This window comes from Pedobacter hartonius, from assembly GCF_900107535.1.
Lineage (GTDB): Bacteria > Bacteroidota > Bacteroidia > Sphingobacteriales > Sphingobacteriaceae > Pedobacter > Pedobacter hartonius.
The window spans coordinates 1-57,671 of record NZ_FNRA01000006.1 but is presented as its reverse complement, the minus strand read 5'-3'; the positions used below and the strand labels follow the sequence as shown (position 1 = coordinate 57,671).

Sequence of the window (57,671 nt, the reverse complement as noted above, 5' to 3'; positions counted from 1 at the left end):
ACTCTACTGCAGACCGGGAAAGTTTACATGTTCGTTTCGCGGATGAAGCCGTTTGTATAGGACCGCCTCCGAGTAAAGATTCTTACCTCAGTATTCCAAATATTATATCTGCCGCTGAACTGACTAATGCAGATGCCATTCATCCGGGTTACGGATTTTTGTCTGAGAACGCAAAATTCTCTTCTGTATGCAGAGATTACGGGATTAAATTCATTGGTGCCACACCCGAACAGATCAACTCCATGGGTGATAAAGCTTCTGCCAAAGAAACCATGAAAAAAGCCGGTGTGCCTACTATTCCGGGTTCACAGGGACTGCTCGAAAGCGTAAAAGAAGGTATCCAGCTGGCAAATGAAATCGGTTACCCTGTCATCCTTAAGGCTACGGCCGGTGGTGGCGGCCGCGGAATGCGCGTAGTATGGAAAGATGAAGACTTTGAAAATGCCTGGGACAGCGCAAGACAAGAGTCTGGTGCCGCATTTGGCAATGATGGTCTGTACCTCGAAAAATATATTGAAGACCCAAGGCATATTGAAATCCAGATCATTGGTGACCAGTATGGCAAGGCCTGCCACTTGTCTGAGCGTGACTGCTCTATTCAGCGCCGTCACCAGAAACTGGTTGAAGAAGCCCCATCTCCATTCATGACTCCGGAACTCAGGGACCGGATGGGCGAAGCCGCTATCAAAGGTGCAACAGCTGTATCTTATGAAGGCGCCGGAACAATTGAGTTCCTGGTAGATAAACACCGTAATTTCTATTTCATGGAGATGAATACCCGTATCCAGGTTGAACATCCCGTAACTGAAGAAATTATCAATTACGATTTAATTAAAGAACAGATAAAAGTAGCTTCAGGTGTTCCGATCTCGGGCAAGAACTATTTCCCAAATCTGCACGCGATAGAATGCAGGATCAATGCTGAAGACCCATACAATAACTTCAGGCCATCACCAGGAAGGATTACCAATTTCCATTCTCCGGGTGGCCATGGCGTAAGGGTTGATACTCACGTATATGCAGGTTACCAGATCCCTTCCAATTACGATTCCATGATCGCAAAACTGATCTGCACGGCACAAACACGTGAAGAAGCGATCAGCACCATGGAACGTGCGTTAAGCGAATTCGTGATCGAAGGTGTTAAAACAACCATTCCCTTCCATTTGAAACTGATGAAAGATCCCAACTTCAGGGCAGGAAATTTCACCACAAAATTCATGGAAACTTTTGTTTTTACTGAATAAAAAGATCTAATTACTATATTTAACGTAAATACCATTCTAAATTAAATAGAATGGTATTTTTGTTTACAAATAAGATTCATGAGTGATAATAAAGCGAAGGACCTCATAGAGGCCGTTAAGAATAAAGGAAAGATTTTAGAAGCCGAAATGTCTTTCTTCGACCATATTGATGTATTAAGAAAACACCTGCTCCGTTCCTTATTAGCGATCGTAATTTTTACAAGTCTGGCCTTCTACTACTACGAATTCCTGTTTAATACCGTAATCATGGGCCCAAAAAGCCCCGATTTCTGGACCTACCGGATGATGTGTAAGCTGGCCGCACAATACCCCTCCTTAGGGGCTGATTTCTGTATCACGGAAATCAAAGGTAAGATCATCAATACCGAAATGGCCGGGCAGTTTACCCTCCAGATCAATTCCTGTATCATGACAGGGATCGTTTTTGGTATTCCCTATCTGCTATTTGAACTCTGGCTGTTCATTAAACCCGCACTGCATGAAAAGGAAAGAAAATCCGCCCGGGGATTTGTATTTTTCGCTTCCTTATTATTCTTTATAGGCGTACTGTTCGGCTATTTTATCGTCTGTGCACTGTCTATTAATTTTCTGACAGGCTTCTCCATAAGTCCGATGATTGAGAATACATTCACGATCGATTCTTACCTTTCGTCTATAGCAACGCTAACCATTGGAACAGGAATTATATTCGAACTACCGGTAGTCATCTATATACTTTCATTGTTTGGTGTAATGACGCCTAAATTTATGAGGGCAAGCCGACGTTATGCCGTTGTAGTGATCCTGATCATCGCGGCCATCGTTACCCCTACTCCTGATATCATTACCATGATGGTGGTGGCCTTCCCGCTGTTCCTTTTGTATGAGCTGAGTATATTTATTTCCGCCTATATCGAGCGCAAAAAAAACAAAGAATTATACGGGACAAGTAAAGCCCCAAACAATTAAAAGCTAACTGCCTTATTCAATGAACAAACACTTTCTAACTACCAGCCTGGCCTTATTTCTATGCCTGGGTTGTGTTGCACAGCGTAATAACAGCGCACAAAAATTCAGCAGCTCCATCAATAAGGAGAATGCATACAAACACCTGTCTGTATTGGCTTCAGATGAATATGAAGGCAGGGAAACAGGTAAAAAGGGAGCCTGGATGGCCGCCGATTATATCAAAAATTATTTCAAAAACCTCGGACTGAAAGGCCCTGTGAACGGAGATTATTTTCAGTCTATCGATATGGTAACCTATAACCTGAGCCGAATGGCATTTTCCATCAATGGCCAGCCTAAGGAATATGGAAAAGATTTTGTAATCTCTTCCTCAACTGTGGCCCTGGGCGGCTTTAACTTTAAGGCTTCTGATATCGTTTTTGCCGGTTACGGTTTGAATAAAGACGGATATAATGATTTCGACGGAATAGAAGTTGCAGGAAAAGTAGTACTGATCTTTGGCAACGGAGATCCTACGGTCAAAGCAGGCCCTGCTCCCACTGACCGTGCCTCAAGAAGAAAAATGATGGCCGCACAACAGGCAAAAATACAATTCCTCGCAGAGCACAAGGCCATTGCGGTGATCCAGATTGATCCCAGCCTGGACAATATTTCGCCGGAACTCAAAGCGAGCTACAGCGGCGAAGGCCAGCCTGCTTTAAAAACAGCAGAAAGCATAGCGAAAATGCAGAATATGAAAACCATCCCGTCAATCAGGGTGACAACGGCTACTGCAAACGAGCTCCTGAAAGCAGCAAATACCACGGTAGCAGCCTTACAGGAAAAGATTGTCTCCACTGTAAAGCCTGCCTCACAGCTTCTTAAAGCTGAAGTATCAGGCTCTGCCTTAAAAGACGAAGCCAAAGTACGTGCCGAAAATGTACTGGGTTTCCTGGAAGGATCTGACCCGGTATTGAAGGACGAAATCCTGGTGGTAACAGGTCATTATGACCATATAGGCCTGACCACCTCAGGTGCCGACAAAGTAAACAATGGTGCTGATGATGACGGCTCCGGAACTACCGGTGTACTGCTGATCGCTGATGCCTTTGTGAAAGCAAAAAAAGCTGGTAAAGGACCTAAAAGAAGTATCCTCTTCATGACCGTTGTTGGAGAAGAAAAAGGTTTGTTAGGCTCTGAATGGTATTCAGAACATCCTGTTTTTCCTTTGGAAAAAACAATCACCGACCTCAACATCGATATGATCGGTCGTGTGGATGAAGCACATAAGGGCAACCCTGAGTATATTTATATCATTGGTTCTGATATGCTGAGCTCTGACCTGAACGCAGTGGGTATCAGGGCAAATGATGATTTTATCAAAATAAACCTGGATATGACCTATAATAACAGGACAGACCCTAACCAGTTCTACTACCGCTCTGATCACTACAATTTCGCAAAACACGGCATTCCTGTCATCTTCTATTTCAGCGGTGTCCACGAAGATTATCACCAGCCTGGCGATGAAGTCAGTAAAATCAATTTTGACCTGCTGAGTAAACGCGCCCAACTGGTTTATTATACCGCATGGGAACTGGCAAACGGGGATAAACGCCCCGTGGTAGACAAAAACGATGACGGTACCCCCAAAAAATAAAAATTAAACTGATAACAATAAAAAACCTGCCGGTTGCGGCAGGTTTTTTTGTTTACCTATAAACGTATTTATTTATATTTGAACATGACGAAGATTGCTGAGGAGTTTTTGGTAAAGGCAGATGAGAAGGCATTTGATTTGGATCACCGCGACACAATTAACCATAATATTGGAAAATATAATGACGCGGTTGCGAGGGGCTTAACGAAATTTGAGAATCTGGAGAACTCAAAGAAGAAGGCTCATGTGATCAAATGGAGGGTGATGGAGAACCTGGACAAATTCCTGCCGGAATTTGAGGCAAATTTTCAGCGCCGCGGCGGCAAGGTGATCTGGGCAAATGACACCGAAGAAGCACAGCGGGAGATACTGAATATCATCAATAAAAGTGGTGGCAAGACAGTGATCAAATCAAAGTCCATGACCACCGAAGAAATTCATTTGAATGAATTCCTGGAGGAGAATAACATCACATCGCTGGAAAGTGACCTGGGTGAATTCATTGTCCAGTTGCTGGGCCAGGCCCCATACCATATCGTCACCCCGGCAATGCACCTCACAAAGGAAGAGATTGCAAAACTCTTCCACGAGAAATTTGGAACACCGATAGACTATACCCCGCAGCAGCTTACCCAAAAAGCAAGGGAACTGCTCAGGGAAAAATACCTGACTGCCGATATAGGAATTACAGGAGGAAACTTTTTGATTGCCGATTCAGGAAGCATTGCCCTTACCGAGAATGAAGGAAATGCAAGGTTAAGTACAACTTTCCCCAAGATACATATCGCGATAGTTGGCATTGAGAAGATCATCCCTTCAATGGCAGACCTGGACCTTTTCTGGCCTTTACTGGCCAGCCATGGGACAGGCCAGAACCTAACTGTATACAACACTATCCTCAGCGGCCCGAGACAGCCGCATGAAACGGACGGACCGGAAGAAATGTATGTGATCCTGCTAGATAACGGACGGACAAACCTGCTTGCCCAGAAAGACCAGCGCCAGGGCCTGTACTGCATCCGCTGCGGGGCATGCCTTAATGCCTGTCCCGTGTATAAAAACATCGGAGGCCACACCTATAATACAACATACAGTGGTCCCATCGGCTCTATTATTACCCCCCACTTGCAGGGCATGAAGGAATTTAAACACCTGAGTTATGCCTCCAGCCTTTGCGGAAAATGCTCTGAGGTATGCCCGGTAAAAATAGATATCCATAAAATGCTGCTGCTCAACAGGCGGGATGCGGCAGAGCAGCACGAAAATACCAAAGCAGAAGATATAGGCTGGAAAATATGGAATACCGGCATGTTAAAAAGATCAAGAATGGATCTGCTTGGTGGAAAACTGAAGAACTTTCTGCTGAAATTCCTCTTCAAAAAGATGTGGGGAAAATACCGCGCAATGCCGGAGATCGCAGATAAGTCCTTCTCCAAACAATGGGAGGAGCAACAAAAAAACAAACCCCAGATCTGATTATATGCATTTCGACCGCAAGGATAAAAGTAACAGCACTTTATTATCGCTATACAAGCAATTGCTGTATCCGAGGATGGTTGAGGAAAAGATGCTTATCCTGCTCCGGCAGGGCCGTATAGGTAAATGGTTTTCAGGAATCGGACAGGAGGCCATCGCCGTAGGCGCTGCGATGGCAATGAAACCGGATGAGTACATCCTGCCTATGCACCGTAACCTGGGGGTCTTCACCGCGCGGAGAATACCCCTGCGCAACCTGATGGGACAATGGCAGGGCAAAACTACCGGATTCACTAAAGGCCGCGACAGGTCGTTCCATTTCGGAACGCAGGAACACAGGATCATCGGAATGATTTCACACCTGGGCCCTCAGCTGGCACTGGCCGATGGAATTGCACTGGCTGATGTACTTGCAGAAAGGAAGCAGGCTACCCTTGTTTTTACCGGCGAAGGTGCAACCAGTGAAGGCGACTTCCATGAGGCCCTGAATGTAGCCTCCGTATGGAACCTTCCCGTTATATTTTTAATAGAAAACAATGGTTATGGGCTCTCCACGCCTGTAGCGGAGCAATTCAATTGTGCCGCACTGGTTGATAAGGCCATAGGTTATGGGATCAAAGGTGTCCAGATAGACGGCAACAATATCCTCGAGGTGTTTGATACCATCTCTGAGCTTGCAGAAGAGATGAGAGCAGACCCGAAACCTGTGCTCGTAGAATGCCTTACATTTAGAATGCGGGGGCACGAAGAAGCCTCCGGAACAAAATATGTGCCTCAGCAGCTGCTGGAGGAATGGGAGGCCAAAGACCCTATAAAAAACTTTGAAGGTTACCTGGTTGCGCAGCAGGTGCTGACGCCAGAGCTGCTGCAAAGAATAAAATCAGGTTTCAGGGCAGAGATCGACCAGGATATTGAACTCGCCTTCAATGACGCAGAACCTGCAGCATCAGCAGCGGCAGAACTGGAAGATATGTATGCCCCTTTTGAACAGACTGTGGTAACGCCCTCAAGGGTGAGTACGAAGATGCGCTATCTCGACGCCATCACCGATGCCCTTAAAACAGGCATGAAGAAACACAGCAACCTCATTTTAATGGGCCAGGATATTGCCGGATACGGAGGAGCCTTTAAGATCACGGCTGGGTTTGCAGAAGAGTTTGGAAAAGCCAGGGTTCGCAATACCCCCATCTGTGAGTCTGCTATTGTGGGTGCCGGATTAGGCCTCTCCATCAACGGGTATAAATCTGTAATAGAAATGCAGTTTGCAGATTTTGTCAGCTGCGGCTTTAACCAGATTGTCAATAATCTTGCTAAAACCCATTACCGCTGGGGAGAGAAAGCCGATGTAGTGATTCGCATGCCAACCGGAGCAGGAACAGGCGCCGGCCCTTTCCATTCCCAGAGTAATGAAGCCTGGTTTACCAAAACTCCCGGACTGAAGATCGTCTATCCTGCCTTTCCCCTGGATGCCAAAGGCCTGCTGCTTGCGGCAATTGAAGATCCTAACCCGGTACTGTATTTCGAACACAAATATCTTTACAGGACGATCAGCGGACAGGTTCCCACGGGTTATTATACCCTTCAGATCGGCAAAGCCAATGTCCTGAAACGTGGTGAACAGCTAAGTATTATTACTTATGGACTGGGCGTACACTGGGCAATTGCCTACCTCGATGATCACCCCGAACTTTCGGCTACGCTGGTAGACCTCTGCAGCTTACAGCCCTGGGATAAAACTGCCGTTGCTGATGCCGTGAAGAGAACCGGAAGAGTGATCATCCTGCATGAAGACACCCTAAGTAGCGGTTTCGGGGCAGAAATAGCCGCCTGGATCGGTGAAAATTGCTTCAGCCAGCTAGACGCTCCGGTCATGCGCTGCGCCAGTCTGGATACCGCCGTGCCGATGAGCAAAATGCTTGAGGATCAATTCCTGGCAAAAAGCAGGCTTCATGTTACTGTCCAAAAACTATTGGCATACTAGTCCTTGGCACGATAATAGCCTTACCGCTACCATTGACCCATTTACCAAAGCGTTATGAAGACCATTCGATTGTTAAGTTTAGGATTTTTGCTGTTTACCATCTGCAGCTGCAACTACTTTAAATCGAAACATCCCCAGGCCGCAAGCCCCGATGAAGGAGCCACCGGGATGACAGATAAAACCATTCTCAATTTCATCGCCACAACAGACAGAACACTAAGCAATTACAAAAAACAATTCAGCCTGATCTTTTTATCAGGCGACCTTTCGGTGTATGTAGAAAAGTACAGTGCTTACGGTGACGGCATGTTATACAGAACCTATACTGCAAATGGAAATACCAGCAGTACCATCAAAAGTTATTACTTTAAAAATGACAGTCTTATTTTGGTTAAGGAACAGAATAAAATCATGAACGACGGCGTAGAGATCTATAAGAACGTCCGGACGTACCTGCGCAATAATGTCGCTTTTAAAATGGACAGCCGCACAGCAAGTTCCGCCGCTGCACTGGCCACACTTCCCTATCTGCTGATACAACCTTCCGAGAACAAATATCCTGTGGAAGACTATACCGGGGATATCAAAGGGATGAATGATGCCATCGCGGGAACAGATAAGTTCGAAATGGTTTTCGACAATATCACTACCTATCCCGATGCACATTATATTTCCCTGAAAAGTAAAAGCCCCGGTAATTACAAAGCCAGCCTGCGGGTAAACAGTAAAGATGCCTTTATAGACAGCCTGCTAAATTTCCCTGCCGTATTTAAGGATGAAAAACTGAAGCTGAGGTGGAAGATCAGGGATAAAGAAGCCGTTTATGTACCGGTGGACAGTGCCAGTACTTCTGCCAGCGGGCTGAATAAATAGATATTGCCGTTATCCAGGCATTCGCACCTGAACCTTTTCCTCAATTGCTCGCCTTTCTTAAAACGGCGGCCGTCCTTTATAGAAAATACGGTATGATACGGAAGCTCTTCCAAACGTGTATGGTCTTTTAGGGCATCATAACGTTTCAGTGCTCTTGACAATTTAAGATCGGTACAGCTGGAAGCGGAAGGGTTGTTTAAATAATCCGTGATAGCCAGCCGGAGATCTTCAGGGAAGATCTGTTTTTGCAGGAAGGGGGCCATCATCCGTTTAAAGTTGACCTTCCATTCCTCTCCATGTGGCTTTACCTTATTCTTGTGGTCATTCCAGGTAAGCAGGTGTGCAAACTCATGTACTGTGGTAACCAGGAAGGCGTAACTGTTCAGGTTATTGTTAACTGATATTTTATGGCCCAGCTGTTTAAAGGGGTGCCTGTAATCGCCAAGTTTGGTGGCTCTGCTTTTTGATATTTTAAACTCGCACTGAAAGTAGTCAATCCATTTAGCAATCACCGGAGCTGCTTCAGGAGGCATATAATGTGCTAAAACATTCACTTTTTCCACAGCTCTAAGATAAGGATTTACTTTAAAAACTGGTAGGCTATTAAGCTGGCAATATATGCCATTGCTGTCATATATACCGTTTGGATCAAAGGCCATTTCCAGGATTTTGTTTCCCGGTAAACTACGGCCACTGTACTCATGCACTGCATCGCAAAAGCATAGAACAACATCAATGAAGCCCCGGTAGCAAAGGTAAATAATGGAAGGCCTGTATTTGCATCCTTGGCAACCCGCATTTTATCACGCATGGTACCTTCATTGTCCATTCCGTTGTCTACGCTATAGATGGTAGCCATCGTGCCTACAAAGGCTTCACGGGCGGCAAAAGAGGTGATCAGTGCAATGCCAATTTTCCAGTCGAACCCCAATGGCCTGATCACAGGCTCAATGGTATGTCCCAGGATTCCCGCGTAAGAATTCTCCAGCTTTTCAGCCGCTTTATCTCTTTCCAGGGTGCTGACCTTCACACTGTCCTGCTGTAGCTCTATCTGTGCGTATTTCTTTTCAATGGAGTCAAAACGTGCGGAAGGACCATAACTTGCCAGTACCCACAGCACGATGGAGATTGCAATAATTACCTTACCTGCTTCAAATACAAAAGTCTTTGATTTCTCATACATCGTATACAGCACGTTTTTCCAGCGCGGCATCCTGTACACAGGCAACTCCATGATAAAATACGATTTCTCCTTAGCCTTGATAATGAATTTCATCACCAGTGCAACAACCATCGCTGCTACAATACTGATCAGGTACATCCCCATTAACGTTAAAGCCTGAAGGCTGATAATGCCCAGTACTTTCTCGTCTGGTATGATCAGCCCGATCAACAGGGTATACACAGGAAGTCTTGCCGAACAGCTCACTAAAGGTGCCACCATGATCGTGATCATCCTATCCTTCCAGCTCTCGATGGTACGTGCGCTCATGATAGAAGGCACGGCACAGGCCAGACTGCCGATCATCGGAACGACCGACCTTCCGCTGAGACCAAACTTCCTCATGATCTTGTCCATCATAAAAGTAACCCTGGCCATATAACCGGTGTCTTCAAGGATGGAGATAAAAGCAAATAAGATGGCGATCTGAGGGATAAATATCACGATCCCTCCCAGACCGGCAACAACGCCGTCCAGCACCAGGTCAGTCAATACCCCCGCCGGAAGATGCTCATGGCCAAAGCTGGTCAGCCAGGCAAACGACTCCTCAATGAGGTCCATGGGATAGGTTGCCCATGAAAATATAGCATTAAAAACAAAAAATAAGATGAACAGGAAAATAAAGAAGCCCCAGAAACGGTTCGTTAAAATTGAATCTATACGGTCGCTGACCACAAATTTCTTCGCGGCTCCTGTATCTTCGATTACTCCTGAGAGTATCGTGCTCAGGTACCTATAACGGGAAATCGTTTCTGCAGCCTGTAATTTTGAGGATTCGAAATGGTGTGCTCTTTCGATGATTTCAAACTGCTCGTACTTGTCTTTAAAAAAATCAAGGTGTTCATGCTGGTGCAGCAATTGCAGGGCATAATAATCATTGTCTGTACCCACCAGGGCTTTCACCTCCTCAATAGCCAGGTCGGCAAGTACTTTAATATCGGCACCTTTTTCCTGCGTAGCAATGGATGTAATGTTTGAAATAGCTTGTTTAAGTTCCGTCAGGCCAGTTTTACTTCTTGCAGAGATTGCCACTACCTGTATACCGAGCCTGGCTGAAAGTTTGTCAACATCGATGTTGATCCCTTCCTTCCGCGCCATGTCCGTCATGTTAAGGGCCAGCACCACCGGCAGGTTAAGGTCGGCCACCTGCGAATATAACAACAGGTTCCTGCGCAGGTTGGTAGCGTCAGCCACTACCACTACCATATCCGGATGACTTGGGTTCTGTTTGTCTGCCAGCACCTGGAAAACTATGCTTTCGTCCTTACTCTTGGGATATAGGCTGTAAGTACCGGGCAGATCTGTCACTTCAGCTTGCAGATCAGTCGTTAATTTACAGTAACCTACTTTTTTATCTACAGTGATACCCGGGAAGTTTCCGATCTTCTGGTTTAATCCTGTGAGTAAGTTAAAAAGTGTCGACTTTCCAGTATTTGGATTACCAACTAACGCAATTTTTAGAATATCGCTCAATTTGTCTATGTAATGATGATAACAGAAGCTTCGTTTTTGCGTAAACAAAGTTGATATCCCGCCACACGGATAGCAATGGGGTCACCTAGCGGGGCAAAACGTTCAACTTCTACGATCTCACCAGGCAGGCAGCCCATTTCCATTAATTTTACCGACATTTCTAAATCTGTAAAAGCTACAATAGTGCCTCGTTCTCCTGGATTCAATTGCGAAAGATTCATACCTTAAATTAGGTGGCAATTTATACTTAATCAATAATAAATCCAAATAAAGAGCTTGTATCGTATGCATTGATGATGTTAAAATTACATTCCGCCTCTGCGGCCACCGCCACCAAATCCGCCCATACCACCGCGTTCACCACGCTGTCCCGGTTCCATATTGTTCAGTGTTTTGCCGCCCATCCTGTTTAAGGAGTACGTGAAGGAGAACATATAATATCTTTTCAGCACATTATACCGGAGATCGGTAATGGTGTTATTACTGGACGTCCGGGTGATTCCCTGGTTCTGGTTCAGCGCATCATTTACCGCCAGCTTGAAAGTGCCCCTGTTTTTGAAGAACTGCTTGCTGATATATCCGTTCACAATAGTGTAATTGGTATCATATGCGGCACCCCGTCCTGTGTTTTGGTAATAATCGGCATCTACTGCCACGCGGAATTCGCCCGGAAACATATAGCTGACATTGGCCGTAGGATTCAGTGTGTAGTAAGTGGTATTGGCACTTTTCTGTGCCGAATAGGTTGCCCGGTTGATTGATCCGGCTATACCGGCTGTCAGGTCCAGTTTATCCATTGAAGTAACCAGCCTGTATTTGTTGGTAACGGACAGGTCGTTAGTGATGTTTTCTATCGAATTGGTGAAGTTGACCCCACGCGCATATGTACCCCCAAGGTCAATGTTCAGGTTCAGCTTATTGTCGGTGATGATCGGAAGTCCGAAAGAGGAGCCCAGTGTACCCTGGTAAACCCCGCCTACGTTGACCGGAACAACTGCAATTTTACCAAAGTTAGGGTCCGCAGCATCATTGATCAGCGTACTGTTGTTTCCGAAAGCGTGAAAGGTCTGGCTGATATTGGCGAAGAGGAATAACGACCTGAAATGGGCGAAATCGAAATTGTTGTAGAGTACCGTCAGATTGTTCGTAAACGCAGGTTTCAGGTCGGGATTACCAATTGGGATCGTTTGCGTATTAGAGTTATCAGGAATAGGCTGGATCTGGCTGATGGATGGCTGCTGCGTGCTTCCGCGATACCTGAATACCAGCCTTTTGCTTTTACTGAAGTTATATCTCAACTGTCCGCTGGGAACGATGTTGTTAAAATTCTGGCTGAATACATTGCCGGTTGTCAGGTTTTCATTCCTCCTGTCTGTATGCTGAACTGCCAGCCCGATGTTCCAGTTGTATTTTTTTGCCGTTTTGTTGATACTTGTACCTACTGCATTGGTCAGTGTTTTGTTCTCATAGGTGTTGGTATAGGTCAGGTCTGGAATATCATACAGCATCGTTACCGGGTTAAAGTTATAGGTTAACCTTTCACTGTTATCAAAGTTATAAACGTTCTGATAATTTAATTCCAGGTTGAGTGTCTTAAACAGCGGTTCTGTATAAACAAGCCTGGAGGTATTGCTGATTGATTCTGCATTCTGATCGTTCAGCTGGTTGGTATTATCGAGCGTCAGCGAATCAACCCCGGAAACGGTCCTGTTCATGATATTGTTATAGTTCTTCCCGTCACTGTCATTGATAGTAGTCCTGATATTTAAAGACAGGGTACGTCCCCTGCGCAAAAATTTCCTGCGGATCAGGATATTGTTATTCACAGTAGGCGCTGTCGACCTGGTGTTTAACTGCTGGGTTCCCGTAGTCTGTGAAGTCGCATAGTTATTCACATAAGAACTGCTCTGGTCAAGGCCGGTTTCCGTATAGGTGACAGCAGGTTCAATCCGGATCGTAGTAGAGGAATCGATCTTGGTATCGATCATAAAATTAAACCGGTGGTTTGTCCTTTCAGTTGTACTGTTCAGGTCCTGGTCAAAGGTAGTCGTACTGTTCCCCAGTAAGTTTTGTCTGAAACTGCTCTGGTCATTAAAAAGAGAAGTCTTGTTAAAAAAATAACTTCCTGTGATCTTCGTCTGGTCAGTATATACATCAGCGAAATTAAGCCCGATCGCATTAGTAGTGGTAATTCCCTGCTGTGGCGCGCCACTGCTGACACTGAATCCGCCGCCGCCTCCACTGCCTCCACCACCACGATTACCACCGCCACCGCCACCACCAAAGTTTTGTTTATTGACGTTATTGAACTGGCCGATCACAGAAAACTGCTGATCGTTATTAAATTTATTTGCATTGATGCTGACGTCATAACGGTTATCGGTCCCCTCACCGGCATGTGTTCCATACCCTGCGGTTGAATTTCCGAAATAACCATTCTTCATATCCTTCTTGGTAGTGATATTGATGATCTTCTCCCTGTTTCCGTCATCCACGCCGGTAAACTGTGCCTGGTCAGACAGCAGGTCAATCACCTGGATCTTGTCAATCATATCCGCAGGAAGGTTCTTGGTGGCCAGCAGCGGGTCATTTCCAAAGAAATCCTTACCATCCACACGTACACGCGTAATGGTTTCCCCCTGTGCTTTAATGGAACCATCTTTGGCCACATCCACCCCTGGCAATTTCTTCAGTACATCCTCCACCACTGCATTTTCCCTTACCTTAAATGCTTTTGCATCATATTCAACGGTATCGGTTTTTACCACAACCGGCGTAACCACTCCTTTGATCACTACCGTCTTCAGATCCAGCCCCGTATTTTCCAGCGCAATTTCGCCCAGGGCAGTGGCCGGAGCAGCAGCATTAATCGTGAATTCCTTATTGAAGTTATTTAACCCGAGATAGGCAACCGTCACCCTGTACGGACCGGGGGCAAGCCCACTGATCGCAAATGAACCATCTGCCTGTGTATTGATCACCGAGGTCTGCGTAGTATCTTTTAGATTTTTGACTGCTACAGAAGCAAAATCTACTGGCTGATGGTCTTTGGCATTCACTACCTTTCCGGTTACTGAACCATTTTTAGTTTGAGCAAATGAAGAAAAGCCGATGAAGATAAAAGCGATCAGCAGAAGATTTTTAGTAGATGTTGTCATCAAAAATGAGGAGTACGGTTAAAGATATATACTGTCAGACGCTGATAACGGGAAATAGTTTATTTTGAAAATTAAAAGACGGGTAACATTTTAAATACAATATATTTTCCCTGCAGGGGAATGCAAAAAAAACAGCAGAGAGGGTAAACCCCGCTCAGGAATTTTTAGCAGGTTTAACCTTTGGAGAAGAGGAATAGACCACATGAGGGCAGTGACAGCCGGGTTTAAAAATACTGCAGCCGCTCATCAGCACAAGCAGTGCAAGGCAGGGAATCATATATTTTAATTTCATCTATCTATTTTTAATGGTTATCATGCTACCTCATTACTATCTATCCAGTGGTACTGAGCTACTTGTTCTCAAGATCCGCCTCATTGTTCTTACGGATCTGCCTGCTCATGTCAGTTTCATTATAATTTGACCTGTGTAAAAGCACATAACTAAACACACCCATCATCACCCCGATCATATCAGAACCCAGATCCCACCATTCCGCAGAACGGTATGGAAAAAATTCCAGCTGGATCACTTCAATAGAGCCTCCAATAAAAAAGGTCAGCGCAACGATCTTAAATATCGTCAGTATCCTGAAACTGTAGCTCGACTGGCTTTTGATCTTACCGTAAAACAGCAGAATGGTCAGCATATAAAAAAAGCCGAGATGGACCATTTTATCAAATCCAATAAAGAAAAAGCCCGATCCTTGGGTATCGGGCATTTTCGCAGTACAAAAAATCAGTATAATTACTGTCCAGATGATAGACCAGCGCTGATAGGATACTATTTTTAATTTACTCATTATTTTTTATGCACCTACTAAAGCCTGATAAGCTTCTGCAGTTAATAATTCTTCAAGTTGTGACGCGTCAGATACAGCTGCTTTTACCATCCATCCCTGTCCGTAAGGATCAGAGTTTACCAGTTCAGGATTGTCATTTAAAGCAGTATTCACTTCCAATACCGTTGCAGTCACGGGCATATAAAGGTCAGAAACAGTCTTAACTGCTTCAACAGTACCGAAAACCTCATCTTTGCTCACCTCATCACCTATGGTGTTGATATCAATGTAAACGATATCACCCAGTTCGCGTTGTGCAAAGTCAGTTATACCAATAAAGGCTTCATTACCTTCAACTCTAACCCATTCGTGGTCTTTAGTGTACTTTAGTTCTGATGGAAAATTCATTTTCTTATTTGGTTTTATAAGTATAGGTCCAAAGGTAATTAATATCTCCTTTTTAACAAGGCTAATTCAGTGTAATACGCAAACTAAAGCCGAAGTTGCTAAAGGAAGTATTGTAAGTCTGGGAGGTATAAGGCTTGGTCAGGTTCGCATCATAGAACAATTTGACATTAAACCGCTGGTTGAGGATATAGTCCACCGTTGGCCTGTAGGTGATATTCTTCGCTCCGGAAGACACCTCAGCTTCCAGTACATCGGCCCGGTAAATTACAGTTTTGTTGTCCCTGACAGCGAGGTCCAGCTTAAAGTCCATATTGTTATCCATTTTCAGTTCTTTGAACAAACCAAAGGGGAACCTGAATTTTGTAGTCCTGTAGCCTATGCCAAAGACCAGGTTATTCTCTGTTAACTGTGCCAGCTGACTGTTGGAGATACTCAGTCCGAGTAACCTGGTTTTGCCTATTTCAAAATTAGCCGTCAGATTATTCTTTAACCGGGTATCAATCCCGATCAGCGGGGAGAAGGTTTCGGCAATAGTGACTTGCTGATACTGGTAAAAAGGAAGGAAATTCCGGTTATCGTCCCGGCTGCTCACATACCCGTCCGTTTCGGCATAACGCTGCAGGGAGTTAAAGCCATTCACACTATAAACGGAACGGTAGGAATGCCTGATGTCTATCGACTTAAAGGTCTCAGCCATGAAGTCGAGCCTTCCTAATCCGCCATAATTGATCCGCCAGTTGGGCAATGGAATTTTCGGGAAGGAGTTTAAGCTGATCGATGAAGCGTCCTTGCCGGCGTAGGCAGCCATAAATGCAGAGATGATCACATCCTGCGAATTCTTGTCATACCCGTCCGCAAAACCATCTGAAACGCCCCTTGAATTTACGTTCCGCGCACCCAAACGCTGGGAGATCACTGTCCGGTTTGACATAAACTGGTTGAACAGTTTAGATACCTTGCTGCCCGATTTCTCTGAAAATGCAGTTCCCAGTGTGATATAGGAGATACTATAGTCGCCCGTTGTATACGGACTCAGATTGCGGAAAGCCTGACTGGTATTATCGTACCTGAAGTTGGTAGAGTAGTTCATCGTCCTGTTTTTGTTCGCCGTCAGCGTGATCCTGAAATCACGGAAGGGTTCCAGCACACTGGTAATACTGAAATCTTCTCTCAGCGTATTGATGTACAGCTGAGATTGCAGCGTATCGGTAGTGATCCAGCCCTTGTTGATGGCCATCTGACGGATATCCCTCTGGCTTCCGAAAACGAACCCCAGTCCGGGTGCACCGGTTAGGTCATCAATTCCAAAGTAACTGGTTTTCGGCAGGTATCCCGGCAGAAAAATTCCTTTGGTTTGCGTAAAGGCCGCATTGATATTCTTGATGCTGGTCAGCAGCCCTTTCAGTACCCCTGCATCACTGCTGTTCCTCAATGCACCAAATTTATTGTACAATCCGGTAAAGTTCAGCGTAGGGTTCAGTTGTATCGTTCTTGAATTCTGAATGGTATTTCCAAGATTGATATTCGGGTCCCTTAGGGTGGACAGTGGCTCGGTCTGCCAGTTAAAATTCGTTCCGTACCGCGTAGCCACATTGATCCAGTCCATACCCGGGATCTTGTTCAGCGGCAGGTTATAGGTAATGTTCAGGTTATGGCTGTAATCTGTGGTGCGCCCTAAATTTTTCAGGTTTTGCCATACCGTATCTCTTTTTAATCCTTCGATCTTGCCGTCCGGCTCATCCACTATAGAGTAGTTGGTGGCATCAAAGTCGATGGTTGCGGATTTCGTCAGGTTCCATGAAATGGCATACACCCGGGTGATCAGGAAGTTCTTGTTATAGGTAGTATTGATGGGAATGCTGTTGGTCGGGTCATTATTCCTCAGGCTGTTTTCCGAATAGAAACGGTTTACGTCTATCCTGAAATTGATAGAACTCGGGAGCAGGCTGAAGTTGACATCCCTGAGCAGGGCCAGCGTGTTCGACTTGATGATCTTTTCAAAGGGCCTGTAGTTTTTCGACTGTCCTGAATAATTATAGGCCAGTGATGCAAACGTAGTTTTCTGCACCGTATTCTGGTTGATGAAATCGTGGTGGAGGAATTTGGTGAAAGAGTAACTGGCACTCAGGTTCTCCACATCCCACAGCTTCGGTTTCTTTGACGGATCCGTACGCTCTTTGTGAACATTGGTAAAGTTGATGCTGTTGCGCGTTGTCACATCCTGCGAATAATCGAGGATCTCCTTTTTTTCTTCCTTCGTTGCCGTTGAGACGGATCGTTTCAGCTCTATATCGGGCATCTTCGGATCATACTGTGGCGTGCTCACCTGGTTGGAGTAGCTCACATACATTGGCACCTTCAGTCCGGATTTCTGCGGAAAGAACTTGCCCAGCTGTAGATTGGAGGAAATATCGAAAAAGACATTGTCGTCCCTGTTCCTTTCACTCACCCTGCTGTCCAGTGATCCGAAACCTATCGTAGTTTTACTTCCCGAGACATTCACTTCAGCAAAATCGGCCAGTTGCGCATTGATCCTCGCTGCTGCGGCCCATCCGCCGCGTTCATCAAATTCTGTCAGCCTCAGCTCATTGAACCAGAGCTGTGCGCTTTTCTCCAGGCCGTCATCCGTTCCCGGGGAAGCTGCATTCTTCAGCAGGTTTTTCACTCCCAGCATGTATACCTTCACCTGGCCCATATCCGGCTGACCTTTGATCGTGATCGTCCTGTTGCCATCCACCACATAGGTATAGGGTTTACTGATATCCCACAATGCGCCGTTGATGTCCCTCGCCCTGTTCCTTGCCAGCTTCGCGTCCTGGAACATCCTCAGTTCTATGTCAAGGATATTCGCATCGGGCCAGATTGCATCGGGATTACTGGTATTGGGGGGCGTAACCATCATCGGCTGCGCATATTCATAATAGTTATCCTGGTTATCCGCACCGATCCTGATGAAAGCGCTCAGGTCGCCGTTGTTAATTACCGCGTTGCCCAGTGCTTCGAGGTGGACAAACATTTTGAGTCTTTTGTACGACCGGAAGTCGGCCAGTGTGGTTTTAAACGTTGCCCTTCCGTAACCGTCCCTGAGGTTCCTGATCGTAAACGCAAGGGATTGCTCGTTTAACTTGGTATCTGTACGATAGTTATTGTAATCCAGCTCCCTGATAATTCCCGGAGGGATCACGTAAGGTATCGGCGCACGCTTACCGTTCTCTTCTATGTTTACGGTACTCAAGTCCAGGGTAGAATTGTCCGGCGTAACGGTATTCAATACCGGGTCGGTAATAATCTGTGCACTTTCGTTCTGGTCGTTATACTTTCTCCAATCTCCCCTTACCAGCTGGATCTTTGCAAACCTGAGGACGGTGGTATCCGCGAAGTTGGTCAGGAACATCCTGAAGAAACGGATTGATTTAAAGTCCTGGATATTTCCCACCTTCTGTTCATAATCTGCCAGCGGGATACGGATCTGGTACCAGGTTACCGGCTGTGTCTGCCCATTGGCCAGTTTCACCTGCGAGGTAACAGCATCGGTTACATAGTTCTTCCCTACCTCCAGGTCGCCCTTGCGCATCGATACCTTATACTGGAAGTACTCGTCACTCTGGGTCATGTTGTTATCTCTGTTCACATCCTCGGCATCAGGCAGGGAGGTAGAAGCCGAATTGTCGATCCCCAGCTCTTCGGAAGATTGCTGTGCAGTTTTCGAGTTCCCCTCAGGGCCGTTGTAATTTTCATAGCGCTGCAGGATTCCGGCATTGGCCTGGTCCAGTGCATTTCCCCTGTAATAGGTATAATTATCAGAACTCGGGTCATTGTCTATCTCTGCAGCTGCAGCAGGATTTAACTGCGTTTTGATTTGTGTGACAGCGGCCGCAAATTTCGTTTTTTCATCGGCGCTCGAGAGGCCGTCCAAACCTACATCCTGTGCCTTACGGGCGGCCGGATCATTGTCGAAGGCCTGCACAACAGGCTGCAGTTTAGGTACCCTTCCCCAGTTCGTCACATCATATTTCGATGGGTCTCCGTCAGGGGGCAAGCCATTTTCCAGGGACTTTCTTCCGTCTTTGAGGATATCTTCGGAGAGGTTCCCGATGTTAAAATAGAGGTCTCCTCCCAGTGCGTTTGGTTTATAGATATTGGGGTCCATTACCCACAACTCGATATATTCAATATTCAATGCCTGAAAATCATTCGTTTCAATCCTTCTGAAGATTCCTCCCCAGCGCGATCTTGGGTTCTGCAGGTCGCCATTGGCACCGAAACCCGTTGTGGCATAATTGTACGGCCCCCTTCTGGTAGGATAAAAAGCAACGTTCAAAGTGGGTAATGATACGGTTTGCCCGGCAGGAATCTCTTTAAATGGAAACACCTCCTGTTCTATCACCTCCCGCACATAGTGGTTGGATAATTCTGTCCTGTTATTTCTCAGGTTTGCGGGAATATTGCTGCCTGAACTATTGTAAAATGTAGGGTCAATATTGTAGAAAGCCATCTTGGCCCTGTTGTATCCATAGGCGAGGTTATCGATCAGCTGTGACTCCTGGAAGAGCTGCGGTGTGCCGGACAGCTGCCAGGCAATTGCACTTTTCAGGTCTATCACCGAGCGGGTGGCCTCGAAATCATCGAGGTAACTCACACCGCCCTTATCCCCCTCGCTGTTCAGCGCGCCGGGATGCCCGGGAGCGAGTTTTGCAAACTCCCCCGAGAAGCTGAATTTGGATGGGGCTTTAGTAGAGATGAACGGCAGGCGGTCTACCATTTTTGTTAAAAACCTGGACGAGGAACTATAGTTCAGGTCCAGTCCGTAGATGCTGTTGTTAATAGGCTCTTCCGTAAGGTTTACCTTAGGCGTCAGCGGTTTCTCCGAGAGGTTCAGGTACGTTCCCCCGATATTCAGCTTATTGCTCACCCGGTAGTCTAGCCGCGTTCCGAAAAGCGAACGCTGCTGCAGGCCAAAAAGCTCGCTGTTCTCTGTCGTGATCCTGATTGGCTGTCCAGAAAGCAGTAAGCCGCTATTGATGATCTTTACCCTTCCTCCCTGATAGTCTACGGTAAAATCTACCCCTTCCTGTAAAGGAATGGTTCCCGAAAACACTTTTACAGATCCTTCAGGTACGTTGATCGAATTGAGGCTGAATTCAGAGGCTACCTCCGATTGAAATGCGCCTTTAATGATATACCTGTTTTGCCTGGTGAACAGTTGTTGCGCTACTACTTTCGTAGAATCGTATAACGCTGTAAAAGTGTATTTGTCTATCAGGTTCTGCTCCCCCGGACTAAACTGAGCGGCCAGGTCTTTACCAAAAGGTTCGATCACGGGAAAGATCACCCTTCCGTTCAGCGGGTCAATGGTAACATAACCTGCATGGGTATTGGCGATGAAAGAAGAAAGCCCGTTGGTGGTAGTGGCAGAACTTACATTTCCTACGGATGTGGCAGTGGAAGCACTGGCGGTACTGGCAAAAGGTTTATCCTCCGCTGCAAAGTCGAATGCCCCGTCGGGTTTACGCTCGTTCTGCTGGTTCAGCCTGTCCAGACCGGTCAGGTTGATCCAGAGTTTGTTGCTGGTGTTTATCCCTTCAGACATCACCGGGCGTTCAATACCCGAATCATTGTCGAGGCGGAAAATATCCAGTTTGAAATTCTGCGGGCTGATTTGGTAACCGCCTATGGAATAGATGTTTTTCATCATCAGGTCCCAGGTAGGAAGGTTAGTTTTTGTAGTTTCATTCTTCAGTAACTTGGCATACAATACTTTTGGTGTCGCCTGGTCAAAACTCACATCGGTAGAGAACTCTCCGACCTGGTATTCCACTCCGTTAAAGGTATACCTGAATACTACGGCCAGTATTTCATCCGCATTTAATGCATTGTTTAGAGAGATGTAACCCAGCTGAGTGTGCAGCGTATATTCCTTATCAGACAGCTTACGGGCGTAGGTCATCTTGCCAAAGTTGTCCGTGCCCCCGTTTGTCTGGAAAAAAGAGATAATATCGTTGGAGTTGGTCAGCCTTGCACCAGCGGGTAGTTTGGTTAACAGGTCGTTCGACTGTCTGCTGCCCTGCAGTACAAATCCTGAAGGAAGTGCGGAAAAGCCTGCTCCCCCGACAACCTGGCCTGTGTTATAAGGCTGGTTTTCTCCCAGGTCGATAAAGCCGAGCACATCTCTGGAATCCTGGGTGTTTCCTGTTTTATTGGTGATCCATACTTCTATCTTGGTAATGTTTATCCCTGAAAGGACGGTTGGTGGGTTAGAGAGCGACTTATTGTAATTGTCCCTGAAAAATCTGGCCAGAAAGTAGTGTTTATTCGCTTCATAATTGTCTGCCCCCAGCCTGAACTCATTTTGCTGCGCGCCATTGCTGATCTTCAGCTCCCTCGATTGCGATTTCTGCTGTGAGAAAACGGAGGTCACGTTTAGCTTTCCAAACTGCAGCTGCGTTTTTATTCCAAACAAAGCCTGGGTACCTGAAATGAGCGAGGTGCTCAGTGGCATACTCACATTACCTGCCTCTATCTTTTTGATGATGTCATCTTCTCCTCCGGTATAGTCCAGCTTGATCTGATTCTCAAAATCAAACTGGGCTTCCGTGTTGTAGTTCAGGTTCAGCTTTAGCTTTGTCCCGATATTACCCACCACATCCATCTGGATGCGCTGGTTAAAATCGAAATTGCTCTGTACCCGCTGGCGCTCGTTGAATAATGGATTTTCATTTTTATTGATCCTGCCCAGGAAGGTAAGTTCAGCTTCTCCCCTGGGCTGGATATTGATCTGGTTTCCGCCAAATATCCGTTCAAAGGATTTATTTTCAATCGTAAGGCTTGGGATGATGCCTGTTTCCCTGATCTCCTCAGCTTCGGCATTGGAGATATCGCGCCAGTTGCTGCGTTTGATCTCGCTGTTCACCAGGCGCTGGTACTGTTCGATGGTCAGGTATTGTGGCGGGCCAAGTATCCTGCCGCCCACACGCTCCCTGATGATATACCGTTTATTTACTGCATCATATTCCACTTCCCTTTTCATGTTATCCGGAAGGGGTGCAAAAGAATTATAGGGCTGCCTTATACCCAAACGCTGCTTCTCCCTTAAGCTAAAGGTATTTCTGGTGGTATCCTGAGCAGGTGCCACGCGTCTCACCTGTGAGAAAACGTGTAACCCGCAGAAAGAAAAAACCAGGAAAACGACTAAAGTAAAGGTATTTCTCAAAGGCAAAAAAAGTTATAAATTCTTTAAAGCTATTTTAATCATCTGTTCAACTGTCAGATCTGTACCACCATTTTTTATTGCACTGTCTATTGATTTCTCTGCCGGTAATTTTGAAAAACCAAGCATCATTAAGGCTGATAGCGCTTCCTCCCTTACGGTATGGTTTAACGGTGCAGCGATCAGTGATCCTGTTCCTTCCTTTTTCAGCTTATCCTGAAGTTCTAACACAAGCCTCTGTGCAGACTTCACACCGATTCCTTTGATACGCTGTATCAGGGGCAGGTCTGCATTTACAATGGCGGTTTGAATTTCAGCTGGGGTAATTGACGAGAGCATCATCCTGCCTGTATTGGGTCCAATTCCGGAAACTGAAATGAGGTGCAGGAATAAGCGGCGCTCGCCTTCATCTATAAATCCGTAAAGCGTATGCGCATCCTCTTTTACGTGTAGCCAAACGTAAATTTTACACTGTTCACCGGCACCTAAAGCGCTATATGTATTTAATGAGATATTCACATGGTATCCTATACCACCAGTTTCAACCACAACATAAGCAGGGCATTTAAACGTCAGCCTGCCATCAATATAATCGTACATATTTTTCTATTTAATTCAAAAAAGATTTTATTCCCTGCTAAGCTACTAAAGGAATTTATCATTTAATCATGAATTGTAACACCGAAATTACCTGAACAACTTTCTTTATCCTAAACATCTATGGACTGAATGTATAATATTAGGAGCGTTTTTTTGCATAAAGCCTACATCATCCCGATTTTTTATTCAAAGTTAATAGAAATTGGTTAATTAATTCTTTAATGTATATTAAATTTACATACATCAATTCAGGCAAGGCACAATTGTGCCGATGCCCACACGAATATGAGATTATATTTAAGCAAAAAAAAGGGAAGTTCAGGAATGAACAAAAAGAACAGCAGGCCTTATAACCTGCCTGAAGACCTGGTAGTACCAGTCTTCTCCCTGTAAGAGATATACTTTTTTCCTGAACGTGTTTCAGCGCGTTTAGAGATGCCTGAGTTTTTTGAGACGATTAATTTCTGGCCGGGAACAAGATTATTTCCTTTCAGCTTATTCCACACTTTAATATCCTGTACTTCTACATGATATTCATCGGCAATAGTGCTCAGGTTTTGTCCCGCGCTAACTTTATGCCAGGATACCGCAGGTTTTTCTTCTGCAGATTCCCTGTGTTTTTTATGCAGCCTTCTGTCATCGTTCGATGCCTGTACCACCTGCATACTCATGTCCACGGTATGGTCGTTCAGCACTTCATAGATGCTGGCAAAACTTGCAAGGCTCACCCTGGGCATAATAATACGTTTGGGTAGTTCGGTAGAACCGTTAACTATCTTTTTCTTATAGGAAGGGTTTAACGTACATAGGTCTTCCTCTTCCATAGACATGGCTTGTGCCAGTTCGGTCAGGGAAACAAAGCGGCTTACCTGTACCGTATCCGTTTTAATGGCAAAAAGTGATTTCTGTGATTTGATCTGATGTTTATCGGGGCAGTTCATTACATAAATAGCCGCAATAAAAGCGGGCACATAATTGCGTGTCTCCAATGGCAAGAATGGTCTGATGGCCCAGAAATCCCTGGAGTTCGCTTTTGCTATCGCGCGGTTCACATTGCCTGTTCCGCAATTGTAAGCAGCAATGGCCAGCAGCCAGTCGCCCAGCTCCGCATAAGCATCTTTGAAATATTTTGCAGCAGCATAACTCGCCTGTATCGGGTCTTTCCGCTCATCCACAAAGTTATCCATGTTTAAACCATAACCTCTAGCGGTAGAAAACATGAACTGCCACAAACCTGTAGCGCCTACCCTTGAGATCGCATGAGAATTCATGGAAGACTCTATGATAGGCAGATATTTCAGCTCCTGAGGCACGTTAAAAGCTTTAAGCGCATTTTCAAAGATTGGAAAATAATACTCTGAAAGCCCCAGCATTTTACCCATCATCTCTTTTCTGCCGGCATATACATCGATATAACGTTGTACGGCCTCATTGTAACTCAGCGGAATTTCCCTCTGAATGGAATCGAGGCGTTTCTTATAGGTAAAATTGTAATTATAAAATAAAGGATTCTCCAGTACCAGCGGAACTGCTGTAGTATCACCTGTATAAGTTGTAGAAAGAAAGCTGATCGGGGAAATAGAATCAAGTCTGTTTATTTTTTCCTGTGCGTAGCCGCTGAAAGCAATCATTATGCACAAACAGAAAGATACTAAAAGTAATTTTCTTCTCATAAGCGTTTTGGGGTGCTAAAACTCTCTGCTAAAGAAAGTAAAACATCTTCTTCAAAATGTTTCGCCATTAACTGTAGACTTAACGGTAAACCCTCCGGATTATTGCCCAGGGGAACCGCAATTGCCGGAATTCCTGATAGAGAAGCCAGGACAGTAAAAATATCGGCCATATACATCACCAGCGGGTCCTGCATATTTTCGCCTATTTTAAAGGCAGGAGTAGGTGCAACAGGCGTCAGAATCACATCATAACTTTCAAAAAGCACTTCAATCCTGTCCCTGATCAGTCGTCTTACACGTTGTGCTTTCTGGTAATAGGCATCATAATATCCGGCGCTCAACACAAAGGTGCCCAGCATGATCCTTCTTTTTACTTCATCACCAAAACCTTCGGCCCTTGATTTTTTATATAAACTGTTTAGGTTTTCAGCCTGCAGGTTACGGTATCCGTAATGTACGCCGTCATATCTTGAAAGGTTGGAAGAAGCCTCAGCAGCGGTCAGCACATAATAGGCTGGTACCAAATAGTCGAGCAGATCGAATGAGACGTACTCAACAGTATGTCCCTGTGCTTTAAACTCATCAATAGCCGTCAGGATAGCCCCTTTGATATCCGCATCAAGCGCTTCGCTCTCCAGCGTTTCTTTCAGTACGGCAATTTTCTTTTTACCGGTATCTGACAGCCGGGAAACATAATCCGGAACCGGCAGTCGGGATACAGTACTGTCATGCGTGTCCGCACCGGCCAATACTTCCAGTAACAACGCAGCATCAGTTACCGAAGAGGTCAGCGTACCTACCTGATCAAAGGATGAAGCATAAGCGATTACCCCATATCTTGAAATACGGCCATAGGTAGGTTTGAACCCGAAACATCCACAAAAGGCAGCTGGCTGTCTTACGGATCCGCCGGTATCCGTTCCCAGGGCAGAAAGGCACAGATCGGCCTGTACCGCCACTGCAGAACCGCCGGAAGAACCACCGGCAACCCTTTCAGGGTCGGCCGCATTTTTCACGGGGCCGTAATAAGAGGTCTCATTGGAGCCTCCCATTGCAAATTCATCACAATTTAATCTGCCGATAATAATGGCATCCTCCGCGATGAGGCGTTCGGCTACCGTAGAAGAATAGGGAGAGATAAACCCTTCCAGCATTTTCGAAGATGCTGTGGTTGAATGGTCCTTATAGAGGATGTTGTCCTTTATACCGATGACCATACCTGCAAGTTTACCTGCGGTCCCCTGATTAATCTTTTCCTGTACTTCCTGCGCCTGTTTTTTTGCAGAATCAAAAAAAACCTCGTTGAATGCATTGAGGTCTTTATGGGTTTCTATCTGTGTAAAATAATGGTCAAGCAGATCAGGCAGAACAAGCTTTTTTTGATCAATAAGCGCTTGTATCTCTGATAAAGATGTATACTTCTTCAAACTATCGGGCAATAATTAAAGGTTTAGGAATTCAAATTTAAACCTACAGAGGTTTGTTGGTATTGGTACGGTTAGGTTCAACCGGATCGTTATCCGCCCCATCTTTACCATCTTTAAATTCTTTCATGCCTTTACCCAGTCCGCGCATGAGTTCAGGAATTTTTTTACCGCCAAAAAGCAAAAGAACAACTACTAAAATAATAATGATCTCTGGTGTGCCCAAGGCGGCGGCTATTGTGTTTGACATGGTCGTTGAATTAAATTTTATTTTTTTCTGTTTCTGAAGGCAATGTTGAAGCAGTTTCCGAAGATACGGTCACAGCTGGTTCTGAAGATTCTGCTGCAGGTGCTGCTACCGGCGGCTCCGGAAGTACCGTTTCCGGGCTTTCTCCAGGAATCACTGCCAGCTCCTGATGTACAGGGGTAACTGCTTTAGTCAGGTTGATGGGCTCAGTTCCTGGTACTTTAGGGTACATTTGTTCTTCTAAAGTCTCAACAGCTGATTTCGAAGACTGGTCATATTTTTCGTTTTGTGCGTTCAGGTCTTCGTCTATATCTATAGCATTGATATTACGGTGGATCTCTCTCTTGACACCTTCAGAGGCATCTTTGAAATCCCTGATTCCTTTTCCGAGGCCTCTTGCCAGTTCAGGCAGTTTTTTTCCACCGAATAAAAGCAAAACTACAGCCAGGATCAGCATGATCTCTCCCCCACCCATATTTAAAAACTCTAATAATACTCCTGCATCCATATCAACAATTTTATAACTTATTAACAAATATAAACATTTTAAAACCAATTATTTATTTTGCTATCCATGCTTCAGGATTCAGTTTAGCCTGTCCCCTCATGATTTCAAAATGCAATAACGGTCCGTCCGATGTTGTTGCAACGCTTCCAATCGTCTGGCGGGTCTCCACCTTATCTCCCTTCGCTACCGAAGAAGACTTTAAATTCTGGTAGATCGTAAAGTAATCACCATGACGGATGGCCACAACATATATTCCCTGTATCATCCTCACAAACAGTACCTCTCCACCAAACACAGCTCTTACAGCTGCCCCATCGCTCGTCAGAATATTTACCCCGTCATTAGTGTAACTGGCTTCCCCTTCGGTATGCCTTCCAAAGTTCTCGGTAATGGAGCCCTGTCCTACAGGCCATGGTAAACGGCCTCTGTTGTTTTCAAATCCGGCAGACAGTCTCGCTGCCTCAGGTGTGGCAGTCAGGTAATTGCTGTTGGTTTTTGCCCGTTCCACGGGAGCAGCCTTATTCTCAGCCCTTGCTTTTGCCGCAGCAGCCCTTGCTTCATCTTCAGCTTTCTTTCTCGCAATCGCAATTTCCCTGGTGATCGCATCCCTGATCGCGCGGTCTACTGCTGCCTGCTGTTTTCTTCTTTTGGCAATATCACGTCCAAGTTCTTTCTCCTGCCTGCTGACCTGGTTCAGCACATTGGCCTGTTCTTTTTTATTTCTTGCCAGTTTATCCTGCTCACTCTCCTGTTCACGGAGCAAGCTGCTTTTTGCTTTTAAACTCTTGTCCAGGATGACGATCTTATAGTTCAGATTTTTTTCTGTCCCCTGGATATAATCTGCCTGTTTCTTGCGGTACTGCCCAAATTGCTGCAGGTATTTGATCCTTTTATAGGCCTGGTTAAAATCACGCGCAGCAAAGATGAACATCATCTTATCGTATGAATTCCTGTTGCGCTGTGCAAACCTGATCATGCCCGCATATTCTTTTTTCAACTGCGCCAGCTGTCCCTGCAGTGAATGTACGGTATTCGTATTTTCATGGATCTCACTATCCAGATTTTTTATTTCTGAATTGATCACCGTAATCTTATTTTGCATCAGGTTGATCTTTGCACTTAAAGCACGGATCTCGCTTAAAGTAAGCTTTTTACTTTGGGAGGCCTTGTCCAGATTCCGCTGTAAAAGTTCAATTTCCCGCTGGATAGCTTCCTTTTTTCTCTTTAGCTGTGAGCTGCTCTGCGCAACCGCAGTTGATGCAAAGGCAACGAATAAAAGAAACAAAAATAATTTGTGTAGCTTCATTGCATCAAAAGTATAAAAAAATTAGTTTATTAACTCAAACCTTTTAGGAACAGTAAACGGAAAATCAAGCGGCACATTGCGGTCTATTTTGGAGAAATCAAAAGCAATATTCGTTTTTTTCTTTCCTGAAACAGAGTTGATCCGGGTGACGGACGGGAACAGCGCCCCGGTTACATCCTGGTAATCTGAATACACCACCTTCAGGGCCTGACCTGCCTTTACATCGTTGAGGTTCAACTCGGTAGTCTTCATCAGGGTATTGAACAGTACGCGGTAGCCCAAGTCTGTTTTGCTGCCGGAAAGGGTGAAAACACCGGCATTTAAATCCAGTGCCGAAGTTTCGTTCATCAGGTCGTCAATCGTATTTCCTGATAACACAGATTGTAACATTTTAAATGTTACCTGCTTACTGGTAAATTTGTAGATATAACTGAAGGGTTTTTTAATCGCTACAGACTGCAGATTATTCCTCACGATCAGACTGTCCGGAGTGATCAGTGCCCTGGCCACTTCAATACCCGCAATTGCAGTCATACTGATCCAGATCATCTCATCCTTTTTCACCCTGATATTTACAGACACTCCGTTTTCTTTCCCGTCAATTTCCAGGTTTACCTTTCCTTTCAGGGAAAGCGTAGTAAAGGGAAGGTCCCTAGACTTTAGCAGCTTCAGGTTTTCCAGTTTTTTGTTAGCGGCAACAGGGGCAGGTGTTACTGCTACCGGCGGTGCCTTAACAATAGTCTTTTTTGTTTTACACCCCGCAGCAACAAACAGCAGGGAAAGTATCAGCAGACTATTTAAAGTATTTTTTCTCATCTATTTTTCGTTTTAAAAGTGCCGACTCATTGCCTGCCTCTCTCGATTTCTTCCACTGCACCAGTGCATTGTCCTGTTCTCCAAGAAGGAACAGGATATCCCCGTAATGCTCCAGGTAAACATTATTTTCTGCTTCCTTGTTTCCCAGCGCCTTTTCTATCCAGGTTCTGGCAATAGCATATTTCCCGCCTTTGAACAGGACCAGCGCATAGGTATCAGCAATCGAGGCGTCATTTGGCAATGCCTTTGCCGCAATATCAATCAGGGAAACGGCCTTGTTCAGGTTTTCGTTCCTGAGTGCCAGATAATAGGCATAATTGTTTATGATCAGGTAATTCCGCGGGTCAAGCGTGATCGCTTTCTCAAAAGCCGCATCTGCAGCATCAGGCTTACGCTCATCAATCAGGATCTCCGCCTGTAATGCAAAAATCAGTGCCTGCAGTTCCCTGTTGTCGCCATCCAGCGAAAGTGCAGTCCTGATATTACCCAGGGCGGCATCATTCTGGTTTTCCCGGTGCAGGGTGAAAGCCATATAATAATACAGGATCGCCTGGTTGGGGTATACCGAAAGGGCCGCCTCTCCCATTTCAATCATTTGCCGGTACTGGCCCAGCAGGATCTGTATGTTGAGTACTTTCTCCCAGACACCATAGAGCTGATCAGAGATCTTTAAAGCCTTCTTATAACTACGGAGTGCTCCGGGCAGGTTTCCGTTCTCATACAGGATATCACCCGAAAGGGCAAAGTACAGCGGGTCTGCGGTATGTGCGGATTCAATATTTTTGAGGATGCGGGCAGCAGCAGGAAAGTTTTTCTGGCTTACGTACAGCGTGGCGAGCGACATCGAGTCGGCCGGCTGCTGGTCTGCCGTCACCCTTCTTTTTGCCCTGTCGAGCGATGCCGAAGGACCGAATTTCTTCTCCAGCAGGTCAAACGCCGCCAGTGCCTCCGCTTTTTTACCGGCTATCGACAGCGCATTGGCTTTGTCAAAATAGAAGTTCCTCTGCTCCGGCGAAAGGCGGATCAGCTGATCAAATACCGGGATGAGCTGATTCATGTTACCGGTAGTCTTGTAGAGTTCGGCCAGCAGTTTCCAGTACCAGAGATTGTCCTGTTCGAGGTTCACTGCAGTTTTGATAGCCATCTCTGCTTCGGTCATTTTATTCTGCCTGAAGTTCAGCAGCGCTATTTCATACCAGGCGGCAGCGTTTCCTGCATCAATGGCCGTAATCCTGCTGAAACTTTCATTACTTTTTGCGTAATTCTCATTCAGCTTATCCTGCAGCCCTTCAAAGAAAAGTTGTTTAATGACTGCACTGTCCCGCACAGAGATTGCTGAGCGCTGGCCTGCAGCATGCGTCCCTGTCAGTAATATACAGCATAAAACAACAATTCTGTTCATTTCTTTTTTATTTACCTGTATGTCCGTAACCTCCTTCGCCACGTGCGGTATCACTCAGTTCTTCAACACTTTCCCAGCTTACTGTTTCGTGTTTTGCAATCACCATCTGTGCAATCCTGTCGCCATTGTTCACTACGAAATCCGTATCCGACAGGTTCACCAGTAATACCTTGATCTCGCCGCGGTAATCGGCATCTATCGTTCCGGGAGAATTGACAATACTAATTCCATGTTTATAGGCCAGCCCGCTACGCGGACGGATCTGTGCCTCGTATCCAACCGGCAATTCAATATGCAATCCTGTAGGGACAAGAATACGCTGTAAAGGTTTAATCACAATTTCTTCCGGTGTAAAAGCTCTCATGTCCATACCCGCAGCGTGAGCCGTTTCATATTGAGGCAATGCCAGTCCTGATTTGTTGATAATATTGATCTTCATTCTAATATATGGTTATTTTAATATTTACTTACCGCAGTATGCGAGTTATTTACCTCTCGCCAGAAGCGCTTTTACTTCATCCTTTTCTACATAACATACTCCTGCAAAGAACAGCAGCAGCAGGCCGTTGCCAATATAGATGTTCCTGTGAAATACCCAGAATGACAGCACCACCATGACCACAGAGATCAGTAAATAGGCCAGAATCCTGTTGAGCTTATAAGGTATGGGATAATATTTTTGTCCGAGTACATATGAGATTGCCATCATGACAAAGTAGGCAAGCATTGATACCCATGCAGAACCCATGTAACTGTACTTCGGGATGAGCACAAAATTGAAGGCTATCGTAATAACAGCGCCTACCATTGAGATATAAAGGCCGTATTTTGTCTGGTCTGACAGCCTGTACCAGATCGAAAGGTTCATATAGATCCCCAGGCAGACGTAGCCGAATAACAGGTAAGGCACTGCGGGCAGGCCCACCCAGTAATTTTGGGCGATGAAATGTTTCAGTATCTCGATATTTGCCACCAGGGCGAGGAACAATAAGGAAAGGGCGATCACAAAATAATGAAGAATGATGGCGTAGGTATTGCGCGCATTCGCGTGTTTTGCATGGCTGAAAAAGAAAGGCTCGGCCCCAAGGCGAAAAGCCGTAATAAAAATGCTCAAAAAGATAGCGATCTTACAGACCGCACCATAGATTCCTACCTGCCCGTCCGCAACCGAATCCGGCAGCAACCTGCTCAATACGATCTTATCCAGGTTTTCATTGACGATAAAGGACAAATTGGCAACCAGTATAGGCCAGCTGTAGGAAAGCATTTTATAAAAAAGCGCTTTATCAAAACGGAACCTGATCTGCAAAAACTCAGGCAGCAGCAGTAAAAAGGTAAGCAGACTGGCAATCAGGTTGGAAATAAACACATAACCCACCCATCCGTGGCGGTACCAGGATTCAAACCATCCGGCCGTTGGCAGGTGACGGCTGATGATCAGCGGAACAACGTAGATAAAGAATAAGTTAAAGCCTACGAAACACCCGATATTCAGAAACTTGATCAGGCTGTATTTAAAAGCTTTCCCATCAGCCCTCAGTTTGGCAAAAGGAATCACACAGATTGCGTCCAGGAAGAGCAGCCATACAAAAAAGCGGATGTATAGCTGATAGTCCAGCACCTGCGTTTGCTGCCCGTTATTTATCCATGAGGCTATTCCGTTGGCAAATACAGAACCGGTGAGCAGGAACAGTACCGAAATAAAGGCGATGCAGAGAAAAGAGTTGTTATAGACTTCCTGTTTCTGGTCCTCATGTTTGTTCAGGTACCTGAAGTAGGTGCTTTCCATTCCAAAGGCCAGTACAGCGTTGATCAGCGAGGCATAACTGTACAGCGTGGTGAATATCCCATAAACACTGGGTACGTAAACCTTCGTAAATAATGGGGTTAAAATAAAATTAAACAGCCTGGAAAATACGGTGCTGAGACCATATACTGCTGTCTGACCTAGAAACTTTTTTAAAACTGACACTTGAGCTGGTTAAACGGGTAATAAAGCGACCCTATTTCTTAATAATTTCAAAATTACGATAGTTTTTCAGTTCGCCGGGCGTAACCTCAACGTTTTCTATCTGCGCGCGGTCGGGCCCCTCGTGGCACCATTCCAGGAATACTTCCAGTAAGGTGTCATCAGCTTCAGCCTCTATATATAAACTTCCGTCCTTCTCGTTCCTGATCATTCCCCTTACCCCCATCTGATCGGCCACAACCTTGGTCGTATACCTGAATGATACGCCCTGTACTTTTCCTGTTATTCTGATAATGATATGCTTCATATATTATATTTAGTAGCTGCTTTTATCCAGCTTTTCCTTCTCCGATAAAAACCCCTGCCAGATCTCTTCCAGTATGGCAGCCGCAGGCCGGATTGCGGTCAGCATTGCCGAAACCTGCCCGATTTCCAGTTCACCTTCCTCCATATTGCCCTCAAACATACCTAATTTTGCTCTTGCACGCCCCAATAATGCGCTTAAAGTTGCCTCGTCGGCTCCTTCTGCTTCCGCCGCAGCTACTGCAGCTTCAAAAGAATTTTTCAGCAGCCTTACCGGAACCAGCTTCTGCAGCCGCAGCCGGGTATCTCCTTCCGCAGCATGGATAATCCTTTCCTTAAACGCCGGATGAGCTGAAGATTCTTCGGCCACCGCAAATGCAGAACCGATCTGTACAGCCTCCGCTCCCAATGCCATTGCAGCAAGCATACTGCGTCCTGACGATATGCCACCCGCAGCAATAACGGGGATCTGCACAGCATCAGCTACCATCGGCACCAGGCACAGGGTAGTTGTTTCTTCCCTTCCATTGTGCCCCCCGGCTTCAAATCCTTCCGCCACAACGGCATCTGCACCGCAGGCTTCCGCCTTTTTTGCAAATTTTGTATTGGACACTACATGTACCACAGCGATGCCGTGGTCTTTTAAAAAGCCGGTCCAGAGTGCGGGATTCCCGGCTGAGGTGAATGTGATCTTCACACTCTCCTCCACGAGGATCTGCATTACCCTTTCAGTATCCGCGTACAGCAGGGGTACATTGACGGCAAAGGGCCTGTCTGTAGCCTGCTTTGCTTTTCGTATATGGTCCCTCAAAACATCAGGACACATGGAGCCCGCCCCTATGATGCCGAGTCCGCCGGCAGATGATACTGCAGCGGCCAGTCTCCAGCCACTGCACCAAACCATTCCGGCCTGGATGATGGGGTATTGAATCTGAAACAAATTGATGATACGGTTTGACATGGTAGAAATTTTAGGCCAAACGCTGAATAGTGGTTTGGGCAGTCAGCCGGCCACCCTCTGCCTGCGTGATCAGATTAACTCCCGGTTTCTTTCCTTTTTCAAAACTTCCGTACAGGTTATCTATTCCAAGGAAGGCTGCCCCGTTGAGCGTTGCCCAGCGCAGCAGTTCCTCAAAAGGTACCCCGGCCTTCTCCTGCAGGGTCAGCATTTCTGCAAGGATGCTCAGCTGCTGGTTGCTGGCCAGGCTGTCAGTCCCCAGCGTAAGGGTTACTCCTGCTGCTCTAAGCAACCCGATATCAGGCAGCCGGTTTTCGATATACAGGTTTGCATTGGGGCATAAACACCAGAATAAAAGGTCGTGTGCCCCGGCAGCAAACTCAAGGTCTTCCCTGCTGGTAAAAGTATTGTGCACCAGTAATGTTCTGGGGGCCGCAGATAAAAGCGGCAGATAGGTTTGAAGGGATGACTTTCCATGTGTCTCAAAAAATGAGATATCCAGTCCCAGGAATTCGTACAGTTTCAGAAAGTGCCCGGTCTTGCTTTCAAAAAAGGCATTCTCATCGGCAGTTTCCTGGTTATGGATGGAAACAGATTCCCCTTCTATTCCGGATACGGCATTGATCTCCGCAAAGAGCGCAGCCGATACAGAGTAAGGGGCATGCGGTACAATGGTTGCCTTTAGCGGGTGAAAAGCTGCCCGGGTAGCTTTTGCCTGTGTGATGATCTCTGCTGCGCGGCCGGGACTAAAACCCATGGCCTCCACAAAGGTCTGATAGTAGAGTTTACTCTGCAGTTTAACTTCCCTGGAGGCGATCTGATTGGAAATATCACCCACCGCCACAATGCCATTGTCAAACATCGCAGCATCCGCCTTTTCCATCGCTGCGTCCATTTCGGCAGCAGCAGCCTGTCTTTGCTGTATTACCTGCTGTACAAAACCCGGCAGGCCGGTATGCATGGCTATTTTGCCTTCCAGGTGCGAAAGTTCAAGATGGCAGTGTGTGTTGACCAGCCCAGGGACAAGGATCCCTTCGTAATATTTTATATTTTGTATGTTTTTTGCCGCAGCCTCCTCTGCAGGAAGTACATCGGCGATCGTTCCGTCAGGATGGATTGCAACTACCCCGTTTTTAATGGGTGCAGTGCTAACAGGATAGATCCGTGATGCAGAAATGTAAGAAACCATGTTTACAAATTAAGTTTATTCTTCCCAATTCTGAAAAACGGGCGTAAAATTATGCGGCGACCCTTTGCAGCAGAATTTTACAGGGAAATATAGAAGTAACGGTCACATGGTGGTTTTTATGCAGGGGGATCTGCAGATAATCGCCTCTTTTCAGCGAATGCGTTCCATGATCTTCAATGGCTATATCACAACTGCCCTCCAGGATCAGAAATCTCTCGTACTGGTCATCGTGCACCTCCTGAGGTGCCATCTCCCTGAGCCATACCAGCGCAGCTGTCAGGGCATCGGTATGGCTGAGGATCTTCGCGAAGATTCCTTCAAAATCTTCAGGCGCCACCATATCCTCACGGTTGATCCATTCCGCATAGTCTTCTATCAGAGAAAATTCGGAAAGGGGCGGAACTACTGAAAATAGCTCTCCTGCCATCAGCCGGTCCATATAATCAATTTTAGCCAGTAAGAATGGTCCGATGACAGGATCTGGTTCGATTGCATTTTCAAGGGCATAATACTCCAGGGCAGTACTGATGCCCAGTATCTCCCCGGCAATTTCTTCGGGAAATTTGCCGGCCATCATCAGCACCTCTGCATCTTCCTCATCACTGGTATCACCTAAAACATATTGTTCCAGAATTCCGGATGTTATAAATTCCTGCAGGTCCTTCATGTCAGTAATGATCCCTTTATTTGTTTAATTGTTTTAATCATTTTTTCCCTCAGCATATTAACAGGTATGCCCAATGTTGCCGCCGCTCCGGCAAAACTATGTGATTCAAAGTAAATCAGACGGATCGCTTCCTTAATTGTTACATCTACCCCTATGGCAAAGTTAACTCCTTCGGCCTGTTGTTTTTCCTTCAAATAGCTTTTAATGTCCATGGCATACACCAGGTCGATCTCCTCATGCACATCATCGGCAAACTGATTTCTCTTGTGTGCAGGTAATCCAGCCACACAGCTCATGGCTATTTTTATCACCCATGTAAATAAACGTTCTTTTTCAGCATTATAGTTTGCACGCTCTTCCCAAATTTTACGAAACACGTCCCGCATGCAGTCCTCTGCCAGCTTTTTGTCTCCCAGCGTCCTGCTCAACACGCCCAATACCGCAGGAGCGTACTTGTTATACAGTTTGTGGTATTCGTTCTTGTCGCCATATTTAAACAGACTTTCCAGGCTGGCGTCTGTATGGTCCAAAGGAGCTGCAGTAGGCATAATAGTCTGTGTTAGTTATTATTTTATAAATTTAGTAAATTATTTTGATAGCATATATGGGTATTAATTGATTACTTTGTAAAAAGAAATTAATTACGTTTATGGCTGATTCTACCACCCGATTAAATAAATACATAAGTGAAAGCGGCATGTGCTCGAGAAGAGCGGCCGACAGATATATAGAGCAGGGGAATGTATTGATTAACGGCAGAAAAGCTAAAGTTGGCGATCAGGTATACTTCGGAGACCTGGTTTCTGTGAACGGACAAGCCATTGAACCAAAACAGGCAGAGAATTCTATCTTGCTCGCATTTAACAAACCAGTTGGGGTAACCAGCACCACTGAAGCCGGCGTAAAAAGTAATATTGTTGACTATGTGAACCACAGTGAGCGCGTTTTTCCCATCGGAAGACTGGATAAGGATTCGCAGGGACTGATTTTCATGACCAACAACGGTGACCTGGTCAACAAGATCCTCCGTGCAGGAAACAACCACGAAAAAGAATACCTGGTAACGGTGAACAAACCGCTGACAGACCAGTTCATTACCAACATGGCCAAGGGCGTACCGGTGCTGGGAGTAATGACAAAAAAATGTAAGGTAACCCAGGAGAGCCCTTTCGTTTTCAGGATTACGCTGATCCAGGGACTGAACCGCCAGATCCGCCGTATGTGCGAGCACTTCGGATTTGAGGTGACCAAACTGGAGCGGGTGCGCATCATGAATATCAGCCTGAAGGGCCTTCCTGTAGGGGAATGGAGAGAACTTACTCCTGAAGAAGAAACCGATATCTATAACTTAGTAGCCAAGTCAAGCTCAGCTGCCGATAAAACACCTAAAAGGGTAGTCAAAAAAGCAGCCACCGTTAAAGAAGATGCAGATATGGTGAATGTAACACCAAAAAAGACATCTTCAAGGGCAAGACCTGCCGGAGCGGCCAAAGGCAAGGCCCCCTCAGCAAGATCTGCCTCAGCCAGGGCAGGAAAAGCAGAAGGTGCTGAAAGGCCTTCAAAAGCCTCTGCGTCAAAAGCCGGAGGTTCGTCATCGTATAAACCAGCAGGGCCATCGTCCGACTGGAATAAAAGTAACGGCCCAAGCAGAAGGTCTGTAAGACCATCCAATGGCAAGTCCGGTGCACCGGCAGGAAAAACAAGGAGCCCAAAAAGATAATGCCATCTGTTAGTCAAGTCATTATAAATATTGGGTGGCTTATTATTTTTAGGTAACTTTGCATGAAATGCTTGCTACAATAACTAAAACCGATATACGCTCGCTGAATCTTGTCCAGCTTCAGCAGCACTTCATTGAAATGAATGAACCCGCGTACCGTGCCAAACAGGTTTACCAATGGCTCTGGGAGAAATCTGCGCGTTCGTTCGAAGAAATGAGCAATTTATCCAAAGATCTGAGAAGGAAACTGGATGAATCCTATGCCATCAATGTCGTATCGGTGAGCAACTCCCAGTTCAGTAATGACCATACCATCAAGAGCGCTTTCCGTTTATATGACGGGAATATTGTGGAAGGTGTGCTGATTCCCATGGAAGAACGGATGACCGCCTGTGTGAGTTCGCAGGTAGGCTGCAGTCTGACCTGTAAATTCTGTGCAACAGGTTACATGGACAGAAAGCGTAACCTCAATGCCGATGAGATCTATGACCAGGTGGTACTGATCGATCAGCAGGCCAAACAGAACTACAATGCACCGCTGACCAATATTGTGTACATGGGTATGGGCGAACCCCTGTTAAACTATGCCAATGTATTAAAGTCAATAGAGCGCATCACTGCGCCTGACGGATTGAATATGTCTTATAAACGGATCACCGTTTCCACGGCCGGCATTGCCAAAATGATCAAAAAACTGGGAGATGATGGTGCCAAATTTAATCTTGCACTTTCCCTCCATGCTGCTGATGACAAAAAAAGGAATGAGATTATGCCCATTACAGCGCACAACTCCCTGAAAGCATTAGCCGAAGCTTTAAGATATTATTTCGCCAAGACCAAAAACCCGGTGACCTATGAATATATCGTATTCAATGGTTTCAATGACGAGATACAGGATGCAATGGACCTGGCCAGGTTCTGTAAACATGTTCCCTGCAAAGTGAACCTGATTGAATACAATCCCATCCAGTTTGCCGATTTCATCAACGCAGAAGGAGATAAGATCGATGCTTTTGCAAATTATCTGAAGAGCCAGGGCGTGAACACCAATATCCGGCGCAGCCGCGGAAAAGATATTGATGCCGCCTGCGGACAGTTAGCCGTAAAGGAGCAGGATTAAAATTCGTTAACCTCCGTATTGCAGTTTGGAATTACATTGGCCACATGCGCCGGTTTAAACAATATCTATACGATTTCTTCTGCCTGTTATTTCCCGATCCCTGCAATGCCTGCGGGGTACAGCTGGTTCATGGCGAACAGCAGATCTGTACCCGCTGCCTGTATGACCTGCCCTTTACAGACTTCCATCTCCATCAGGAAAATGCCGTAGCCAAACTATTCTGGGGCAGGATCCATTGTCATACGGCAATGGCAATGTTGTATTTCAGAAAAGGATCCCGGGTGCAGGAACTGATCCATCAGCTGAAGTACAGGTCCCGGACCGATCTAGGTTTAAGGATGGGCGCCATGCTGGCGGAAAGACTTGCTGCCTCCCCTTTTTATCACCGTGCGGACCTCATCATCCCCGTTCCCCTGCATATCAAAAAGGAAAGAAAGCGCGGATACAACCAAAGCAGGCTCATTGCAGAAGGCATGTCGCGGGTACTTCAGGTTCCGGTAAACACCAGCCTGCTCGTTCGCCGGAGGAATACCGGTACGCAAACCAAAAAAAACAGGTACAGCCGTTTTGAAAATATGAAAGCAGTTTTTTATGCGCCCATGCCTGAGGAACTGGCAGCCAAAAATGTAATACTTGTAGATGATGTGATCACTACCGGCGCCACACTTGAATCCTGCGGACAGGTGCTGCTGAATTGCGGCGTCAGCACACTAAATATCGCCGCAGTGGCATTTGCAGAATAATTATTAATGAGCAGAAAAAGGCCGGTGAAAAACTTTTTAATTTTTTTATAAAGCAGATAACATTTACAAAATATCTCCGTTTATATATTCGAGAGCGTTAATTTAGATGGTAAGGGTCGATATTTTCTTCATAGAAGTATCGGCCCTTTATCTTTCCGGCCAGCGCTATTTTTCCATCCTTTCAACGGATAAAAACCCTGAAAGCAATTGTTTGATCTCCTGTGGATTAAAGGGCTTTAACACATGACCGTTCATCCCGCATTCAACAAATTTGAAATGGTCATTTTTCAGCGTAGAAGCTGTTAAGGCGATAATGGGTATTTCTTTATAATAGGTATCGCTGATATCACGGATGATACCTGTGGTTTCAAAGCCATCAATTCCCGGCATCTTGATATCCATGAACACCAGGTCATAGCGGGTGCTCATAATCTTGTCTATCGCCTCATAACCGTTTATTGCAGCATCAACCTCCAGACCCCATTTGCTCAGGATCCGTTTGGCAATTAAAATATTGATTTCATTGTCATCTACAATCAGGATCTTTTTACCCGTAAACAGTTTCATTTCAGTATCCATTCCCATGGCCACTGTTGGTTCGGCAGTTTTACTGAAAGCAATTTCAAAAGCAAAAGTAGTTCCCTTCCCTTCAATGCTGTCCACAGTGATCCCGGCATTAAACATATCCAGCAGCTTTTTTGTGATCGCCAGGCCAAGCCCTGTACCGCCATATTTCCTGGAGATATCAGTTCTCGCCTGTGTGAAGGTCTCAAAAATATACTGCTGCTTATCTTTTGGAATCCCTATCCCGTTGTCTGCAATCTCAAACCTTACCACAGACTCCTCTTCATTTTGTCCTGTCAACTTTATTTTAAGCTGCACAATGCCGTTTTCCGTAAACTTAATGGCATTCCCCAGCAGGTTCATCAGTACCTGGTACAGTCTGTTTTTATCGCCCAGCACCTGATCCGGTATTTCGGGATCAAACAACAGGGCAAGCTGGTTTCCATTCTTCTTCACATTGACCTGCAAGGAATTGATAATATCATTTGCCAGTGTTTTCGGGCTGAAAGGAAAAATCTCCAGCTCCATCTTTCCCGTTTCTATTTTTGTGAAATCCAGGATGTCATTAATGATATGCAGCACGTTCTCCCCGGAGAACTTCAGGATATTCAGGTCATCGATCTGGGAAAGCTTGGGATCATTATCAAGCAGCAGGTGGGTCATGCCGATCACGGCATTCAGAGGGGTACGGATTTCATGGCTCATCACCGAGAGGAACATTTCTTTTGCCTTGCTCAGCTTCAGTGCCTGTTCCTTCGCCTCAATCATTTCCTTTTCCACCTGCTTGCGCCGGGTAATATCCGAGATCAGGTCAATCTGTCTTTCTACCTGTCCCCTGCTGTTTAAGATCGGTGTATTGGAGATGGAGAACCAGATCGGTGTCCCGTCTTTCTTCTCCCCCAGTACCTCTATGCTGTAGGACTGGTTGTTCCTGCTTTTATTCCGTGAGGTCCGTATCAGCTCCTGGTCGTAGAAATTTGGCGACAGGATATTTCCCATCTGGTGCCCTCTCAGTTCCTTCAGCGTATACCCGGTCATCCTTTCAAGTGATTTGTTGACCCAGGTGGTAATACCATCCTTATCCTGGATGCTTACCCCCGTATTGGTTTTGCTGGCAACCAGGGAAAGCACCTGCAGCTCTTTTTCAGCTTTTTTCTTATCTGTAATATCGATGATGATCTCCACTTCAGCATCTACATTCCCTTTCTCATCCAGCACCACGGTATTGTAAACAGAAAGCCAGATCTCACGACGGTCCTTCCGGTAGGCCAGCATATCAATCGTGAATGACTGGCGTTTTCTTGTGAGGCGGCGTACCTCTTCAACCAGTTCCATATCGGTTTTGGGTCCAATGATCAGGTCGCCCAGGCGTTTGCCCTTTACATCATCCAGGGTAAAACCTGTGATTTTTTCAAAAGCAGCATTTACCCAGGTTACCTGGTTGTTCGCATCATTGATCACCACCGCATTGTTTACCTTGCTGGCAACAAACGAAAGCTTCACCAGGTCGCCTTCAGCCTTTTTACTTTCTGTAAGCCGTTCCTGGAAACGCAGGATATTCTCCTGGTTCTGCTGATCCTTTTTTCTGAGCGCCAGGTGCAGCATCACGTCCTTCGCCAGGTTCATCAGTATCTCTTTCTGCCCCTCATCCAGCTTACGCGGCACAACATCCATAATACAGAGACAGCCCAGTGCAAAACCATCTTCATCAATCAGGGGGGCACCTGCATAATAACGCAGATGGAGTTTGGCGCTTACTGCCGGAAAGTTCATGAACCTGTCATCATTCAGCGCATCAGACACTTCAAAAACGGTCTTTCCGGAAATCGTATATTCACAAAAAGACATTCCCCTTGGTGTTTCCTTTTCATCAATACCGATAGCAGATTTGAGCCATTCCCTTTTCTCATCGATCAGGGAAATACAGGCGAGAGGCGTGCGGAATATTTGTGTGGCCAGTTTTACCAGGTTATCAAAACTACCTTCTTCAGGAGTATCCAGGATATGATAAGCGTGTAAGGCACATAATCTCTCCTTCTCCGTTGATGAAGGTAGTCTTGAATGATCTGGCATATTTGGTTTGACCCTTAGTTTTTATTTATATAACGGGAAACCGGCAACGAGGGAAGTTACCTGTTTCTTTATTTCAGCAAGATGAGCCTCATCGTCGGCGTTTGTCAGCACCTGGTCTATCAGATCAACTATTTGTTCCATTTCTTTTTCTTTTAATCCTCTGCTGGTCACTGCAGCAGTTCCCACGCGGATTCCTGAAGTCACAAATGGTGATTTATCATCAAAAGGCACCATATTTTTGTTCACGGTAATATCGGCTTTTTCCAGCGCATTCTCTGCCGCTTTTCCGGTGATATTTTTATTGCGGAGATCGATCAGCATTAAGTGATTGTCAGTTCCACCGGAAATGATACCGTAACCTTTTGCTACAAACGCTTTTGCCATCGCTTGTGCATTGGCCTGTACCTGTTTGATATATACCAGGTATTCGTCGCTCAGCGCTTCACCAAATGCAATAGCTTTTGCGGCGATGATATGTTCTAAAGGTCCACCCTGTGTTCCCGGAAAAACTGCCATATCCAGCACGGAAGACATCATCCTGGTTTCACCTTTAGGTGTCTTCAAACCGAATGGGTTTTCGAAGTCCCTGCCCATCATGATCATTCCTCCACGGGGTCCGCGAAGGGTTTTGTGAGTTGTAGTTGTAACGATATGGCAATGCGGAAGCGGATCTGCCAGTAAACCTTTGGCAATAAATCCGGCCGGATGTGAGATATCTGCCAGTACCAGTGCGCCAATCTTGTCGGCCACGCTGCGGATAAATGCATAATCCCACTCTCTTGAATAGGCCGATGCACCGCAGATAATCAGTTTCGGGCGTTCTGCCAGAGCTACTTCTTCCAGTTTAGCATAATCGATCAGTCCGTCTTCTTTCTTTACGCCATAAAAAAGCGGCTGATACAATTTACCTGAAAAGTTAACCGGGGAACCATGTGTCAGGTGACCACCATGTGCAAGATCAAATCCCAGGATCTTATCTCCCGCCTGCAGTACGCCAAGCATTACAGCAGCATTTGCCTGCGCACCTGAATGGGGCTGAACATTTACCCATGCTGCACCAAACAGTTTCTTTGCACGCTCAATAGCAATGTTCTCAATAGTATCCACTACCTCACAGCCGCCATAATAACGTTTGCCTGGTAAGCCTTCTGCATATTTGTTTGTTAACACTGAACCAGCAGCTTCCATAACCTGCCTGCTTACAAAGTTCTCTGAAGCAATCAGCTCAAGTCCATGTTCCTGACGGTCTAATTCCTTGTCAATCAAATCAAAGATTAAAGTATCTCTTTCCATTTATTAAAATATAATTTTTGTAAAAATAATGATTTCCTGACAAATTCGGCTGCATAATTGTGTCATCATGCAAACACCTTTGTCATAACTGAATGGAATGACTAATATTTTGCTGTTTTATTAACTAAAATCACGTACTTTGTATATTGTTGTCTACTAATAACTGCATGGAAAATTTTACCCCTCCATTACTACCGAACATAAATTACCCTGCTGATCTAAAGCAGTATAAAGAAGATGATCTGGAGCAGATCAGTCAGGAATTGCGTCAGTATATCATTGATGTAGTTAGCGTAAATGGCGGTCACTTTGCTTCCAGTCTTGGCGTAGTGGAACTTACCGTTGCCTTACATTATGTACTCAATACCCCCTATGATAAGCTGGTTTGGGATGTAGGTCATCAGGCTTACGGGCATAAGATCCTGACCGGCAGAAAATCTGTTTTCCATACCAATCGTGTACTGAATGGTATCAGTGGTTTCCCGAAGATCAGCGAAAGTGAATATGATACCTTTGGCGTAGGCCACTCTTCCACATCCATCTCTGCAGCCCTGGGGATGGCCGTAGCCTCTCATTACAAGGGAGAGAACGACCGTCAGCATGTTGCTGTGATCGGGGACGGATCAATGACAGCTGGCCTGGCATTTGAAGGGCTTAACCATGCGGGAATTGAAAATTCAAACCTGCTGGTCATCCTCAATGACAACTGTATGTCTATCGACCCGAATGTAGGCGCATTAAAAGAATACCTGACGAGCATTACGATCTCTAAATCATACAACCGTTTCCGCGATGATATATCAAGCGTACTGATCAAGCTTTCAGAGCTGGGCCCAAATGCCCATACCTTTGTCAAAAAGATCGAAAAGAGTATCAAAGGCACATTACTCAAACAAAGCAATTTGTTTGAAGCCCTGAACTTCAGATATTTTGGCCCTGTTGACGGCCATGATGTAAAAAAACTTGCTGCCATTCTGAAAGATCTTAAGGATATTCCCGGCCCCAAGCTGCTGCACTGCATCACCGTAAAGGGAAAAGGCTTTGCACTGGCCGAGAAAGACCAGACCAAATGGCATTCACCGGGTCTGTTTGATAAAATGACGGGTGAGATCAAAAAATCGGTTACCGACAAACCGCAGCCACCAAAATACCAGGATGTGTTTGGCCATACTTTGGTAGAGCTTGCCGGGGCCAATAAAAACATTGTAGGTATTACCCCTGCAATGCCTTCCGGTTCTTCTATGAATATCATGATGAAGGCCATGCCTGACCGTGCCTTTGACGTGGGTATTGCGGAGCAGCATGCCGTTACATTCAGCGCCGGACTGGCTACCCAGGGACTCGTTCCTTTCTGTAATATTTATTCAAGCTTTATGCAGCGCGCCTATGACCAGGTGATCCACGATGTAGCGATACAAAATCTGAATGTCGTTTTCTGTCTGGACCGTGCAGGTGTTGCAGGAGCCGACGGCGCTACACACCATGGTGCGTACGATCTTGCCTATATGCGCTGCATTCCCAATATGACCGTTGCCGCTCCGATGAACGAGGAAGAGCTCCGGAATCTGATGTATACCGCACAGTTGAAGGATGCAGGTCCTTTTTCTATCCGTTACCCAAGAGGTGCCGGTGTGATGGTAGACTGGAAGCGTCCTTTCAAAGCGATTGAGATCGGTAAGGGCAGGAAAATATGTGATGGTGAAGATGTTGCGATACTGACCATCGGCCATGTAGGAAATTTCGCAGTGGAAGCCTGTAAGGAGCTGAACAGTGAAGGTATCCATCCTGCACATTACGATATCCGCTTTGTCAAACCGTTGGATGAAACATTGCTGCATGATGTCTTTAAACGTTATAAAAAGATAGTTACCGTAGAAGACGGCTGCCTGCAAGGCGGAATGGGTTCTGCAGTACTTGAATTTATGGCCGATCACAATTACCAGTCGCAGGTGATCCGTCTGGGTATGCCCGACGAAGTTGTAGAACATGGCGAACAGGCAGAACTATGGGCCATCTGTGGTTACGATAAGAATTCTATCATAGATACCGTAAGAAAGATCGCTATCAGCCGTACCACCGAAACTATCGCATCTTAGTAATTTTACTTTCCAACATAATTTTCGTTTCAATAAAACGTTAATAAATCAACTTATGCGCAACAATGTCACATACACTTATTGCGCATAAGTTTATTTTGTGTTTTATTTATTACATTTCAATTATGTTAATCACCAAATTTGTAAGCGAAGACGAGGAATTAGTTCAAATTGCAGCACTTTCATTGGAAAACTCTCCTTCCATGGTCCCTGATGAACTCAAAGAAAAAGAGGGATATGTCACCTGGAATTATCCCATTGAAGACCTGAGGGTTCTTCATCAGATATCACCTTCTATCATTGTAAAAGACGGAGACAAAGTTGTGGCCTATGTGGTTATCCTTCTTCAGGAGTCAGAGGAAGTTTACAAGCCCCTGAAAGACCTTTTAGATTTGCTCCGGTCCATAACTTATCAAGGCAAGTCGGTTTTTGACTATAAGATATATATGCTGGGGCAGGATTGCGTTCACCGCGACTATCGCGGCAAGGGCGTCATCAAACTGCTGTTCGATTTTCAGAAAGAACATTTCGCATCCCGCTTCGAACTCGGCCTGTCTGCCATCTCTGTCCACAACCCATTATCACAAAAAGTACATGAAAGACTGGGTGCACAAACTATATACGTCCTTCCTGTCGAGTCAGATACCTGGAATATCGTTGCCTGGGACTGGAGGGTCTTGTAATATCCCCTGGTTTCTCCTCTGGATTATCCTGTTTCAAAAATAAAGCTGTACTATTTCAATACCTTCTAGCGCCCTTCAGCGCTATACAGCATTGAAATAGTACAGCTTTATTTTACCCCCAGGTAGTCCCCCCCTTACTCTACTGTGACAGACTTCGCCAGATTTCTCGGCTGATCAACATTACAGCCTCTTAACAAAGCAATATGATAAGCCAGTAACTGCAGCGGAATCGTAGCCAGCAGCGGTAAAAATGCCTCACTTGCGTCAGGGATTTCTATACAATAATCCACCATACCGCGTACTTCCGTATCACCTTCCGTCACTATAGCCAGCACAACACCTTTCCTCGCTTTTACTTCCTGGATGTTACTGATCACCTTTTCATAGGATGAATTCCTGGTTGCGATGACTACAACAGGCATTTCCTCATCAATGAGTGCAATCGGGCCATGTTTCATTTCTGCCGCAGGATATCCTTCCGCGTGGATATAAGAGATCTCCTTTAACTTTAAAGCGCCTTCCAGGGCTACCGGGAAACCGCTTCCCCTGCCCAGGAAAAGACAATTCCGGGAATCCTTGAATTTATGGGCGATATCCAGGATCAGCGCATTGGACTCCAGTGCCTTTTCAATCTTTTCAGGGATGTGATCCAGCTCGGTAAGCAGCTCAACCAGTTTGGCCTGAGTTAAAGTACCCTTCTGCTGTGCCATATAGAAAGCCATCAGCGTAAGTACCGTTACCTGAGCAGTAAACGCTTTGGTAGAGGCTACCCCTATTTCCGGTCCCGCATGGGTATATACTCCGGCATGTGTAAGCCTTGGGATAGAAGCCCCCACTACATTACATACGCCAAAGATGGTGGCCCCTCTTTCTTTCGCCATCTGGATAGCTGCCATGGTATCAGCAGTTTCGCCCGACTGGGAGATGGCAATCACTACATCCTTCTCTGTAATGATCGGGTTCCTGTAGCGGAATTCCGAAGCATATTCCACCTCCACGGGTATCCTTGCATATTCTTCAATAAGATACTCACCTACCAATCCTGCATGCCACGAGGTACCACAGGCCACGATGATAATACGGTCTATATTCTTCAGCTTATCGGCATACTCTTTGATTCCGCCCAACTGCACCCTGCCTTCATTCGGATAAATACGGCCTCTCAGACAGTCGCGGATAGACCGCGTCTGTTCGAAGATCTCCTTCAGCATAAAATGTTCGTATCCGCCCTTTTCAAGCATTTCAAGTTTCAGTTCCAGTTCCTGGATATATGGGGTTTGCACCACGTTATCCAGTCTCTTGATCACCAGTTCCTCTCTTTTCACCAGCGCAATTTCGTTGTCGTTCAGGTAAATGACATTTTTAGTATACTCAATGATGGGCGTCGCGTCCGAAGCAATAAAATATTCACCGGCACCTACACCTATCACCAGAGGGCTGCCTTTCCTGGCGGCAATCAGCTGCTCGGGCTGATCTTCGTCCATGATCACGATGGCATATGCACCGCTTACCTGGTGGAGCGACAAACGTACAGCTTCCAGCAGATCCACATTTTCTTTTTTATAGATCTCCCCGATCAGATGAATCAGCACCTCAGTATCGGTATCACTATTGAACACATGGCCCCTTGAAACCAGTTCCTCCTTTAGTATTGCGTAATTTTCGATGATCCCGTTATGAATAATGGTCAGGCGGCCATCGTTCGAAGTATGGGGGTGTGAATTTCTGTCGGATGGAATGCCGTGGGTGGCCCAGCGCGTATGGCCCATACCAATCGTACCGGAAAGGTTCCTGCCTTCACTAAAGTTCTCAAGTTCCTGAACTTTCCCTACCTTTTTATAGATACTTAATCTGTTTTCACTGATCAATGAAATACCGGCGCTGTCATATCCGCGGTATTCTAATCTCTTTAAGCCCTTAAGGACAATTGGCCATGCATCCCTATGGCCGATATAACCTACAATTCCACACATTTTATATTTGAATTAGGGCGTAAAGCTAGTAAATTCCCTAACTATTTAACGAAGACACATTTCCCTATTTTACATTCTAATAAGGTCATTCTTAATCATTTCAGCCGCATTCAGCAGCGTTTTGGAATCCTATTTTTATCAGGAATAGCATATGCCACCGGTCACATGACAACTTTAAAACGTTTTAGCGATTTCGATTTATATCAACTTTACCGGTTAAAAATACAGCCGGCTCCCGACTGTTTTTCTTACCATTTCCAGTCTCCGAGCAGGCGCCTCAACAAGACCAACTGGCCTATATGATAAGAATTATGGTCTGCGATCACCACTGCTTCGCGGAAAAGGCTCTGCCCCTCGCCATGAGCAAATGGATGGTACAGGTCATTTTTCTCATCCTTCAGCAAGTCAATAAACCGTTCCCTGTCTTTACGGATACTCTCCAGCGTAATCTCCCATTTGTCTTTTCCAATCTCTTCACCGGCCGCAGGCCAGTAATCATCAGGCCATTTCAGCAACGGGTGGTCCGACCCGAGACAAAACTCTACAATGTCCCACTGAGCGATCCGCATGTGTTCAGTCATCTGCCAGATACTGTAAGGCAAATGCTCAGGCACAACAGTGATCAGATCTATGGAAACTTCTGCAACCGATTGTTCAAATGAAGCATGTGCATTTCCAGCTTCAATCAGAGAGACCAATTCCTTTACCACAAAATTTCTGTTATCGTTATTCATATTGAGTTTTTATTTTTCCAGTTAACTATATATCACTGCAAATTAACAATCTGTCTTCAAAAATGTGTGGTCTCAGTTTCAATCTCCCCATTTTTGGTGATAGGTTTCATCTGCTTAATTCTATTCCTTTATTATAAAATAAAAACACGGTATACACTGTTATTCAATAACATATATTAGCAAACAAAACCTATGAAAAAGATCCTCTCCCTGATTATTCCCCTTGCATTATTCACAGCATGTGAAAAATCAGGTAAATCCGCATTACAAAACAACACCGCTGAAGCCAGCGCAGTAAAGGGTGCTGATCCAGTAAGCTATCCCGGTTATGATCTGCTCTGGAACGATGAATTTAAAGGTACATCAACTGATCTGACAAAATGGACCTATGAAACAGGAACAGGGGTCAACGGAGATTTCGGGACCGGGCAGCTGGACCGGGCAACTGACCGGCCTGTAAACGTAAGTATTGTTGCAGGTACCCCGGAAGCCGATGGCGCATTGAGCATTACTACTGTTAAGGAGTCTTACATGGACAGGGAATTTACCAGTGGCAGAATAAACAGCAAAGGAAAGTTATCCATCGGACCAGGTACACGTATCGAAGCAAGAATCTGGGCAAGGGATGTCAAGTACAAAGGACAGGGATTTGCATTCTGGATGCTGCCGGACGAGATACCTCAGGGTGAAGACCACCTGATGTGGCCACAGGGCGGAGAAGTTGATATTATGGAATACGTAGGGACGATCCCCTATGCCAACCTCGGCACCGTTCATTATGCTTGGTCATGGGAAAACAACACCTATCAGGATTGGAATCATGGATTGAAAGGTGGCTATTATTCATATGCCGAAGCCCAGGTACCCGCAGTTAAACCCGAATACGGAGGGTGGCCCGCTAAAGACCTGGACCCTAAAGCCGGTAGCGGGGCATATCATATTTACAGAATAGACTGGTTTGCAGACCGCATGGAATTCAGTATCGATCAGCAGGTCTACCATATCAATTACTTCAATGACGGTGCAGCATTTGGAAATGCTGCGGACGGACAAGATGCTGACGGCACAAAGGTTATCGGCGGAAAAAATGTATTCTTTTCCGAATACTCCCATCACTTTACCCAGTGGAAACCATTTGATCATAAATTTTACCTCATCCTGTCCGCCGGCGTTGGCGGTAACGACAACCAGACTTATGGCGGAAGGATAGTACCGGAGGCTAAATTTCCCTGTACAACACTGGTGGATTGGGTAAGGGTCTATAAAAGAAAATAGAAATACTATGATCTGCCATAGGTCCTTACCAGTGATCTCAGCATTTTTTCCACGCTTTTCCCCGGCTGTTCTTTCATGCGCCACTTCCAGTTCCCATCCGGAGAGGCGGGTTTATTCATCCTTGATTTTCCGTCAAGCCCCAGGATATCCTGCATGGGCAGAATAACCACCTTCGCTACAGAAGCATATGCAAGCCTGGCAAGTACAGTATGTACGTTCTTACTGTCCACGCCAGTGCCTGTGTATTTATCAAGATTTTTCCTAACGATCTTTCCGGCTTCCATTTCATACCAGCCTCTGGTAGTATTGTTGTCATGCGTTCCGGTGTAGACAATAAAATCGTCCGACTTAAAATTGTGCGGTATATGATCTGTTAGTCCCATATCCTCTCCAAAAGCAAACTGCAGGACCTTCATTCCCGGCAGCTTAAATTCGTCGCGCAGCTCATAAACCGCTTCATTGATCTCTCCGAGATCTTCAGCTACAAAAGGCATATCCGGGAATTCCCTTTCCAGCACGGTGAAGAAATCAGCCCGCGGACCAGGCTTCCAGATTCCGTTAACGGCAGTGCTTTCCCCCGCAGGTATCTCCCAGTAATCAGAAAATGCCCTGAAATGATCCAGCCGCAGCAGGTCGTACAATTCCATATTCTTGTGGATCCTGCGCAGCCACCACTGGTAACCATCAGCCTTCATCTTTTCCCAGTCATACACCGGCATTCCCCACAGCTGTCCGTCAGCATTAAAGTAATCCGGGGGTACACCCGCAATCCCGGTCATCCTGCCCTCTGCATCCAATCCAAACAGCTCCCGGTTCGACCATACATCCGCAGAATCATACCCTACATAAAAAGGAAGATCCCCGTAAAGCTTTATACCGTTATCCTTCGCGTATGCTTTAACATCAGCCCACTGTACGAAAAATATAAACTGCTTCCATTTTACAAATTCCAGTTCCTGCCGGTAATCGGCTGCAAACTGGCGCAGCTTTACCGGATCACGGTCGCGATAAGCCGGGTACCAGTCTACCCATGCTACTCCGCCCTGGTTTTCTTTCAGTACCGAGTAAAGCGCAAAATCATCCAGCCAGTTCTTCTCCCGCTCACAGAATTCGCTATAACTGGTATCTCCAGGCTGATCCGTATCCACACCAAATAAAAATGCTTTCAGCAGCATCCTGTCCTTCAGTCCAGCTATTTTTTCAAAATCAATTTCATCTTTTACGGCAGACCTGAACTTATTCACATACCTTTCTTCCAGGAAACCCGTCATATATAGCTGTTCTATACTGATCAGCATCGTATTGCCGGCCATTGCCGAAACAGAGCTGTAAGGAGAAAAACCCTGATCGGTCCCTATGGGATTCAGTGGCAGCAACTGCCAGTATTTCTGCTCCGATTTTACCAGGAAGTCGATAAAATTCCATGCCTCAATACCGATATCCCCTATGCCAAAGGCTGACGGCAGTGATGTGACATGCAGCAGCACACCGGCACCCCGGCGGTTTTCAATCTGCTCAAGCGAAACCAGCCCCAAAGGAAAGTCATCAAACAATTCCGTCACAGAGAGCACAGGACCACTGGATATTCCCGTATCGTCATTCATCAGGTTGTTCCAATGAAAGGATGACCTCACAGGAAGTTTGATATGGGTATTTCCCCAGTTCAGTTTTTCCAGGTCAGGCATCTCTTCATGAAGCTGCGCGAGGAAAAGCGGTACCACCACTACCAGCCACTTATTTTCTTCCTGCCTTGCAAAAGCCAGTAAATTGTCTGCAAATTCGCCCTTCACTTCAAGAGATATATAATCACCCGAGGCCAGCAGCCCGGCATACGGCTTGAGTTTTTGCAGTAGTACATGTAACAGGTAAAGCTTAATTTTTCCGTTAAAACGTTCTTTCCACAGTTTTTTCAGCGAGGTGTTTCCATTCCGGATATCTTCCAGCCATTGGCTGCGCTGCCCATAATCTACAGGCCTCCTGTTGTCCGGATCTACCAGGCTAAGGTCCCATAGTTCAGTCCCCTGATAGGTGTCAGGCACACCGGGGCAGGTAAATTTCAGCAGCAGCTGACTGAGGGAATTCAGTATTCCAAAATCCGATATTTTACGGTGAAAGGGTGCAAAACTTTTCCAGAAGGGTGACGACTGACTCAAAATCTCCAGCACAAAGTTTTTTACCAGCCGTTCATAATCGGCATCAGGCTCCGTCCAGTTAGAATTTATCTTCCCTTCCCGCAGCGCTTTTTCAAGGTAGGCCTGCAGGCGCTCCGTATAGTTATCTTCAGGCATTCCGGGCATCGGGTAACTTCCGGCGATCGTCTGGTAAATAAAATATTCATCATTCGGGTCCAGTCCGGAGGCAAATTCTTTATTGAACTTTCTCCAGTCCTTCACCTTAATGATCCACTCATCCGGCAAGTCTGTCAGCACATTGAGCCTTGCCCGTACATCTTCCCCTCTTTTGGTATCGTGGGTAGATGTCCCATTCATTGATGCCGGCAGTGCCAGCTCCCTGTTCTGCATCAGCTCATGAAAATCTTCCTTATTTATGCCAAAGGCCGAAGGTGCATCTCCCACTTCATTGTGCCCCACAAAACGGTTATAGGTGTACATCAAGGTATCCTCCACGCCCTTTGCCATTAGGGGCCCGCTGAATTGCATACAGCGCAGGTAAAACTGCGCCGCCCCGGAATTGTATGCTGCGTCTCCTGCCAGTGGCCTTTCAAGCAGTACCGTTCTCAACAGGGAAACGGCATCCTGCAGCGTTTTCACTACATTGACCTCCTTAAAGAGATGTTCCATCTCCTCCGCATACAGGTATGACAGCGGCAGCTCACTATCATAAAAGCGGTATACAGGACAGCAGATCAGCAGCTGCCCGATTGCATCTTTCAGCGTACCGGCTTTCAAAGTATTCAGTTCTTCCGCCGTTGCCAGCTGAAGCCCGGTAAACAGTTGGTATAAGTTGTCCAGCTCCCCGGCCATATGATCACCCAGGATCCCGGCTTTCTTCTGCCTGATCAGCCTCAGGATGCTTTTATTCTCGCCCGTAAGCGATTCATAGAACTTAGTAAATTTCTTTTTTGCATCCTTTGCGGTGAACAGGTTATTCACCTGTGCCAGGAAATCATAACCCGTAGTGCCCTGAACAGGCCACTTTCCGGGAAACCATTCACCTTCCCCGAGAATTTTCTCCACAACGATATAGATATCTTCTCCCGCAAGTGCACGCAAACGCTCAACATAACCTTCAGGATCGTATAAACCATCAATATGGTCTACCCGCAGCCCCTGGAAAACACCCTCGTCCAGCAGCGTTTTAATCAGCTGATGATAGGCTGTAAAAGTTTCCTCATACTGCATATTCAGGCAGATCAGGCTATTTACGGTAAAAAACCTGCGGTAATTGATCTGTTCATCCGTTTCCTTCCATGAACAAAGCCTGTAATACTGGGCTCTGACAGCCTCCTGCAAAGGCATTCCTGTATCTTTCACTTTATCGTTTACCGGCCATTCCGTTTCAAAATACTGCAGTTTAATACCGTCATTACGTTTTACCAGCTTCAGCTCTCCCGCAGCAATGGTCTCTTCCAGGGAACTGCCCAGGAAAGGCACCATCAGCGGCAGGTTTTCGTCGCCCGACCAGTTGATGTCAAAAAAACCTGCATAAGCTGATGCCCGGCCATTTTTCAGCACATCCATCAACCATGGATTATGGGGATCAAAAGCCATATGGTTTGGCACGATGTCCTGTACCCACTGCATGTCCAGTTCCCGCAGCTTTCCGGATATTTCCTTTAGTTCTTCCAGGGTTCCGATTTCAGGATTGATCCGCCCGGGGTTTACCGTATCATAACCATGCATACTGCCCGGAACGGCCTCCAGGACAGGCGAAGCATAGATCGTGGTGATCCCAATATTTTTTAAATAAGGAATGATCTGATCAAGGTCCTTAAATGTAAATCCCTTATGGAACTGAATGCGATAGGTAGAAATCGGGTTAAGCATATTTGTTCGTATAAATTAAAATAGATTGAGGCTGAATCTCCAGGCTTTGCAATGCATCGATGGACGCAGGAGCTGCGTGTGGGCCTTTCCACTTCGGATCGGCAGAGTCCAGGATCTTTCTCCAATAGGGTTTATCGTCAGGAATAGTAATATCCTGCGTTTTTTTGGAGAAATTCATCAGGCATAATACCTGCACGCCATCTTCCCATCTCTTCAGCACCAGGCAGTTTGTAGCTGCATCGGCAGAGACGGTCAGTTGACTGCGTTCTGTATTGTTCAGCGGGCCATATTGTTTCCTCAGGCCAATCATTGTTTTGTAGAAGGACAGCAGTTGCTGATGCCCTTCTTCCTCCAGCAGGTCCCACTGTAATCTGGACCGGTTAAAGGTATCTTCGGATTGCGGATCGGGGGCTTCCCCTTCGGCATGAAAGGCCGCAAACTCTGCTTTCCGTCCTTCCCTGACAGCCTTTACCAGCTCCGGATCGCCATGGCTGGTAAAAAAAAGGAAAGGATGTGTCTCTCCCCATTCCTCACCCATAAACAACATCGGTAAAAAGGGGCTGCACAAGACCGCGCCTGCCATAAGCTTCTGCATTTCGTAACTCAGCAGTTCACTGCTGCGCTCTCCAAGCATGCGGTTTCCTACCTGGTCGTGGTTTTGTGAGAACACCACAAACTGAGACCCCGTATTGCCTTCGGCTTTGCCGCCAAAGGTTTTCAGGCGGTGAGGGGAGTAGATCCCGTCATAGATATAGCCATCACGATAGGCCTTTTCCAGGTGTTTGATCCCGGTAAAGTCACTGTAATACCCGGTAGTCGGTTCGCCAGCTGTTACACGTAATGCATGATGAAATTCATCGATCCATTGCGCATCCATTCCATAACCATGCTGCGTCAGGGGATTGATGTACTTGTTATCGTTCAGGTCGCACTCGGCGATCAGGTAATAGTTCCGGCGGGTAGCCTCCATCAGCAGATCCACCTCCTGGCTGATCTCCTGCAACACATGTTTAACACCGAGGTCTTTGATCGCATGTACCGCATCCAGCCGCAAGGCGTCCAGGTGAAAATCCCTGAACCACATCAGTACGTTCTCAATAAAGTACCGGCGTACGCCGTCAGACCAGGCATCGTCGAAATTAATTGCGCTTCCCCAGGGGGTATGATATTTTTCGGTAAAATAAGGACCGGCCTGGCCGAAGTAGTTTCCCTCTGGCCCCATGTGGTTATATACCACATCCAGCACCACTGCCAGCCCTTTTTCGTGGCATGCATTCACCAGTTTCTGCAAACCGGCCGCGCCACCATAGGAATTCTGGACAGCGAAAGGAAAAACACCGTCGTAACCCCAGTTCCTCTCGCCCGGAAACTGGGCAACAGGCATCAGTTCAATGGCTGTAATTCCGAGGTCAAGCAGGTAATCCAGTTTACCGATGACACCTTCAAAGGTACCTTCCGGACTGAACGTACCTGCATGCAGCTCATAAAGTACGTAGCTGCCTAGTGCCGGGTTTTTCCAGGCCTGGTCTGTCCACACAAAAGCCTTCAGGTCCACCGCCTCCGAAACACCATGCACACCTTCGGGCTGCCGCAGACTTGCCGGGTCGGGTATCAGTGTCTCGCCGTTCAGCAGGAAATTATAGGTACTCCCGGGCTGGAGCGCATCACTCTGCAATTCCCAGTATCCCAAATCTTTTTTTTCAAGCGGAAGCAGTTTTTGTGCTGTTTGGATATCAACACGGTCCGCCTCCGGAGCCCAAAATCTGATTTCCGCGTTTTTGGCCTCATTAAAGTTTACGCCTATTTCTCTTTTTACCTGGTTGAACATATTCATTAGTGTTCCTTACATGTTTTAATAAAACAATAGATCTTCCCTCCACCCTGATCGTGTCACTCGTAAAGTGCCTGGTTGGAGATTCATTAATGTCCTGTATGGCAGTATCAAGTACTTTCATCCATTCTTTACCATAACGTTCATTTGGCAGGTTATAATCTAAATAATTATCATGGGCATTGAACATCAGGTAAAAACTATCATCTGTGATCTTTTGCCCTTTCTGATCGGTACTCCTCAGGTCATCTCCGTTCAAATAAATAGCCAGTGATTTGGCATAGTCCTCATTCCAGTTGTGCTCTTCCATTTCCACACCCTCAGGGAGGAACCAGGCCACATCTTCCAGTCCTATGCCTTTTATAGGCACCCCCTGGAACCATCTCCTTCTGCAAAAAACAGGATGCCGCTTCCGCAAATGGATCAGCTGCTGGGTAAAGTTGAAAAGCTCCCTGTCTGCATTGATCCAGTCCAGCCAGGAGATCTCATTGTCCTGGCAATAGGCGTTGTTGTTTCCCCTTTGTGTGCGCCCAAACTCGTCGCCCGCTACCATCATCGGTACACCCTGTGACAGGAACAGCGTGGTCAGCAAATTGCGTTTCTGCCTGGAGCGGATCACATTGATCTCCGCATCCTCCGTTTCGCCCTCCACTCCGTAGTTATAAGAACCGTTATGCTGTTCACCGTCTTTATTATCTTCCCCGTTTGCCTCATTATGTTTCTCGTTGTACGTCACCAGGTCATGCAGCGTAAAACCATCATGGGCTGTGATAAAGTTAACACTTGCCGTGGGGCTTCTCAGGTCGTCCTGGTACAGATCGGGGCTTCCCGTAAACCGCTGGGCAAATTCACCCAGCATACTATGGGCGCCTCTCCAGTAATCGCGGATGCAATCCCGGTATTTACCGTTCCATTCTGCCCATTCCGGCGGGAAGTTGCCCACCTGGTACCCGCCTTCGCCGATATCCCAGGGTTCTGCAATCAGTTTAACCTGCGAGATCAGCGGATCCTGGTGTATAATATCAAAAAAAGCACTCAGCTTATTTACACTGTGCAGCTCCCGTGCAAGTGCGGGCGCCAGGTCAAAACGGAATCCATCCACATGCATATCTGTGATCCAGTATCTCAGGCTATCCATAAACAGCCGCAATACGTTTGGCAGGTTGGCATTGAGCGTATTTCCGGTACCTGTATAGTCCATGTAATAACGCTTATCACCGGTCAGCCTGTAATAAGATGCGTTATCTATCCCTTTAAAAGAGAGTGTCGGCCCCATATGGTTTCCCTCGGCAGTATGGTTATATACCACATCAAGGATGACCTCTATCCCCGCTACATGCATGGCTTTTACCATATCTTTAAATTCCTTTACCTGGCCTCCGCGTTCGGTACTGGCCGCATACCGGACGTCAGGAGCAAAAAAACCGATGGTATTGTAGCCCCAGTAATTGCTGAGCCCCTTTTCCACCAGGTGGCGGTCATTCACAAACTGATGTACCGGCATGAGTTCTATGGCAGTGACACCCAGTTCCTTCAGGTAATTTAAAGTTACCGGATGGGCAAGCCCGGCATAAGTACCCCTGATCTCTTCAGGAATATCCGGATGCTGCATGGTAAAACCTTTTACGTGTGCCTCATAAATAATAGATTCATGATAAGGAATATCAGGAGGTACATCCCCTTTCCAGTCGTAAGTCTCATCGACGACCACTGCCTTAGGAATAAACGGCGCACTGTCCAGCTCGCTGAAACTCAAGTCCTGCATTTCTGAACCCATCACATAGGCAAAAAGCGCATCATGCCAGCCGATCACCCCCGCGATAGCCTTCGCATAGGGATCAATTAATAATTTATGGGCGTTGTATCTGTGCCCGTTTTCCGGGTCAAACGGCCCATGGATGCGGTAACCGTACAGCTGCCCCGGCATGATATCAGGAAGATATCCATGCCATATATGGTGGGTACGCTCAGCAAGATACTATTATAAAAAGCAAATTTTGGAGTATCTTTTTTCAAGTATTATATTTGTCAATACAGAGGTTATGTCGCTAATTTTTGGCAAAGA

Annotated in this window: 42 protein-coding genes (1 of these 42 running past the window's edge); 12 read left to right on the top strand and 30 right to left on the bottom strand. The window is 46.0% G+C overall.

Annotated features, from left to right (window positions below; translation table 11 throughout):
• From accC to BLW16_RS12225, 6 genes are all read left to right on the top strand, one after another.
• Positions 1-1,247: the 3' portion of an acetyl-CoA carboxylase biotin carboxylase subunit gene (gene accC, locus BLW16_RS12250; protein ID WP_090556972.1), read on the top strand. It extends 94 nt beyond the left edge of the window; the window shows 1,247 of its 1,341 coding nt (coding positions 95-1,341); the start codon falls outside the window, past its left edge; its stop codon occupies positions 1,245-1,247.
• A gap of 78 nt (positions 1,248-1,325) precedes the next feature.
• Positions 1,326-2,216 carry a twin-arginine translocase subunit TatC gene (gene tatC, locus BLW16_RS12245; protein ID WP_090556968.1) on the top strand — a complete coding sequence of 297 codons (891 nt, stop codon included), beginning with the start codon at positions 1,326-1,328 and terminating at the stop codon, positions 2,214-2,216.
• Between the two features lie 19 nt (positions 2,217-2,235).
• On the top strand, positions 2,236-3,855 hold the full coding sequence (locus BLW16_RS12240; RefSeq protein WP_090556966.1) for a M28 family peptidase: 1,620 nt from the start codon (positions 2,236-2,238) through the stop codon (positions 3,853-3,855).
• Between the two features lie 84 nt (positions 3,856-3,939).
• Entirely contained in the window at positions 3,940-5,331 is a 1,392-nt protein-coding gene (locus BLW16_RS12235) for a LutB/LldF family L-lactate oxidation iron-sulfur protein (RefSeq protein WP_090556964.1), read from the top strand.
• A gap of 4 nt (positions 5,332-5,335) precedes the next feature.
• Entirely contained in the window at positions 5,336-7,312 is a 1,977-nt protein-coding gene (locus BLW16_RS12230; protein ID WP_090556962.1) for an alpha-ketoacid dehydrogenase subunit alpha/beta, read from the top strand.
• 54 nt (positions 7,313-7,366) lie between these two features.
• Positions 7,367-8,185, top strand: coding sequence for a hypothetical protein (locus BLW16_RS12225; RefSeq protein WP_139298316.1), 819 nt, complete (start codon positions 7,367-7,369; stop codon positions 8,183-8,185).
• Here BLW16_RS12225 and BLW16_RS12220 read toward each other — a convergent pair.
• The 23 genes from BLW16_RS12220 to BLW16_RS12115 all read right to left on the bottom strand — a co-directional run bounded on the left by BLW16_RS12220 (position 8,134) and on the right by BLW16_RS12115 (position 36,042).
• Positions 8,134-8,718 carry a SprT-like domain-containing protein gene (locus BLW16_RS12220; protein ID WP_090557279.1) on the bottom strand — a complete coding sequence of 195 codons (585 nt, stop codon included), beginning with the start codon at positions 8,716-8,718 and terminating at the stop codon, positions 8,134-8,136. The genes BLW16_RS12225 and BLW16_RS12220 overlap by 52 nt on opposite strands.
• A gap of 47 nt (positions 8,719-8,765) precedes the next feature.
• Positions 8,766-10,880: a ferrous iron transport protein B gene (feoB, locus tag BLW16_RS12215; protein WP_090556959.1), complete on the bottom strand. Its 2,115-nt coding sequence runs from the start codon at positions 10,878-10,880 to the stop codon at positions 8,766-8,768.
• A gap of 5 nt (positions 10,881-10,885) precedes the next feature.
• Positions 10,886-11,101: a FeoA family protein gene (locus tag BLW16_RS12210; RefSeq protein WP_090556958.1), complete on the bottom strand. Its 216-nt coding sequence runs from the start codon at positions 11,099-11,101 to the stop codon at positions 10,886-10,888.
• Between the two features lie 84 nt (positions 11,102-11,185).
• Positions 11,186-14,038 (bottom strand): outer membrane beta-barrel family protein, encoded by a 2,853-nt coding sequence (locus BLW16_RS12205; RefSeq protein ID WP_090556956.1) that lies wholly within the window; start codon positions 14,036-14,038, stop codon positions 11,186-11,188.
• Positions 14,039-14,192: 154 nt separating this feature from the next.
• On the bottom strand, positions 14,193-14,330 hold the full coding sequence (locus tag BLW16_RS23265) for a hypothetical protein (protein ID WP_175470563.1): 138 nt from the start codon (positions 14,328-14,330) through the stop codon (positions 14,193-14,195).
• Positions 14,331-14,388: 58 nt separating this feature from the next.
• Positions 14,389-14,838: a VanZ family protein gene (locus tag BLW16_RS12200; protein WP_090556955.1), complete on the bottom strand. Its 450-nt coding sequence runs from the start codon at positions 14,836-14,838 to the stop codon at positions 14,389-14,391.
• Between the two features lie 6 nt (positions 14,839-14,844).
• A complete protein-coding gene (gcvH, locus tag BLW16_RS12195; RefSeq protein WP_090556954.1) occupies positions 14,845-15,225 on the bottom strand; it encodes a glycine cleavage system protein GcvH in 381 nt (126 codons plus the stop codon).
• A 61-nt stretch (positions 15,226-15,286) separates the two neighbouring features.
• Positions 15,287-22,435, bottom strand: coding sequence for a T9SS outer membrane translocon Sov/SprA (gene sov / locus BLW16_RS12190; protein ID WP_317039962.1), 7,149 nt, complete (start codon positions 22,433-22,435; stop codon positions 15,287-15,289).
• 12 nt (positions 22,436-22,447) lie between these two features.
• The gene (gene ruvA, locus BLW16_RS12185) at positions 22,448-23,032 is read right to left on the bottom strand and encodes a Holliday junction branch migration protein RuvA (RefSeq protein ID WP_090556950.1); all 585 of its coding nucleotides are present in this window, start codon (positions 23,030-23,032) and stop codon (positions 22,448-22,450) included.
• Between the two features lie 347 nt (positions 23,033-23,379).
• Complete coding sequence (locus BLW16_RS12180; RefSeq protein WP_245735250.1) at positions 23,380-24,663, bottom strand: lytic transglycosylase domain-containing protein; 1,284 nt, start codon at positions 24,661-24,663, stop codon at positions 23,380-23,382.
• Positions 24,664-24,701: 38 nt separating this feature from the next.
• The gene (gene gatA, locus BLW16_RS12175; protein WP_090556946.1) at positions 24,702-26,132 is read right to left on the bottom strand and encodes an Asp-tRNA(Asn)/Glu-tRNA(Gln) amidotransferase subunit GatA; all 1,431 of its coding nucleotides are present in this window, start codon (positions 26,130-26,132) and stop codon (positions 24,702-24,704) included.
• Positions 26,133-26,175: 43 nt separating this feature from the next.
• Complete coding sequence (tatA, locus tag BLW16_RS12170) at positions 26,176-26,379, bottom strand: twin-arginine translocase TatA/TatE family subunit (protein WP_090556943.1); 204 nt, start codon at positions 26,377-26,379, stop codon at positions 26,176-26,178.
• 10 nt (positions 26,380-26,389) lie between these two features.
• The gene (locus BLW16_RS12165; protein WP_090556941.1) at positions 26,390-26,884 is read right to left on the bottom strand and encodes a Sec-independent protein translocase subunit TatA/TatB; all 495 of its coding nucleotides are present in this window, start codon (positions 26,882-26,884) and stop codon (positions 26,390-26,392) included.
• 52 nt (positions 26,885-26,936) lie between these two features.
• The gene (locus BLW16_RS12160) at positions 26,937-28,190 is read right to left on the bottom strand and encodes a murein hydrolase activator EnvC family protein (RefSeq protein ID WP_090556938.1); all 1,254 of its coding nucleotides are present in this window, start codon (positions 28,188-28,190) and stop codon (positions 26,937-26,939) included.
• Positions 28,191-28,211: 21 nt separating this feature from the next.
• A complete protein-coding gene (locus tag BLW16_RS12155) occupies positions 28,212-29,006 on the bottom strand; it encodes a lipoprotein insertase outer membrane protein LolB1 (protein ID WP_090556936.1) in 795 nt (264 codons plus the stop codon).
• Positions 28,984-30,408 (bottom strand): tetratricopeptide repeat protein, encoded by a 1,425-nt coding sequence (locus tag BLW16_RS12150; RefSeq protein ID WP_139298315.1) that lies wholly within the window; start codon positions 30,406-30,408, stop codon positions 28,984-28,986. Before BLW16_RS12150 ends, BLW16_RS12155 begins: the two co-directional genes overlap by 23 nt.
• Before the next feature lie 7 nt (positions 30,409-30,415).
• On the bottom strand, positions 30,416-30,847 hold the full coding sequence (gene dut / locus BLW16_RS12145; protein WP_090556932.1) for a dUTP diphosphatase: 432 nt from the start codon (positions 30,845-30,847) through the stop codon (positions 30,416-30,418).
• Positions 30,848-30,892: 45 nt separating this feature from the next.
• Positions 30,893-32,380, bottom strand: coding sequence for a lipopolysaccharide biosynthesis protein (locus BLW16_RS12140; RefSeq protein ID WP_090556930.1), 1,488 nt, complete (start codon positions 32,378-32,380; stop codon positions 30,893-30,895).
• 31 nt (positions 32,381-32,411) lie between these two features.
• Positions 32,412-32,684 (bottom strand): acylphosphatase, encoded by a 273-nt coding sequence (locus BLW16_RS12135; RefSeq protein WP_090556928.1) that lies wholly within the window; start codon positions 32,682-32,684, stop codon positions 32,412-32,414.
• Between the two features lie 9 nt (positions 32,685-32,693).
• Positions 32,694-33,641, bottom strand: a complete 948-nt coding sequence (locus BLW16_RS12130) for an NAD(P)H-dependent flavin oxidoreductase (RefSeq protein WP_090556926.1) — start codon at positions 33,639-33,641, stop codon at positions 32,694-32,696.
• 10 nt (positions 33,642-33,651) lie between these two features.
• Entirely contained in the window at positions 33,652-34,827 is a 1,176-nt protein-coding gene (locus tag BLW16_RS12125) for an amidohydrolase family protein (protein WP_090556924.1), read from the bottom strand.
• A 49-nt stretch (positions 34,828-34,876) separates the two neighbouring features.
• Entirely contained in the window at positions 34,877-35,494 is a 618-nt protein-coding gene (locus tag BLW16_RS12120) for a cupin domain-containing protein (RefSeq protein ID WP_090556922.1), read from the bottom strand.
• Entirely contained in the window at positions 35,491-36,042 is a 552-nt protein-coding gene (locus BLW16_RS12115; RefSeq protein ID WP_090556920.1) for an RNA polymerase sigma factor, read from the bottom strand. The genes BLW16_RS12120 and BLW16_RS12115 overlap by 4 nt, the downstream gene beginning before the upstream one ends.
• Before the next feature lie 101 nt (positions 36,043-36,143).
• Between BLW16_RS12115 and rluF the strand changes: the two genes are divergently transcribed.
• The 3 genes from rluF (at position 36,144) to BLW16_RS12100 (ending at position 39,077) form a co-directional block, all read left to right on the top strand.
• Complete coding sequence (gene rluF / locus BLW16_RS12110; protein ID WP_090556918.1) at positions 36,144-37,214, top strand: 23S rRNA pseudouridine(2604) synthase RluF; 1,071 nt, start codon at positions 36,144-36,146, stop codon at positions 37,212-37,214.
• Positions 37,215-37,281: 67 nt separating this feature from the next.
• On the top strand, positions 37,282-38,334 hold the full coding sequence (rlmN, locus tag BLW16_RS12105; RefSeq protein ID WP_090556916.1) for a dual-specificity RNA methyltransferase RlmN: 1,053 nt from the start codon (positions 37,282-37,284) through the stop codon (positions 38,332-38,334).
• 44 nt (positions 38,335-38,378) lie between these two features.
• Positions 38,379-39,077 carry a ComF family protein gene (locus tag BLW16_RS12100; RefSeq protein WP_090556914.1) on the top strand — a complete coding sequence of 233 codons (699 nt, stop codon included), beginning with the start codon at positions 38,379-38,381 and terminating at the stop codon, positions 39,075-39,077.
• A 165-nt stretch (positions 39,078-39,242) separates the two neighbouring features.
• On the opposite strand, the gene BLW16_RS12095 is transcribed toward BLW16_RS12100, so the two are convergent.
• Both BLW16_RS12095 and glyA read right to left on the bottom strand, forming a co-directional pair.
• Entirely contained in the window at positions 39,243-41,714 is a 2,472-nt protein-coding gene (locus tag BLW16_RS12095) for a PAS domain S-box protein (protein ID WP_090556912.1), read from the bottom strand.
• A 21-nt stretch (positions 41,715-41,735) separates the two neighbouring features.
• The gene (gene glyA / locus BLW16_RS12090; protein WP_090556909.1) at positions 41,736-43,007 is read right to left on the bottom strand and encodes a serine hydroxymethyltransferase; all 1,272 of its coding nucleotides are present in this window, start codon (positions 43,005-43,007) and stop codon (positions 41,736-41,738) included.
• Between the two features lie 167 nt (positions 43,008-43,174).
• On the opposite strand from glyA, the gene dxs reads away from it, so the two are divergent.
• Both dxs and BLW16_RS12080 read left to right on the top strand, forming a co-directional pair.
• Entirely contained in the window at positions 43,175-45,103 is a 1,929-nt protein-coding gene (dxs, locus tag BLW16_RS12085; protein ID WP_090556906.1) for a 1-deoxy-D-xylulose-5-phosphate synthase, read from the top strand.
• Between the two features lie 125 nt (positions 45,104-45,228).
• Positions 45,229-45,786, top strand: coding sequence for a GNAT family N-acetyltransferase (locus BLW16_RS12080; protein WP_090556904.1), 558 nt, complete (start codon positions 45,229-45,231; stop codon positions 45,784-45,786).
• Positions 45,787-45,920: 134 nt separating this feature from the next.
• Here the strand turns inward: BLW16_RS12080 and glmS are convergent, their stop codons facing one another.
• Positions 45,921-47,759, bottom strand: coding sequence for a glutamine--fructose-6-phosphate transaminase (isomerizing) (glmS, locus tag BLW16_RS12075; protein ID WP_090556902.1), 1,839 nt, complete (start codon positions 47,757-47,759; stop codon positions 45,921-45,923).
• Positions 47,760-48,007: 248 nt separating this feature from the next.
• Positions 48,008-48,493, bottom strand: coding sequence for a DinB family protein (locus tag BLW16_RS12070; RefSeq protein WP_090556899.1), 486 nt, complete (start codon positions 48,491-48,493; stop codon positions 48,008-48,010).
• 192 nt (positions 48,494-48,685) lie between these two features.
• On the opposite strand from BLW16_RS12070, the gene BLW16_RS12065 reads away from it, so the two are divergent.
• On the top strand, positions 48,686-49,768 hold the full coding sequence (locus tag BLW16_RS12065) for a glycoside hydrolase family 16 protein (protein ID WP_090556897.1): 1,083 nt from the start codon (positions 48,686-48,688) through the stop codon (positions 49,766-49,768).
• A gap of 5 nt (positions 49,769-49,773) precedes the next feature.
• Here BLW16_RS12065 and treY read toward each other — a convergent pair whose 3' ends face one another.
• Genes treY through glgX form a run of 3 tightly spaced genes read right to left on the bottom strand, consistent with a single transcriptional unit; the run spans position 49,774 to position 57,533 of the window.
• Entirely contained in the window at positions 49,774-53,775 is a 4,002-nt protein-coding gene (gene treY / locus BLW16_RS12060) for a malto-oligosyltrehalose synthase (RefSeq protein WP_090556894.1), read from the bottom strand.
• Positions 53,768-55,609, bottom strand: coding sequence for a malto-oligosyltrehalose trehalohydrolase (treZ, locus tag BLW16_RS12055; protein WP_090556891.1), 1,842 nt, complete (start codon positions 55,607-55,609; stop codon positions 53,768-53,770). The genes treY and treZ overlap by 8 nt, the downstream gene beginning before the upstream one ends.
• Positions 55,563-57,533, bottom strand: a complete 1,971-nt coding sequence (gene glgX / locus BLW16_RS12050; RefSeq protein ID WP_245735249.1) for a glycogen debranching protein GlgX — start codon at positions 57,531-57,533, stop codon at positions 55,563-55,565. Before glgX ends, treZ begins: the two co-directional genes overlap by 47 nt.
• Positions 57,534-57,671 lie beyond the last annotated feature (138 nt).

What these genes read in the sequence shown, in the direction of transcription:
- tatC (WP_090556968.1), top strand. Translation starts at nt 1,326, where the DNA reads ATGAGTGATAATAAAGCGAAGGACCTCATAGAGGCCGTTAAGAATAAA.
- BLW16_RS12240 (WP_090556966.1), top strand. Translation starts at nt 2,236, where the DNA reads ATGAACAAACACTTTCTAACTACCAGCCTGGCCTTATTTCTATGCCTG.
- BLW16_RS12235 (WP_090556964.1), top strand. Translation starts at nt 3,940, where the DNA reads ATGACGAAGATTGCTGAGGAGTTTTTGGTAAAGGCAGATGAGAAGGCA.
- BLW16_RS12230 (WP_090556962.1), top strand. Translation starts at nt 5,336, where the DNA reads ATGCATTTCGACCGCAAGGATAAAAGTAACAGCACTTTATTATCGCTA.
- BLW16_RS12225 (WP_139298316.1), top strand. Translation starts at nt 7,367, where the DNA reads ATGAAGACCATTCGATTGTTAAGTTTAGGATTTTTGCTGTTTACCATC.
- BLW16_RS12220 (WP_090557279.1), bottom strand. Translation starts at nt 8,718, where the DNA reads ATGCCTCCTGAAGCAGCTCCGGTGATTGCTAAATGGATTGACTACTTT.
- BLW16_RS12210 (WP_090556958.1), bottom strand. Translation starts at nt 11,101, where the DNA reads ATGAATCTTTCGCAATTGAATCCAGGAGAACGAGGCACTATTGTAGCT.
- BLW16_RS12205 (WP_090556956.1), bottom strand. Translation starts at nt 14,038, where the DNA reads ATGACAACATCTACTAAAAATCTTCTGCTGATCGCTTTTATCTTCATC.
- BLW16_RS23265 (WP_175470563.1), bottom strand. Translation starts at nt 14,330, where the DNA reads ATGAAATTAAAATATATGATTCCCTGCCTTGCACTGCTTGTGCTGATG.
- BLW16_RS12200 (WP_090556955.1), bottom strand. Translation starts at nt 14,838, where the DNA reads ATGAGTAAATTAAAAATAGTATCCTATCAGCGCTGGTCTATCATCTGG.
- gcvH (WP_090556954.1), bottom strand. Translation starts at nt 15,225, where the DNA reads ATGAATTTTCCATCAGAACTAAAGTACACTAAAGACCACGAATGGGTT.
- ruvA (WP_090556950.1), bottom strand. Translation starts at nt 23,032, where the DNA reads ATGTACGATTATATTGATGGCAGGCTGACGTTTAAATGCCCTGCTTAT.
- BLW16_RS12180 (WP_245735250.1), bottom strand. Translation starts at nt 24,663, where the DNA reads ATGATTGCTTTCAGCGGCTACGCACAGGAAAAAATAAACAGACTTGAT.
- tatA (WP_090556943.1), bottom strand. Translation starts at nt 26,379, where the DNA reads ATGTCAAACACAATAGCCGCCGCCTTGGGCACACCAGAGATCATTATT.
- BLW16_RS12165 (WP_090556941.1), bottom strand. Translation starts at nt 26,884, where the DNA reads ATGGATGCAGGAGTATTATTAGAGTTTTTAAATATGGGTGGGGGAGAG.
- BLW16_RS12160 (WP_090556938.1), bottom strand. Translation starts at nt 28,190, where the DNA reads ATGAAGCTACACAAATTATTTTTGTTTCTTTTATTCGTTGCCTTTGCA.
- BLW16_RS12155 (WP_090556936.1), bottom strand. Translation starts at nt 29,006, where the DNA reads ATGAGAAAAAATACTTTAAATAGTCTGCTGATACTTTCCCTGCTGTTT.
- BLW16_RS12150 (WP_139298315.1), bottom strand. Translation starts at nt 30,408, where the DNA reads ATGAACAGAATTGTTGTTTTATGCTGTATATTACTGACAGGGACGCAT.
- dut (WP_090556932.1), bottom strand. Translation starts at nt 30,847, where the DNA reads ATGAAGATCAATATTATCAACAAATCAGGACTGGCATTGCCTCAATAT.
- BLW16_RS12135 (WP_090556928.1), bottom strand. Translation starts at nt 32,684, where the DNA reads ATGAAGCATATCATTATCAGAATAACAGGAAAAGTACAGGGCGTATCA.
- BLW16_RS12130 (WP_090556926.1), bottom strand. Translation starts at nt 33,641, where the DNA reads ATGTCAAACCGTATCATCAATTTGTTTCAGATTCAATACCCCATCATC.
- BLW16_RS12125 (WP_090556924.1), bottom strand. Translation starts at nt 34,827, where the DNA reads ATGGTTTCTTACATTTCTGCATCACGGATCTATCCTGTTAGCACTGCA.
- BLW16_RS12120 (WP_090556922.1), bottom strand. Translation starts at nt 35,494, where the DNA reads ATGAAGGACCTGCAGGAATTTATAACATCCGGAATTCTGGAACAATAT.
- BLW16_RS12115 (WP_090556920.1), bottom strand. Translation starts at nt 36,042, where the DNA reads ATGCCTACTGCAGCTCCTTTGGACCATACAGACGCCAGCCTGGAAAGT.
- rluF (WP_090556918.1), top strand. Translation starts at nt 36,144, where the DNA reads ATGGCTGATTCTACCACCCGATTAAATAAATACATAAGTGAAAGCGGC.
- rlmN (WP_090556916.1), top strand. Translation starts at nt 37,282, where the DNA reads ATGCTTGCTACAATAACTAAAACCGATATACGCTCGCTGAATCTTGTC.
- BLW16_RS12100 (WP_090556914.1), top strand. Translation starts at nt 38,379, where the DNA reads ATGCGCCGGTTTAAACAATATCTATACGATTTCTTCTGCCTGTTATTT.
- BLW16_RS12095 (WP_090556912.1), bottom strand. Translation starts at nt 41,714, where the DNA reads ATGCCAGATCATTCAAGACTACCTTCATCAACGGAGAAGGAGAGATTA.
- glyA (WP_090556909.1), bottom strand. Translation starts at nt 43,007, where the DNA reads ATGGAAAGAGATACTTTAATCTTTGATTTGATTGACAAGGAATTAGAC.
- dxs (WP_090556906.1), top strand. Translation starts at nt 43,175, where the DNA reads ATGGAAAATTTTACCCCTCCATTACTACCGAACATAAATTACCCTGCT.
- BLW16_RS12080 (WP_090556904.1), top strand. Translation starts at nt 45,229, where the DNA reads ATGTTAATCACCAAATTTGTAAGCGAAGACGAGGAATTAGTTCAAATT.
- glmS (WP_090556902.1), bottom strand. Translation starts at nt 47,759, where the DNA reads ATGTGTGGAATTGTAGGTTATATCGGCCATAGGGATGCATGGCCAATT.
- BLW16_RS12070 (WP_090556899.1), bottom strand. Translation starts at nt 48,493, where the DNA reads ATGAATAACGATAACAGAAATTTTGTGGTAAAGGAATTGGTCTCTCTG.
- BLW16_RS12065 (WP_090556897.1), top strand. Translation starts at nt 48,686, where the DNA reads ATGAAAAAGATCCTCTCCCTGATTATTCCCCTTGCATTATTCACAGCA.
- treY (WP_090556894.1), bottom strand. Translation starts at nt 53,775, where the DNA reads ATGCTTAACCCGATTTCTACCTATCGCATTCAGTTCCATAAGGGATTT.
- treZ (WP_090556891.1), bottom strand. Translation starts at nt 55,609, where the DNA reads ATGAATATGTTCAACCAGGTAAAAAGAGAAATAGGCGTAAACTTTAAT.
- glgX (WP_245735249.1), bottom strand. Translation starts at nt 57,533, where the DNA reads ATGCCGGGGCAGCTGTACGGTTACCGCATCCATGGGCCGTTTGACCCG.